The organism is Candidatus Izemoplasma sp. (assembly GCF_982632705.1).
Genome location: NZ_CEXEES010000003.1, coordinates 1 through 57,671, shown reverse-complemented (window position 1 = coordinate 57,671; position 57,671 = coordinate 1). Strand labels below are relative to the sequence as shown.

The following is a 57,671-nucleotide window of genomic DNA, read 5'->3' as shown; positions in this document are numbered from 1 at the left end:
TTCAAGAAACTGGTGAGATTACTAGTATGACTGGTGATGGTGTCAATGATGCACCTGCCTTAAAGCAAGCAAACATAGGTGTTGCGATGGGAATCACTGGTACAGATGTTTCCAAAGAAGCAGCAAACATGGTCTTAATGGATGATAACTTTACTACAATTGTTGAAGCAGTAGAAGAAGGTAGAGTTATATTTAGTAATATAAGGAAATTCGTTGGGTATTTAGTATCTTGTAATGTTGGGGAAGTATTACTTATATTTGTAGCAATGTTGTTTGGGATGGGTAGTCCACTTATTCCAATTCAAATATTATGGATAAATTTAGTAACAGATAGTTTCCCTGCATTTGCACTTGGTCTTGAACAAAAAGAAGAGGGTATCATGGATAATCCTCCGATAGATCCAAAAGCAAATATTGTTGATAAAAAGATGGGGATTGCAATTGGATTCCAATCAGTGTTCTTAGCTGGTGCAGTATTACTTTCATTCTATATTGGGAACTACATTGTAAGTCCAAATACAGTGTTTGGTACGGTAACAGATATCGGTACTACATTTGCATTTATAACTATTATTACAGGTGAACTACTTCGTACTTATAGTGCTAGATCAGAACACCTAACAATATTTAAAATGAAAATATTTGAGAACAAGTTAATTAACTATTCTACGATATTTGGATTTGCATTATTGGCAGTAGTGTTATTTGTCCCTGGAGTAAACACATTATTCCATACAAACGTTTCAATTGAACCTCTTCATTATTTACTAGCATTCGGACTTGGTTTCATACCATTATTCGGTGGTGAACTTGCAAAAATGTTTAAATAAAAAGTCATATTCTTATGACTTTTTTTATTATAATTTGCAAATGTATTGTTTGTGTACAAACTATTTGATATAATAGCATTGATTAGGAGTGATAACATGTTTTGGAACATACTAAAATGGATTAAAAAAAATCTAATAATATCTATATTGATTGCAATGTCATTAGGAGTTTTGATTGGGGCGAATATCGATCTCTCATTTCTTAGTGTAACTATCTTACCACTAACGTTTGTACTTGTTTATCCAATGATGGTTACATTGAATCTAGGGTCTATCTTTGGGAAAATGAATGTGAAGTTGCAAGTTACGACACAAATCATTAATTTCATTATATTTCCATTAATTACATTTGGATTGGGTCTGTTGTTCTTTAGAGAAGAACCTTTTCTAAGATTAGGATTATTGATTATCGGGCTATTACCAACTTCGGGTATGACAATAAGTTGGACAGTTATGGCAAAAGGAAATGTAAATGCCGCAATTAAAATGGTTGTGATTGGATTATTGATGGGTGCAGTTTTATCTCCGTTATACATTACATTATTTTTAGGTGAAGCAGTTAATGTACCTATGCTAAAAATATTTATTCAAATAATTGTAGTGATTTTGTTACCACTTATCGCAGCATATCTAACACAAATAATTTTAAAGAGAAGATATACTGAAGAGGTATTTAACACAAAGATTAAACCTAAGTTTCCACTTGTAAGTATACTTGGTGTTGTTTTGATCATATTTGTGGCTATGAGCTTGAAAGCCGATAAGTTGATTCAGAATCCAGCAATATTGATAGATATCTTAGTACCACTTATTCTGATGTATATTTCATTTGTTGTTGTGTCACTCGGAATAGCAAAATTATTTTTCAATAGAGAAGATGGTATTGCATTATCAAATGGAACGCTTGTTAGAAGTTTAAGTGTTGCACTGGCAATTGCACTTAGTGCATTTAAGTCATTCGAAATCACATTGCTTATTGCACTTGCTTATACTCTACAAGTTCAAATTGCAGCTTGGAATGTTAGATTAGCAGAGAAACTTTATAAGAAATAAATTGCTTAACATATAAAAAAAGGACTCATAAGAGTCCTTTTATTTTTTGTCTCCAAATACTTTATTCCAGTCAGACATGAATGCTTCGATCCCTTTATCAGTTAACGGATGAACCATTGCTTTCTTTAAAACTGTATAAGGCACTGTAGCGATATGAGCACCTACTAAAGCACTATCTGCTAATTGCTTAGGTGATCTAATTGATGCTGATATAATTTCTGTATCAAAATCGTAAATATCGAATATTTCTCTTATATCACTTACAACTTCAATCCCATCATGTAGGGTATCTTCTAATCTACCTACAAATGGTGATACATAAGTTGCACCTGCAGTTGCAGCTAGTAACGCTTGATTGGCACTAAATATAAGCGTTACATTCGTTTTAATTCCTAGTTTTGTTAATTCTGAAGTCGCTTTTAGTCCGGCTTGAGTTAAAGGGATTTTAACAACCATATTAGGATGTATTTTACTAATCTCAATTCCTTCTTTTATCATACCATCTGATTCTAAACTTATTACTTCACCACTAATAGGACCGTCAACAATAGAAGTTATTTCTTTGATTACTTCATTGAAATCTCTTCCTTCTTTTGCGATCAATGTTGGATTTGTAGTAACTCCTGCGATGATTCCTAATTCAGCCATTTCTTTAATATGTTCTACATTTGCTGTATCGATAAATAATTTCATAAAATCCTCCTAGATTTCTTCGATTTCTTCTTCAATTTCTGTAATGAATTCTACAGGTGTTGCTTCACCCGGTTCGTCTGCGAGTATTGTTGGAAATAGTATTCCGTTAAGATGATCAATCTCATGTTGTAGTACTATTGATACAAATCCTTTTACTTTGAATTCAATTGGTGCTAGTTCCTCAGTATCTGGATTATAAGCATGAGCTCTAATTGTTATTTTTTTATGTCTTAAAACAAGTCCTTCAACGTCTCTATCGACACTTAAACATCCTTCACCACCTGGTAAATATTGTTTTTGTACACTATGTGAAATTATTCTAGGATTCACTAGAATCATTTTATATAATTTCTCATTTTTTTCATCCATTGTCAGGATAGCAATCATTTGCTTAGAAATATTGATTTGTGGTGCAGCTAAACCAACACCTGGTCTTAATTCATATTCCTCTGATATCTCAGGGATTTGTGAATTAACTAAGAACTCCATCATTAGTTTTAATGTTTCTTTATCTTCTGCTGATAATGGTAATTCAACTTTTTTTGCTTTTAATAATAATGTCTCGTGACCTTCACGGATTATGTCTTTCATTGTAAGCATAATATCACCTCAAATACATTATATCACTAACCTAACATATATAAAAATGAAAGAAGTCAGTATTTATGTGAAAGTAAAACGTTTTCAGTGCTAGTAAATTAGTTTACTATTGCTACAAACTCACGTATAATAAATATGACATTAAAACGGAGGTATATATTTTATGAATAAAATTAGAAAAATCGGTATCATAACTGGTGGTGGGGACTGCTCGGGATTAAATGCTGTAATTAACGGTATAACAAAAGCTGCTGTTAAGAAATACGGTGTTGAAGTAGTAGGATTTACTAAGGGATATCACGGACTAATCAGTAATACACATAGACCTCTTGGTTTAAAATCTGTATCAGGGATTATGCATGAAGGTGGAACAATCTTGAAATCTTCAAATAAAGATAATCTATTTAATTACAGAAGTGTAAAACAAGACGGTACAATTGAATACAAAGACGTAAGTGACGAAGCAGTAAAAAACATGAAAAGACTAGGTGTTGACGCATTGATAGTAATTGGTGGAGACGGTACTTTAACTAGTGCTAGAGATTTCTATAGAAAAGGTGTTCCAGTTGTTGGAGTACCAAAAACTATTGATAATGACTTACCAGCTACAGATGTGACATTCGGATACAATACATCTTTAGAAACAATCACTGATGCATTAGATAAAATCCATACAACTGCATTCTCTCATGATAGAGTAATGGTTGTTGAAGTAATGGGACGTAATAGTGGTTGGTTAGCTTTAGAAGGTGGATTAGCAGGTTCTGCTGATGTTATCTTATTACCTGAGATTCCTTATGACATAAACGCTGTAGTTGAAAAAGTACGTGAGCGTGATGCATTTGGTAGAAACTTTACTATCATTGTTGTTAGTGAAGGAGCAAAAGAACAAGGTGGAGAACAAACAATTAGAGAATTAGTTGAAGACTCTGCAGATAGTGTACGTTTTGGAGGGGTTGGGCAAGTAATTACCAATCAACTTCAAAAATTAATTCCAGAACATGAAGTTCGTTATACGAATTTAGCATATATTCAACGTGGAGGAATTACTAGCCAGTTTGATAGAGCATTAGGATTATTATTCGGTGTGAACGCTGTTGATTTATTAATGAACGGTGGAGCTGGAAGAATGGTCCAATTAAAAGGACGTAAGATAACTTCAATCCCATTAGAAGAAGTAGTTGGTGGGGGAGCAGTTGGAGAAACATCAAAAGGTGGAGGAAAAACAGTAGATCCAGAAGGACAATACGTACAAGCAGCTAAAGCGATTGGTATTTCATTCGGAGAACTGTAATGTATACTTACCCAATTGATTTTGAACTATTTAACCAAGAAGAAGTAGTAATTATAATTGAATTTTTATCATTAATAGAAGACATCAACGAAAAACAGAAGATTGATAAGGGCTTGGTACTAAAAAAGTACAATGTATATCGTAAGATTGTAAACAGTGTATCTTTAGAGAAAAAAATTGACAGGGATTTTTTGAAAGTATCAGGTTACTCAATATACAACACTATTAAGAAATTGCAATAGGAAAGACCTAACAAGGTCTTTTTTATTGTGTTATACTTAAAATGAGGTGATATAATGATTACTCCATATAGTAAAACAAGTACAATAGAGTTTTGGACAGATCCATATATCAGCAAGAAGTTGCTAGAAGCTCATTTGGATCAAAATAATAATCTAGCATCAAGATTACCAAAAACAATTAAAAAAACATGTGATTTCATAGAAACTCTAGTTGGTAAGCAATCCAAAATCGCAGACTTTGGATGTGGGCCAGGATTATATACAAATATTCTTGATACTAAAGGATATGAGGTTTATGGAATAGATATATCTAAAAACTCAATTGAGTATGCGAAGAAACGAAATACAAAGATTAATTATCAAGTGTTGGATTATACCAAAGATCATTTAAAAACTAAGGTCGATTTCATTCAAATGATTTATTGTGATTTTGGTGCACTATCCCCTTATGCTCAAGTCCACACTTTAAAGAATATATCTGAGTCTCTTAAGGATAATGGATTATTCTTGTTCGATGTAATGAGTGACCACTTCTTTGAAGGTCAGTCAGAATCATATTCAAGGAGAAGTGAGGTAAACGGCTTTTTTATAGAAGGAAAAGCAGATATATTGGAACAAACAGTATTGTATGACCAATTGAGATTAGTAATGAGACACATTGTAATTGATGGAAAATCAAAAAAAGAGTTCTTTAATTACGATAAGTGTTATAATATAAAAGAAATGGATGTATTACTAAAAGATAACAACTTCGAAATCATGGAAGTATTTAGTGATACCATGGGAAATAAAGATTTTGCCGAATCGGAAACTCTTTGCTTCTTATGTAGGAGAATAAAATGAGACTAGATAGATTTTTAAGTAATTTAAAATACGGAAGCAGAAAAGATGTTTCTAAAGCAATTAAAAAGGGATACTGTATAGTAAATGAAGAAGTAAACAAAGACCCATCAATCAAAATAGATCCTATGAAGGACAAAGTTGTTTTTGATGACAATGAAGTGTATTACAATGATTCAGTATTGTTGAAACTTCATAAGCCAAAAGGATATGTTAGTGCAAATCATGATAAACTGCATAAAACCATTTTTGATTTAATTAGTGAACCATACTCTAGATTTGATCTTCATATTGCTGGAAGATTAGACATAGATACAGAAGGTTTAATACTTTTAACAAATAAGGGTTCATTACTACATAATATTATTTCACCAAACAAGAATATTTTTAAGAAGTATCTTGTTGAGGTAGAAAAGACGTTTGATATCAATAAACTATTAGAACCAATGGAATTATTGGATGGGAAAGATTTTCCATATACTCCACACCCACCAATGGTTGAGGCAATTGATGAAAAATCATTCTTCTTATCAATCAAAGAAGGAAAATTCCATCAAGTAAAAAGAATGGTTGAACATTGTGGAAGTGAAGTTACCTATCTTAAAAGAGTATCAATTGGAGATATAGAACTTGGTGATCTTGAAGTTAGAAGATATGAAGAAGTAGATGAAAATAAAAAAAGACTATTTGAATAGTCTTTTTATTTTAACTCATTTATTATTTCAATTAGCTTACCAACTGCATATTTAACTTCATCAAATGATGTTTGAATACCGATAGAGAACCTAAGGGAAGCATCAATATAATTTTTTGGAACATTTATCGCTTGAAGAACATGAGATGCTTCGATGCTTTCACTATCACAAGCACTTCCTGTAGAAACATAGATTCCATTTTTGTTAAGGTAGTATGTGATATCACTTCCATCTAAGTCTTTGAAACTCAGGTTAAGATTTCCTGGAAGTCTATCAATTCCAATTGGAGGACCATTTAGAATGTATTCAATCTTTGCGTTATCTAGTTCTTTTAAGAAATAGTTTGCGTATTTATTAAGTGATTCCTCGTACATTCCTAATTGATTTACACCAATCTCTAATGCTTTTGTAATACCTATTATATATGGTACATTTTCAGTACCAGCACGATGGTCTTGTTCTTGCTGACCACCATGTATAAGGTTTTCTATTTTTGTACCTTTTTTAATGTACAACATCCCTATACCCTTAGGTGCTTGAAACTTGTGTCCACTGAAACTGACAAGGTCTGCGTTCAACTCAGTTAGGTCTAGGTCTTTATGACATGCAACTTGAACAGCATCTACATGAAGATATGTTGAAGCTTCAGAACAAATATCAGCGATTTCTGACATATTTTGAATTGTACCAATCTCATTGTTTGCCATTAAGATAGAAACCACCAAGGTATTATCATTAACTAATTCTTTTAGTTGCTCTATGTTGATGAAACCTTCATTATCTACATCTAAATAATGGATAATGTATCCCATTTTTTCTAAGAATTCAACTGTGTGAAGTGTTGCGTGGTGTTCTACTTTTGTAGTGATTATCTCACCTTTTATATTGTTACTAAAAGCAAGACCTTTCAATGCCCAGTTTATCGATTCAGAACCACAACTTGTAAAGTGGATCTCCCTATGATTACAATGCAATAAACTCGCAATAGTTTTGCGAGATGTATTTATTACTTTTCGATTGCTTATTCCTTTGTTGTGAAGGCTTGAAGGATTACCATATTCCTTTTTGAAATAAGGTTTCATTGCTTCATAGACCTCTTTGCTAACATTAGTAGTTGATGCGTTGTCTAAATAGACCTTCATCAAAATCACCCCAATAACTCTATAGTTAAATCCTTTATATTACCTAGTTTTAAATTTGCGTATAACTTGTAATTATCGCCCATGCTTAATCTTGTAGTCTTTTCTAGAACATCCAATAATTTATCTGCGAAATCTTTTACAACGTATGATTGATGGATAATACATGGATCATCATCATCAAACAATTCTATACTTCTTTGAATTATGTATTCATGTTTTAAAGGCAGATCTTGCAGTTTACCACTGTAAACAACATCTTCACCATTTCTAATTATTACTTTTTGTTTCATACTTCATCACCTATCCGAATAATCTAAATGCGTAAAATACTGCTATCGCTAAGAATAGTAATGCATTAAATAGTTTTATAATATGTAAATGTTCTCTAATCCAATTGCTGACACCCATTATACTTTCGCTTTTTATTGCAAAAATTGCGATTACAATCATAGGTAGAACGAACATTAAGTTATATGCAAACAGGGCAATATATCCATAAAAAGATTTAAAGTATCTTACACCATCTAGGATACCCAAGTATATTTGACCGGTACATAAAAATTCAGTTAAACTCATTACCAAACCTAACACAAATGTAAGTCCAATAACTCTAAGTAAGTTTCCTTTTTCACCTTCTGTATTCATTGCTTTTGCGAAGGTTCCCATAATTCTTCTATTCATTCTTTTGATCCATTTTGGTAGTTGATTTTTCACTTTACCATACTCTTCTTTTTTACTGACAATAAAATCATACATATTGGCTATAAAGAATATACTAACGAGGATAAATATAACCCAGGATACAATCTCTGCTAGTCCAGAAGATTGAGAGAATTTCTCAAGGACACTTAATACTCCAACACCAATTAAGAAATAGGTTAAGAACATTGTAGTTATATATGTAATACTTACAGCGATTAAAACACGTTTGTTTTCTGTGAATCCAACCAATGATATAAACATTAACAACAACGCTATCGCACAAGGATTAAATCCATCTAAGAACCCTGCACCTAATACACCAAGAAATCCAAAGAATCCCTGAATATTTTGCCAGTTTTCTCCAGCTGTTACATTTACTTCTAATAAATCCATTTTTGCTTTTTCAAATAATTCGTTTGTTTCACCATCGAATGCTTCAATAATTTCGTGATCATAAAAATATTGATCACCAGCATACATTATTGGTGTAAATCTCTTTTCACTTGGAACCTCATATCTTTCATTAAACTGAAATTGTAAGTCACCGATTGTTGGTGTATCTCCGTCAAACACAACATTATCTGGAATAATATATGCTTCTCCAACTAAATCGACATTTATATAAATAATATGAATTCCTTCATCTTTGATTTTTTTAATGTAATCATCATCTTCATTATAGTCTTGATGAGTTTTATCATACTCACCATTTTCATTATCTTCTAAGTAGAAGTTCCCACCTATTAAGGATTGACATCCCAAACAACCAGGGCTATAAAAATAAACTATAGTACCATTCTCATCTGCAGCTTGTACAGTTTCTACATTCAATATAGTTATACCGATTAAAACTGTTAAGATAATCGAGAATATTGCTGTCATTTTCTTCATCTAAATCACTCGTTTCTATATAATATCAATATAATTATAAATCTAATACATTACATAGTCAATTAAAGTAGGAAATATACTTACATTATAAAATAGTAGTCACTAATTAGAATATGGTACATTAAACTAGTTTATATGATAAACTGTTCTTAAAAAGAGGTGCAATAATGGAAAATAAAGTAATTTGCGAATGCTTCAACGTATCAACAAATGACATTAAGAATGCAATCAAAAGTGGGATCAAAACATTTAAGGACTTACAAGACAAAACTAATATCGGGACTGAATGTCCTCCCTGTACTGAAAATAGTGAGAAAATATTTATTGAATTACTAAATGAGACTAGTAAATAGTCTTTTTTCTTGCTTAAAAAACACAACTTCCTTATACTGTATATAGGTGATAATATGAATCTAGAATTATTGAATAAGACATATGATTTGGTAGACGAGATAAAGAATCTACCAATATATATAAGAATGATTGAACTGAACAAGCAAATGAAAGAATCAAAAAGTATTTCTACCCTTGTAGATGTATTCAATAGAGTGAAAACTAAATACGATGAGGTTTCAAAATATGGGAAACATCATCCGGATTTAAAGAAAGTTCAAATAGAGTTAAAAGATGCAAAAGAAAACTTGTATAATAATGATATAATAAAAGAGTATAAAAACTGTGAGAGACAAATTCAAAAAGTTTTAAACAATATATCAAAAGAAATCGCAAATACAATATCGCATAAAATTAAACATCCCAATGAACTGGGATTAGTTAATAAGCATTAAGGAGAGAAACTAATGTTAAAAAGAAAAAGTGTAATAGTATACTTTAGAAACCCCAAAGCACTTAAGCATATAGAGAAGGTTGGGACTATTATGTACTTCACAAAGAAAAAGAAGTACGCTGTACTTTATATGAATGAAGATGAAATCGAAGATAAAATTAAGCAATTAAAAGAAATAAAACTAGTTAGAAAAATTGAAGAATCAATGTTAGATACAGAAGAGTATCAGCTAGAATTATAATGTACAGTAAAATTACTTGACACGACATATTAAGAGTGATATACTCAATTAGGTTAATAACTTTAGGAGGTAACAAATTATGGCAGTAAAATTAAGATTACAAAGATACGGTTCGAAAAAACGTCCTTTCTATAGATTAGTGGCAGCTGATTCAAGACAAAAAAGAGATGGTAGATACTTAGAAATTATCGGTACTTACAATCCAACTACTGAACCAGCAGAAGTCAAAATCAATGTAGAAAAAGCAAGCAAATGGTTATCAGAAGGTGCTAAACCAACTGATACAGTTAAAAACTTATTCAAAACAGCCGGAATCAACAAAAAAGAAAACTAAGTGGCAATCATGGCAGTTAATTATGAGAAACTAATTACAGATCTTGTGAAGCCATTAGTTGTAAATCCTGATGATTTATCAGTTGAAAAATTTTCAGAAGATGCAGAAATGCTTACTATCCAAATTATGGTAAACCAAGAAGATCTTGGAAGAGTAATAGGAAAGAACGGACGAATAGCTAACGCTATTAGAACAATCGCATATGCGAGCGCTTCAAGAGAAGGTAAGAAAATTACAATAAATATTGATTCATTTTAAAAAAAAGACCAATTCTGGTCTTTTTTTGTTTATCTAGATATAAGACATATATGACGTAAATCCGTATTTAATTATATTGGTATTTGTAGTATAATTTATCTAGGAGGTGGACGGATGAAAAACATTTTACCTAATGGCTTGAAAATAGAGATAAGAGAACCTATTATTAAAGATGCTTCACAACTACTCAAATACTTCGAAAAAGTGAATAAGGAATCAAAAAACTTGACTAGAGAACCACACGAGTTCACAATGACAATCGAACAAGAAGAGAACTTTATACAAAGAGTACTAAAAAGCAATGATGAATCAATGTTTTTAGTCTTTCACAATGACCTTTTAATAGCTACTGCGGGAATACATGGTAGTTCATTGAGTAGATTAAAACATAAAGTATCTTTTGGTATCTCAGTATTACAAGATTACAACAACATGGGTATAGGATCTTTCCTAATGAAAGAAATAATTATAAAAGCAAAACTATTGAAGAAACATAAAATAGAATTAGAAGTACGTGATGATAACCCAGGTGCAATACATCTATATGAGAAATATGGATTCAAAACAGAAGGCATAAGAAAAGATGGTTTCTTTGTTGATGACAAATATATAGATTTACGACAAATGGGATTACTTTTGGAGGAATAAAATGAATACATTAGAAATAAAAAATATCACTAAGACATTTAAACTAAGTAAGAAACAAAGAAAACTAGAAAAAACTGATGCAAAATCAAAGATTGCGGTAAACGATTTGTCATTTACTGCATATCCTGGTGAGATTTTCGGTTTACTTGGTCCTAATGGGGCAGGAAAAACTACATGCTTACGAATCATTTCAACACTTATTAAACCTGATGAAGGTGATGTTTTTGTTGGTGGAAGTAGTGTAGTAGATGAAAGCTTTGATGTAAGAGGTAAAATAGGGTTTCTAACAAGTGAATTGAAACTTGAAGACCACTTTACACCAAACTATTTATTCACATACTTTGGTAGATTACACGGAATTGAAGATGATGAAATAGAGAGAAGAAGACAATCATTGTTTTCTCGCTTTGGCATTGATAAATTCCAAGAAGTAAAAGTCGGAGATTTATCAACAGGTATGAAACAAAAAACTAGTATCGCTATTAGTTTAGTTCATGATCCAAAATTCGTCATATTTGATGAACCAACAAATGGTCTAGATGTGTTAACTGCACGTTCAGTAACAGACTATTTATTGAGTTTGAAAGATCAGGGGAAAACAGTTATCCTATCAACGCATATTTTAAGCGTTGTTGAAAAGTTATGTGATAGAGTTGGAATCATTATAAATGGGCAAATGAAAGTGTGCGATGAATTAAATACAGTATTATCAGAAAATAAAGAAGAGAACTTAGAAGAGTTATTCTTTAAGTTGATTCAAGATGAAGAACTTAGAGGTGAATTATAATGAAGAATATTCTAACAATATTCAAAAAAGAGTTTTATAGAGTAATGAGTGACAAAAGGTTAATCTTTACTACAATTTTACTACCTGGATTAGCTATATATTTAATGTACACAGCAATGGGTGGTGCAATCAATAATAATTCAGACGAAATGGACAGTCATAAAATGATTGTTTATACTGAAAACATGCCACAGGATTTCAGATTATATATGAATCAGGAAATACTTGCAAACCCTGAAATGCACGATATAGGAGACACAGATATTGATAGCGTGATGTCAATGCTAAAAGAAGGCGATATTGATTTGGTTATTCTTTTTGATGAAGACTTCATGACAACCTTGAATGATTATGAAAATCCAATATATACATTACCGAATTTGGATGTGTATTTTAATCCTGGAGAGCGTTATAGTGAACACTCGCTAGGACAGTTCTACGGATATTTAAATAGCTTCTTTCATGCTCAGGCAACAGACCCTGATCGTTATGGAGAGCCTTATGATATAGCGACATTTAATGCATCAAATGATGGATTACCATTTGTTGTTCAATATGAAAACAAAGGGATCGGACAAGGATTAAGTATGTTACTACCTATGCTTATTATTATGTTTTTATTTAGTGGTGCAATGAGTATTGGACCAGATAGTATAGCTGGTGAAAAAGAACGTGGTACTATCGCAACACTGTTAGTTACACCTGTTAAAAGAAGTGAAATTGCTATTGGTAAAGTAATGAGTTTAAGCGTTATATCATTGATGAGTGCCATATCAAGTTTTATTGGTATTATCTTATCGTTACCGAAACTTCTTGGAGGACAACTAGAAGGAAATACTCCTGTTTATAGTATTTATTCTATAAATGAATATTTAATGCTTCTAGGTATAATATTTGTAACAGTACTTGTCATTGTTGGATTAATAAGTGTTATAAGTGCATATGCTAAAACAATAAAAGAAGCATCTACTCTAATCTTACCGTTCTACTTTATAAGTGTGATGATCGGTATCTCTACAATGTTTAGTGGAGAAGGAAGCACGGATTTGATAACGTATTTGATTCCTGTATATAGTAGTGTTAATATGATTATTGCAATTTTATCATTTGAAGTGGTTGGAATACATTTCTTATTAACAATCATTTCTAGTTTGGTTTATGTTAGTATATTTATATACATCTTAAATCGCTTGTTCCAAAGTGAAACAATAATGTTTAGTAAATAGGTGAGAATATGGAAAAAATCAAAATTGGTGTAGTAGCAAATACACACGGACTAAAAGGTACTTTAAAGGTAAAATCATTCACAGACTTTAAAAATGAACGATATAAAAAAGGTAATACCCTTTATATCTATTTTAAGGATGAATATATTAAAGTTACCGTAAAGAATTTCAGATCAGTAAAAACAGTAGAACACATTGATTTTGAAGAATTCAATCATATAAATGAAGTTGAAAAATACAAAGGGTCAGGCTTATTCATGACCAGTGATCAAAAACACGAATTACCAGATGATGAGTTTTACTTTGATGAGTTGATTGGAATGGAAGTATATTCAGATAAACTTGAAGGTGTTGTATTTGAAGTAAGAGAATTACCTCAAGGTGAAATGCTTGTTGTTAGAAGAGAGCATAAAAAACAAGCCCTAGTTCCTTTTTTAAAACACTTCATTAAAGAAGTAGATAAAGAAAACAGAAAAATTTACATCCATGAAATGGAGGGATTGTTATGAGGATAGATGTTCTAACCTTATTTCCAAACATGTTTCATGGGTTCATAACAGAATCAATAATGGCAAGAGCTATTAAAAATGAATTGGTTGAAATCAATGTTATTGATTTCAGAGAATTCACTGATTCAAAACATAAAAAAGTAGATGATTATCCATACGGTGGTGGAGCAGGAATGGTGCTTAGTGTTCAGCCTGTTTACTCTGCTTTAACGGCAATAGATGGATATCAAGATGCTTTAAAAATAATCGTTTCTCCTCAAGGAGAAACGTTTGCACAGAAAAAAGCATATGAGTTATCTAATCAAAATCACATCATAATTCTTTGTGGACATTATGAAGGTTATGATGAAAGAATTAGAGATTATTTTGATTGGGAAGTTAGTATAGGAGATTATGTATTAACTGGTGGAGAACTTGCCGCAATGGTTTTAATAGATAGTATAACTCGTGTTATACCAGATGTTATCAGTAAAGATGAATCTCATATCAACGACTCATTTAATAATGATTTATTAGAACATCCCCATTACACAAGACCACGTGAATTTATGGGAAAAGAAGTTCCTGAAGTCTTAGTAAACGGGCATCATAAATTAATTGACGAGTGGAGATTAAACCAATCTCTTAAAAAAACCAAAGAAGTACGTCCAGACTTATATAAGAAATATAAGGAGGGGAAAAATGAATAAGTATATTAGTATTTTAAAAGAAAACTTAATTATCATTATACCCACAGTAATCGTAGTATCAACATTGATTGGATTCTTGATTTTTGGATTTTTGAAACCTTCGACTACAGCTGTCATCCAAGAAGATTACATTTTGGATATTCAAGAAGTTTTAGAAGATGAGTTTTTATTAGAGTATTCAGCAGGAATATATGATGAAGAACATCCATTCTTTGTTTTGAATCCATATCAAATATCACCTTTATCAGGATTGATTTTATTTGAAACTGATGAAGTTGAATCTTTTATAATAGTTGTGAATGGTAAGGAAATCGAAGGTAATATTGAGTTTGCGAGTATTGCGACAAGATCTCATAAGATTCCAGTCTATGGTCTATATGCAAACTATGAAAATAAAGTAGAGATTTATGAGAATATATTAGGTGAAAAAGGAATCCTTGTTTCTGAATTAATGATTCAAACATCTCCACTTAAAGAAGAATCAAATAGAAGTATAACTCTAGAAACAACAAGTGAATATTTTTCAGATGATATTATGATTCTAATGCCTGCTACACAGAGTTTACCAATTGGTATTGATTATAATGGAGATATCAGATGGACACTTACCGAAAACTTTAGCTGGGCACCAGTACTACTTGAAAACGGGCATTTGTTATTAGGTAGTGATAGATTGATGAGTGATCCATATTATGTCACAAGCCTTTATGAGATAGACTACTTAGGTAAAATATATAAAGAATACAAAATACCTGGCGGATATCACCATGATGTAGTAGAACTACCAAACAATAACTTACTTGTACTTACAAATGAATTTGAAGGTACAGTTGAAGATATGATTATAGAAATTAATCATACCACAGGCGAAATAGTAAACACCTGGGATTTAAAACATTTTTTAGATCAAACACAGGGTATGTCTCAAATGTGGACATCTTACGATTGGTTCCATAATAATTCAATTGATTATGATGAAACTACCAATTCAATTATTTTGTCAGGTAGACATCAAGATATCGTTGTAAGTATCAGTCTTACAACGAATAGGATTAACTATATAATTGGAGACCCGAATAACTGGTCTCAAGCATTAGTAGATAATTTCTTTTTAACACCAATCGGAGAAAACTTCGAATGGCAATACGCGCAACATGGAGCGATATATACAGAAGAAGGAATTTTCATTTTTGACAATGGAAATAACAAATCGAAATTCAGTGAAAACTATGTAAATGCTGAAGATTCATATAGTAGAGGAGTTATGTATGTTGTTGATGGTTTCGGAATGACAATTGAACAGACATTTCAATTTGGTAAAGAACTGGGATCAAATTTCTATTCACCATACATCTCGAATGTACAATACTTAGGACCAAACAATTATATGATTCATAGTGGAGGACATAGTGAAGTAAATAGTGAAACGTTGAACGTTCCTGCGCCATTATATAATGGTGATGGTGTAGTAAGAATGTACTCAAATACCTATGAGGTTGAATCAGGGATTGTGAAGTACCACTTAGAGATAGATGATAACTATTATCAAGCTCTACACACATCTTTGTATACAGAAGCAACAACGTATTATACAGGTACTCCTGTTTCATTTGGAGAACTTGCAGAAACACCTAAAAACTATGATGAACTAAGCTTGAATTTTAATTTCTTGGAAACTGTACCTTTAAAATTTAATATATCATTTGTTAAACAAAAAGATCGTTTAGTTGTAAATGGAACATTTGATAGAAATGATGAGATATACATCGTATTAAGAAATAATATTGATTTCCAATACCAAATACCAACTTCAAACACTGCTTATACAGCAATGTGTTTGGGTACATTTATTGGAGATAGTCGAGAACTAACTTATTATATAAATGAAACAAACTTAGAAGGAGAATATGAAATTTATCTAGTTGTGAACAATGTCGAATATAATACGTATCAGCACGTTACATTTGATTAAAATAACTATTGATTTCTATGTATTCCTATGCTATAATTACAAACGCTGTAAAGCTTAAACACACTTTGCTCCGCTTTGGAGAATCCTTATGAGCAATAGTTAATTAAAAGGAGTTGATATCATGTCTCAGCAATTACTAAGAGATCTAACTCAATCATATCAAAAACCTGATGTTCCTCAATTTAGAGCTGGAGATACTGTTAAAGTATCTGTAAAAATTAAAGAGGGTAACAGAGAAAGAATCCAGGGATTTGAAGGGTTAGTTATCAAAAGACAAGGTGGAGGAATTAGTGAAACTTTCACAGTTAGAAAAGTGTCTTACGGAATCGGAATTGAAAGAACATTCCCAATCCATTCACCATTAGTAGAAAAAGTCGATGTACTTAGAAGAGGTAAAGTTCGTAGAGCTAGATTATTCTATATCAGAGGGTTATCTGCTAAACAATCTCGTATCAAAGAGCGTAGATAATAAAAGACACCTATTAGGTGTCTTTTTTCTATACTGAAAACAATGCATAAACCAATGAAATTATTACTATTTTACTCAATATAATCATTTATAATATGCACATTGCACAAAACTATGAAAACTTTTCATTAATATGAGTTAATATATTGAAAACATTTTCATATATGTTATAATCAATATGATGAAAGAAGGTGCTTTTTTATGAGTAAAGCGACTATTTATGATGTAGCTGGGGCAGCTAGAGTTTCTTTAGCAACTGTATCAAGAGCAATTAATAATCCAGAAAAAGTAAAACCAGAAACGAGAGAAAGAGTACTAAAAGTTATAGAGGAATTAGGATACAAACCAAATGCATTTGCAAAAGGATTGGCATCTAGAAAAAGTACAACTGTTGCAGTTGTAGTTCCTGATATGACACGTGCTAGTATCGCAGAAATGATGAACGGTATCGCAGATATCGCAAGAGTATATAAGTATTCAATATTACTTTATATTTTAGAGAGTGAAGATGCTTCAGAAGAAGATATCTTAAGAGAAATCATTGCAGCGCAAGTTGATGGTATTTTATATTTGAATGATGAAATTACAGAGCCACAATATGATTTCTTAAAAACAATTAAGAATACATATCAAATTCCAGTAGTGTTAACTAATACATTCTATCCAGAAGATAACGAGATACCAAGTGTATCTATCGATTATGAGAGAGCTGGATATGAAATCACGAAGAAATTAATAGAAGAAGGTAGAAAAAATATTTATATGGTTTCTACTGTAAGAAAATATATGGTTAATGATCTAAAAGAAGCTGGATACTTAAGAGCAGTTGAAGAGGCAAAACTTCCATCTAAAATCATGAGAACTAGTGGACGTATATCGATTAACACAGAGCACTTCAACGAATACTTCAAAGATAACGAAGTTGACGGAGTAATCGCAGTTAGAGATAGTATTGCAATTTCATTTATGAATGTTGCATTTGAAAATGAAGTTAGTATTCCTAAAGATGTTGGTGTAGCAGGGTTCCAAAATACGAAGTACGCTAGATTAGCTAGACCACAATTATCTTGTGTTGATGTTCCTATCTATGATTTGGGAGCTGTTGGAATGAGATTACTAACAAAACTAATGAATAAAGAACAAGTTGATGAGAAAATTGTAAAACTTCCTCATTCGATAGTATTAAGAAAAACAACACTATAAGCGTTGATTAAGAGAGAATATAATAAAACATTGTAGAGACTTAGTGGTTGGTGAAAACTAAGATGTGGTTTATATTTATACACTTATGAGCTTCTATATGCAAAGTATGGACGGTGATTCCGTTACAATCATTAAGTGCTAGAGAAATCTAGAATTAAGGTGGTACCGCGAATGATGTTCGTCCTTTTGTTAGGACGAGCATCTTTTTTATTATAATAAGGAGTGATAAAATGAATTTATTACAAGAATTGAAGTGGAGAGACCTGTTATACGATATAACAGATCCAGAATTAGAGAACGTATTTGAAAATGAAAAACTTACATTTTATGTAGGGGCAGACCCTACCGCAGATAGTCTACATGTTGGGCACCTAATTTCATACTTGGTATCAAAGAGACTTATGGATAAAGGACATGTTCCAATACTAGTAATTGGTGGTGGAACAGGACTAATTGGAGACCCAAGTGGAAGAAGTAGTGAAAGGCAACTGTTAACTCTAGATAAATCTATGGAAAACGCTTCTGCAATTACAAAGCAAGTTAAGAACATATTACCAACAGCAACAGTTGTAAATAACTACGATTGGATAAAAGAATATGATGTAATAACATTCCTAAGAGACTTAGGGAAACATTTCAACATAAATCATATGATCCAAAAAGATAGCGTAAAGTCTAGAATGGATAACGGAATCAGCTTTACGGAGTTCAGTTATCAAATCATTCAATCATTAGATTTTATGGAACTTTATAAACGAAATAATTGTAAATTACAAATAGGTGGTCAAGACCAATGGGGTAATATCACTGCAGGGTTAGAACTGATTAGAAAAACACAAGGTGAAGGTGCAAAAGCATTTGGATTTACATGGCCTTTATTAACAAAAGCAGATGGAACTAAGTTTGGTAAATCAGCTGGTGGGGCAGTATGGTTAGATAAAAAAAGAACTTCAGTATATGAGTTCTACCAATACTGGATAAATACGCCAGACAAAGATGCTGTAAGCTTCCTTAAGAAGTTTACGTTTAAATCAGTTGAAGAAACAAAATCAATTATAGAAGAGTTTGAAGCAGCACCACATAAACGTTTAGCACAACAAAAAATCGCTGAAGAGTTAACTGTTCTTGTTCATGGACAAGAAGCGTACGATAGTGCTGTAAAGATTTCAAAGGCATTATTTAGTGGCGATATCCAAAGTTTAAATAAACAAGAAGTTGTTGATGGATTTAAAGGTGTCCCAAGTATAACTGTAACGGATGATATGTTATTGGTTGATCTTGTTATTGAGGCGAAACTTGCATCAAGTAAACGTGAGAGTCGAGAGTTTATCAAGAATAATGCAATAAGTGTTAACGGACAAAAAGTAAATGATTTTGAGTTTATGGTCAAGAAAGATAATGCATTATATAATGAGTTCACTGTATTAAGAAGAGGTAAAAAGAAATACGCAATGGTTAAACATTAGGAATAGAACTCTATTTATATAAAAAAGGATACCAATTGGTATCCTTTTTACTTACAATCATTGGCATGTTTGAATCCCATAAGGAATATTTCTTTTACATGCTCATCTTGTAGACTATAGAAAACTTGTTTACCCTGTTTTCTAGTCTTAACAACATTTAAATCTCTTAATAGTTTTAGTTGGTGTGATATTGCCGATTGGCTTGTTTCTAAAGTATCACTAATATCTTGAACACAGTACTCATCTTTTGTTAATAAATCGATGATTCTTAATCTTGTATAATCACTAAATATTTTAAACAACGATACTGTTTCTTTTATTTCTTCTTGTTTGTATTCCATACTATTTCCCCCTTGAGTAAATTAGACGTAAACTGTTTAATACTGCGATTAATGTAATTCCTACATCTGCGAAAATTGCAGTTAACATTGAACTTAATCCAAATCCTGCGAATAACAAGAATATGAATTTAACTCCTAAACTTAATATGATGTTTTCATATACAATTCGTTTAGTCTTTTTAGCTACTTGTGTTGCTTGTTCTAATAGGTTGATATCATCACCCATAATTATAACATCTGCTACATCAATTGCTACTTCACTACCATTCCCCATTGCAACACCAATATCAGCGTTTTTAAGTAATGGTGCATCATTAATCCCATCCCCTACAAATAGTTTTAATTTTTTTGTTTTTATCTCATCAAATGCTTTGATTTTCTCTTCAGGTAATAAGTTTGATCTGAAATCAATACTACCTAGTGAAGTTGCAACTTCTTTTGCCATTGCATCGTTATCACCAGTTAACATTGTTATATTGTAATTTCTTGAAAGTCTTCTAATTGTATTGATTGAAGAAGATTTCAAACTATCTTTTACGATTACATGTCCTTCATACTTACCGTTTCTTGAAACGAATACATTACTACCAGACATAACTTTTTTATCTGTAACTTTTATTTTGTGTTTGTTCATTAATTTTCTATTACCAACTAGAATTTTACCTTCATCTGTTTGTACAACAATTCCATAACCTGGAATCTCTTCAATGTTTGGATAATCGTAGTACTCACCTTTGTAGAACTCCACAATGCTTTTTGCGATTGGATGATTACTAAATCTCTCAACACTAGCACAAATTTTTAACGTCTCATCATTTGAGAATGTAGCAACTTTGAAATTACCATGTGTTAATGTACCTGTTTTATCAAGACCAATAGTATCAACATTGGTCATCATATGTAAGAATGAACTACCTTTAAATAGAATTCCTTTTTTAGCTGCTGCACCGATTCCAGCAAAATATGATAATGGAATACTAAGTACAAGTGCACAAGGGCAACTGATTACTAGGAATGTTGCTGCATCATATAGATAATCTTGATAGTTTGCCCAATCAAAGAATGATTTACTGGCAAATAACATAACAGCTGCAATCGTAACGATTGGAGTATAATATCTTGCGAACTTTGTAATAAAGTTTTCAGTTTTAGCTTTATGATTTGTTGAGTTTTCAATCAAATCAACTAATCTTGATAAAGTTGATTCATGATATTCTTTTTTTGCTCTAACTTCAATTACGTTTCCTACATTAATATTCCCACTTAGGACAAAGTCTCCAACCTTAACAGTTGATAACTTACTTTCTCCTGTAAGAGCAGAAGTATTAAGAGATGTAGTACCTTGAATGATTTCACCATCAACAGGTATTTTTTCTCCGTTTTTAACAATTAGAATATCGCCTTTTTTAATACTCATTGGATCTTGAATGACAACCTCGTTACCAACACGTACATTTGCATACTCTACTTTAAGATCGATAAGACCATTTACTTCTTGTTTAGAACGATGAACTGCTCTATGTTGTAAATACTCACCTACAGTGAAGAAGATAATTACTAATCCAGCTTCAAAATAGTTTCGTAAGAACATAGCTGCAATAGTAGCGATGAACATCAACATATTTTCGTTGAATATTTCTTTACGTCGAACACCTTTTAAGGTTTTCTTGAATATCTTAAACGATATAAATCCATATCCTACAAAGAATATAGGGGTATACCACATAATAAAATTAGCAGCAACCACACTATCATGGTCTAAATCGGTTTTCAAGAAAAAACCGATTAAATATGCAAGGCCGTATAAAACAAGTCCTATAAAGAAAGAAATATATGATTCAACACCTTTGATAGTGTCTATTAGATGACGCTTGTCATAACTAAACGTTTCTACACCATCTTCAATTGAATCTACAATTTTCTTTATTTCAGGAATTGCTTTTTCCTCATCATAATCATCAGTAGCATCTATTAACATTACCTGGTTTGGGAAATTGAAACTAGCGCTATTTACATAGTCTAACTCTTCGGCTAAAGCCTTCTCAATTTTGCCAGAACAACCAGAACAAATTAAGTTTTTCATCATTATTTTTTGTATCATAAAAGTCACCTCTTCATCAAGTCACCCCTACATAATATATGAACGAACGCTCATATGTCAAGCGTTTTATAATTTTTTTCCTTTTTGTATTCCCTAAGCAATTTGATATATATAAAAGATTATACTACAAAATAGTTAAAAATCCTAATTAGTTTTATCGTTCTAATTGGTTGAAATAAAGAATAATAAATGGTACTATATCATAGTTAGAGAGGTGATTAGATGGATTTTTATGAAATCGTCTTAGAGCACAAGGATGAAATACTGAAAAGAACCAAAGAATTACTACAAATACCAAGCGTCCTTGATGAGTATAAACCAGACACAGAAACGCCATTTGGAGTTGAAATCAACAATGCATTACACTACATGCTAGATTTAGCTCACAATGACGGATTTATTACAAAAAACATACAAAACTACGCAGCTCACATCGAGTATGGTGACGGAGAAGATATATTAGGTATATTATGTCATCTTGACGTTGTTCCAACAGGAGACGTATCAAAATGGACAAATAAGCCTTTTGATCCAACAATCCGTGATGGAAAATTATTTGCCAGAGGTGCATCTGATGATAAGGGACCAACAATGGCTGCTTATTTCGCGGTGAAATTACTAAAAGATTTAGGAATTATTCCTAATCAAAGAGTAAGAATAATACTGGGTACTGATGAAGAAACTGCATGGAGAGGTATTGAAAAATATTTTAAGACAGAAGAAATGCCTGAATTAGGTTTTGCTCCTGATGCCAGTTTTCCACTTATTTACGCAGAAAAAGGTATTTTCACATTTGATATCTTAGGAACAGTTAAAGATGATGTCTTACTTACATTTAAATCCGGAGATAGATACAACATAGTACCAGAATACGCTGAATGTACTTTAAGTATTGATTTATCGTTAGAATTTAAGAAATATATCGAATTTAATGACTTACATGGTGAAGTGAAAGATGGCGTATACAAAGTATATGGTAAATCTGCACATGCAATGCAACCAAGTTTAGGAATTAACGCAGCATTTATACTTGCTGAATTCCTGAATGAGAACATAGAAAACAACTTCGTTAAATTTATTTGTGAGTACTTAACATTCGATCATTTAGGTGAAAAACTTAATATTGATCACTTTGATAAAGAAATGAAAGATTTAACAATGAATCCTGCTGTATTCAGTTATGTCAACAATCACGCTAAAATTGGCGTTAACTGTCGTTATCCAAAAGGATGGGACAATGACTCAGCAGTCATTAATATACAAGCTGCTACAAAGAGTTTTGGATTAAAAGCTACAGTATTAGATAATATGCCAGTTCATTATGTAGAAACAACAGATCCATTGGTACAAACATTACATAATGCGTATATTAAATACACAGGAGATACAGAATCAAAATTATTAACAATTGGTGGAGGAACTTATAGTAGAGCACTTAAAAAAGCTGTTGCGTTCGGACCTCAAATGCCAGGTAGAAAAGATGTAGCTCATCAAGTAGATGAACATCTATATGTAGAAGACTTATTAAAAGCAACTGCAATCTATATGGAATCTATATACGAGTTAACAAAATAAATGAGATTAAGATATGTACAAGGAGCAAAAGAATTAATTCATTCTAATAATGATTTAATTATCGATGATATCGATCATACTCCAATTAATATAAAAGATTATTTTAGTAACAACAATGAAATACATATTGAGATTGGGATGGGTAAAGGACAATTTGTTCATACACTTGCCAAAAACAATCCTAATGTGAATTACATAGGGATTGAAAAGTTTGATAGTGTTATCGTAAGAGCACTAGAGAAGCAATTAGAAGATAAACAAGAGAACTTATTATTACTTAGATGTGATGCAATGTTCTTACCAAAACTATTTGAACAGTTGACAGTTCATAGAGTTTATCTAAATTTTAGTGATCCATGGCCAAAAGACCGTCATGCAAAAAGAAGATTGACACATAAGAATTTCTTAGACATATATAAAGAACTTCTTACAAAAGACGGTGAATTACATTTTAAAACTGATAACATTGGACTATACGAGTTTTCATTAGAAAGCTTAAAAAAATATCCAATGAACATTACTTATCATACATATGACTTGCACAAAAGTGATTTTAAAGGAAATATTATGACTGAGTTCGAAGAACGATTCAGTAAACTAGGTAATAAAATAAATAAACTAACAGCCACATTTAAGGAGTAATAAAATGGAAAAATTGTATCGTGATCTGGTAGATTTACCAGGAGCACCAAGTTTTGAAAAAGCTGTAAGAAACTACATGAGAGAAAACTTAAAACCATATGTTGAAGAAATCATTGAAGATAAACTAGGTAGTATCTTCGGTATTATCAACAAAGGGCATAAAGGACCAAAAGTTATGCTTGCTGGTCATATGGATGAAGTAGGAGCAATTGTTACTGGAATCGATAAAAACGGATTGATATCTTTAACTAATCTAGGTGGAGTTCATGGAAATGTTTTCCTATCTCAACATTTAGATATCATTACAGATGATATGGAATATATTCCAGGAGTTACTGCAAGTAAACCTCCTCATTTAACTAGAGGATCAGATGCAAAACCTAAACCATTATTATTCAAAGATTTAAAATTAGATATAGGAGCAGATAGCAAAGAACACGCTATTGAACTTGGGGTTAAAATTGGACAACAAGTTATACCTAGAAATGATTATACAGCTACAAAAGATAACAAAAAGTTCATATCAAAAGCATGGGATGATAGATTCGGTTGTGGTATGAGTTTAGAAATAGCAAGAGATATTAAAAAAGAGAATTTAGACATTGAGCTATATGTTGGAGCTACAGTACAAGAAGAAGTAGGATTACGTGGTGCAGCAACAGCAGCAGGACTTGTAAACCCAGATGTATTCATCGCGGTTGATTGTAGTCCATGCGCAGATAGTTTTGATGGAGATGAAATATCAGGGAAACTTGGTGAAGGGTTCTTATTACGTTTTTATGATCCTTCAGCAATCATGCATCAAGGGATGAAAAAATTTATTGTCGACGCAGCTGAAGAAAATGGAATTAAATTCCAATACTACAAATCAATGGGAGGTACAGATGCCGCACGTGTGCAATTAGCAAACGACGGTGTACTAGTAGCTACTATTGGAATGCCTGCTAGATATATACATTCAACAACTTCTATGATTAGTATTGACGATCATGCCGAAGTCAAAAAAATCGTGTTAACAATCTTAGAGATGTTAAACCAAGAAAGAGTTGAAGAGATTAAAAGAAACGTGTAACACCATTCAAATTATGGGACCCATAGTGGCCTAAAAAGGAGAAAGAAAATGAAATCATTTAGCACAAAAGAAATAACATTAACAGCAGTTTTAACAGCAATCGTATTAGTTATGGGATTGGTACCAGCAGTAGGGTATATTCCACTAACACCAATGGTAGGATTTACAATAATACATATTCCTGTATTAGTTGGAGCATACTTTGGAGGAAGAAAAGTCGGTGGATTCTTAGGATTAGTATTTGGTCTTACATCAATATTTGTAGCGTTTACTAGACCAAGCGGAATGCTTGATCCGATATTTACAAATCCATTAGTATCTGTATTACCTAGATTCTTATTTGGGTTCTTTGCATACGACATCTTAACATTCCTAAAAGGGAAAATTAAGCAAGGTTATGTAGCAACAGTAGCTTACTTTGGAATCATGACTTTAATTCATTCAGTACTAGTAATCACATTGCTTTATATAGCAGGTGTAAACTTCTGGTATTTTGACATTTATGGTACAAGCGAGATATTAACTAGAGAAGGTACATTAGGTGTAATGTCATTTGTATCTACATATTTTGTTGGAGGAGATTCATTCTTTGGGTTCCTGTTAACAATAGTTGTAGTTAATTCATTGCTAGAAATTGCAATCGCAATTGTTGTTGGTACACCACTAGCAACAAGATTAGAATCAGTATTGGAATTCGATAAGGAATAAGGTGACGTATATGATTATATTAGTAGATATTGGAAATAGTAATATTGTAGTAACACAATACTTAGATGGGTTCAAAGAGACTTACCGTTTTAATACGGATAAAGATAAGAGTAACGATGAGTATTATGTATTACTTCAAAATGTTATTAAAGATGCAAAGGGCATGATTGTATCAAGTGTAGTTCCAGAACTTAATATGATCTTTAAAAACTTAGCACAAAAGTATTTAAACATTGAACCAATGTTTGTAGGACCTGGAGTAAAAACAGGTGTACAAATAATGATAGATAACCCCAAAGAACTTGGGAGCGATATAGTTAGTGATGCAGTAGGAGCAATGAGCTTTCACGATACAGAAAATGCTATTATCGTTGATATGGGAACAGCAACAACTGTTTCGATATTAGAGAATAAAGTAATCAAAGGTGTAAGTATTTGTGCAGGATTAATGACACAAAGAAATGCACTTGTAGGAAACGCATCACAATTATCACAATTTGAATTTAAAGTACCAAAGAATGTAATTGGTACTAACTCAATAGATTCATTAAACTCAGGACTATTACTAGGTCATAAGTATATGATTGAAGGTCTGGTTTCTGAAATGAAAAAGAATCATAAAAAAATTCCAAAAGTAATTATCACTGGAGGAGCTTCTAAATTTATGATTGGTATATTAGACAGTAACTTTATATTTGATGAGCATTTATTAATCAAAGGTCTATATACAATATATTCAAGAAACGTATAAAAAAAACACTACTTAATTGTAGTGTTTTTTATTTAGTTTTTATGATAGGCAATTGCCTTGTTTTCAATTTCTTTCAATTCATCTTTGGTTAATATCTTTTCAGATATATAAGCCCCAATAATGAAAACTATAAGCATTGTTATATTAATAATCATTGATAGTTTCAATCCAATTGTAGTGATTTGGAAAAACACAATTGGAAGTTTTAATGAACTCCATACCATCAAGAAAAACACTACATTTGAATACTTAGCACCCTTTTTAATCATGATCATAGCTAGTGGGAAAGCAGCAATAGTTGGTCCAGCACTAAATGCCCCAAGTAAGAATGCAAGTGACATTCCTTTGATACCACTATTAGCACCCATTAATCTTATGATCGTTTCCCTAGGAACCCATACATCGAATAAACCAATAAGTAAAAATATTGGAGGAACAATCAATAACATGGCTTTTAACTGATCCCATGTATTTTCAAATGATTGATATGTTAGTTTGATATCAATAAATGATATAACGACTAAAGCGATGATTGATATAACTAAGAACTTATTCTTGTTAACAAATTTCATTAGTACATCACCATCACAATCAATATTACAACTATAGCACCGATGAAACTAACTACGTTTCTAAGTATTGCAGATTTTGTATGGAACATCTTGCTTTCAGCGGCAAAATAAACAAGTCCAACACTCATCAGAGTTACAAGTAAACCTGAAACCTGTGCAATTCCTGCTCCATTACCAAGTAGCTCAACACCAAGTGGGTATGCTACAAATGGTGGCATGAAGGTTATACTACCTACTACTAATCCTATAATGACACCTAATAAACCACTTCCAGCCCCGATTAAACTTGAGATAAATTCTGGTGTAACGACTGCGAGTAAGATTCCAATAAATAAGAATAGTGGAATTAATACAGGAAACAATTTGATAAAAGCTTTATATCCTTTTTTAATACCTTTTTTTGTTTTTTCTTTGTCTTTAATAAATGAAAGTATAGTCAGTAGACCTGCTACTCCATAAATAATGTAAGTTTCAATACCCAATTAAATCACTCCTCAATGTATTATATAGGTAAGAATAGTTTGTGTCAAAACTATTGCCAATAAAAATCAAACATATCTATGATATTCATAATATGATAGAATGATGAATGAAAGAATGGTGGTTTTATGACGTTTAGCAATAGTTCAAACAAAACATGTAATATATGTGGCACTACAACATCAGAATTAAATGATCCCCAATTAAAAGTAACTTACTCTGTCTGTACAGAGTGTGAGTTTATATATAAGGATATAGAAAATCACGTATCTTTAGAGCAAGAGCATAAGGAATATAAGAATCACAATAACTCCTTTGAATCTAAAGGATATGTCCAGATGTTCGAACGATTTATAAATGATTATATCAAACCACTACATATCAAAGGCGTTGGACTAGAGTATGGTTCTGGTCCTGGACCTGTGTTGAAAGAATTGCTTTCGAGAGAAGGATTTACAATGTATGATTTTGATCCATTCTTTAATCCTAATGAGGAATATAAAGTAAGGACTTACGACTTGATTACTTCTACAGAAGTAGTAGAACATTTTGTTGATCCAATCAAAGAATTCAAGCACTTAGCATCTTTACTAAAAGATGATGGTTATTTAGTACTAATGACAAATTTTCATTTCAATGATCATGATTTGTTCCTGAAATGGTGGTATCGTAGAGATTTCACTCACATATCATTTTACACACCAAAGACATTTTTGAGAATTGCAAAGATTTGCAAATTAGATTTTGTAGGTCACAATAGTAAGAATGTTGTTATACTCAAGAAAGCACTATAATTACAATTACAGTTAACCATTTGCTACATTAAAAAAGCAATTGCATATGCAAACAAAAAGGAGCAAAATCTGCTCCTTTTTTAGTTCCATTTTTCAGCCCATTCACCAATTGCCTTAAATGCTCCAGTCAAATCGACACCTTTTCTTGTTAAACTGTATTCTATCTTTATCGGTGTACTATTGTGTACCGTTTTTTTAACGATTCCAAGAGTTTCTAATTCTTTTAGTCTTTCTGTTAATAACCTTGCGGATAATCCTGGTATGTACCTTTCAATATCAGAGAATTTCTTTGCATCATCAAATAAACTAAACACAATTAAAGAAACCCACTTTTTACTTAACAACGTTAATGTAGATTCCATTTTTGGACATAGATTGTTTTCCATATTATCAACTCCTACTGATATATTACCACATATTTATTTAAAATAAAAGTAACTTACTTAAAATAAGTGCATTATGTTTGAATGTCTTAATCAAAGTTGATAAACTGGTTACATAAAGTAAGGAACTTATATTTAATAAGGAGGTATTCATGAAAATCGTTAAAGGATACAAAGCACCTGAATTTGATGGTAGCGTTATAAGAGTATTGGCACATGAAACAATTAAAGATATTGATCCATTTCTTATGTTAGATTACTTCGAGACAGATAAAAAAGAAATTGGTATGGGTTCTTGGCATCCCCACAGAGGTATTGAAACCTTTACATATATTGTAAGAGGAAGTATGAAGGAAAAAGACACAATTAATGGTGAGTTGGAAGTGAATGAAGGTGGTGTTCTTCATTTGAGTTCTGGGTCTGGGATGTATCATACATCAGTTCCATCATATTCAGAGGTGGGAATAGAAGGATTCCAATTATGGTTCAATATACCAATGAAAAACAAAATGGATAAACCATATTCCTCAGCATTTCAAAACAATGACTTTCCTCATGTTGTAGAACACGGAAACGATATAAAGATACTAACGGGAAAATATAAAAATAAAAATGGTCCACTTGATAAAAGTAATTTAGGATTAAATATATTTGATGTCACAGTTGAACAAGACATTGTTATTAATAGAAGTAAAGGTAAAAAAGGGTATATATATGTATTCAAAGGAAATGGATTAATAGATAACAAAAAGTTAGAAACAGGAACTGCATATATCATTGAACCAGGTGAATACGTGATTATAAATAGAAGTGATTCATTAAGATTTTTATTCTGCGAAGGAACTCCACTAAATGAACCAATCGAATGGCGAGGTCCAATAGTAATGAATACAAAACAAGAAATCAAACAAGCGTATGAAGAATTAAACAGCAATACGTTTGTAAAATAAAGGAGAATAGATTATGTTAAAAGTAGGAATAGTTTTAGGAAGTACAAGAGAAGGAAGAGCTAGTGAAGATGTAGGAAAATGGGTATTAGACAAAACAAAAACAGTAAAAGATGTAGAGTTTGAAATAGTAGATATCAAAGAATATGAGTTACCATTTTTAGGAACAACAAATGACCAAACAAGCGTTGAAAAATGGAATAAGAAACTAAGTGAACTAGATGGATTTATTTTCGTTGTTGCAGAATATAATCATTCACTTACAGGTGCGTTGAAGAACGCATTGGATTCAGCTAGAGATGCTTGGGCAAACAAATCAGCAGGTATTATCTCATACGGTTCAGCAGGTGGATCAAGAGCAGCTGAACATTTAAGAGGAATTTTATCAGAACTGCAAATTGCCAGTGTTAGAACACACATCTTACTATCTTTGTTTGATGATTTTGAAAACTATAAATTTAAACCAAGAAATATCCATGATGAAAATCTTGAAATGTTATTTTCACAAGTTAATGATTGGGGTAAAGCATTAAAAACTCTAAGAAAGTAGGCATATCATGAAACTAAAAGGATTACTTAAATTTAAAGGAAAAGAGTCTAAGGGACCAATGCATTATATTGATTACTTTGGACAAAAAGTTTCAATCACTAAAAAAGAATCAAGAAAAGTTAAGCATATTAAACAGTTTGGACACATCGAGGTTGCACCAAACTTACTATCTAGAAGTTTTAGTCAGCAACAAGTGTTTGTAAATGAAGACGTAGCATATACCAAAGATGTATTTAATTATATGAAAGAACATAAACATTCTCATTATAAGAAATGGGAAGATGATTTTGTGGTATTACAGTTTAAAAAATAGGTAGTTATTCTACCTTTTTTTTTACTAAAAAGAAGATTTAATCAAAAAACTGATATTATTGAGATGAATTTGTTAAATAAATAATGGTCTTTACCCTACTTTATTGACTTTTGTGTACATTTTGATATAATATTGTTAACAATAAGTCGAGGAGTGGAACAATGATTTTTGAAAAGGTAAAAAGCATTATTGCTGAAGAATTAGGAATTGAGATTGACGAAATTAAATTAGAGTCTAACTTAACTGATGATTTAGGGGCAGATTCATTAGACGCAATTGAGTTAATTATGGCAGTAGAAGAAGAGTTTGATGTACAAATCGATGATAACGAAGCAACTAATATTAAATTAGTATCTGATATCGTTAACCATTTAGAAAAAAAATAACACTCATATTCAGAGTGTTTTTTTTTAGCGTTTTTTAAAAGAGTATTTTTTTTAATTATGTATATAATTATGTTACAATAGATATAAGTGATTGAGGTGGATAAACATGAAGAAATTAATATTAGTAGATGGCTCAAATATTATGTTTAGAGCGTATTACGGTACTGCGTATAGTGGCAACTTAATGCAAAATAGTAAAGGACAATATACAAATGCAGTTTTTGGATTTGTAGGAATGATTAACTCTTTATTAAAAGAGGAATTCACACATATTCTAGTAGCATTTGATAAATCCGGAAAAACGTTTAGACATGAACATTTTAAAGACTATAAAGCTGGTCGTAAACCAATCCCAGAAGAATTTAGATCTCAAATAGGTCTTATCAAAAAATCTTTAGATGTATTAGGTGTAAAACAAAGAGAAATAGAACTAATTGAGGCAGATGACATTATCGGTACTTATTCTAAGTATTACTATGATCAATTTGATGAGATTGAATTAGTATCAAATGATAGGGATTTACTACAACTATTAAATGATAAAGTACATATGCGTAGTAGTAAAAAAGGAATGCAGAATTATGTTAGCTATACGCCTGAGTATCTAATGGAAGTAATGGGAGTAACACCAGAGCAAATCACTGACTTAAAAGGATTAATGGGTGACAGTTCGGATAACCTACCAGGTATTCCTGGAGTAGGTGAAAAAACGGCTGTAAAACTTTTAAACCAGTACGAAACACTAGAAGGTGTTTTAGAACATAAAGACGAAATAAAAGGAAAACTTGGTGAAAGAATTAGAGAACATTTTGAAGACGCAATTCTTTGTAAACAAATCGCTACAATAAAAACAGATGTTGAGTTCGAGTTTACTTTGGACCAAGTAGAATATAAGGGAATTAATGAAGATGAGTTATTTGAATTCTTCAAGGAATTAGAACTTCATTCATTGATTAAAAGATTCAATAGAACAAAAGAAGTAAAACCAAGACTAGAAACAAAGTTTAAGGTTCTGGATAACGTATATGATATTGACGATGTTCTAAAACCAAACAGTAATATAATTTTGGAATCTTTCGGTGAAAACTATCATTTAGCTACCCCTCTAGGGTTCGCTATTGTAAATGAACTTGGAAACTTTTATATTCCGTATGAAATGATCCATTCCAGTATCAATCTACAAATGTATCTAAGTGATGAATATGTTAAAAAGAATGTGTTTGATGTTAAGAAAATGAAAGTAATCTTAATGAACGATAATTACGACATTCAGGGAGTCGATTTTGATCTCTTGTTAGGTATGTATATTTTAAATCCAGCAAATACAAAAGAGGACTTTAGAGTAGTGGTATCTAGTTTAGATTATTCGGATGTTAACTATCTTGAAGAAGTATATCAAAAGGGTGCAAAATACAGTATCCCAGAAGCACATATATACCAGAAGTACGCAGTTGAAAAAGCAGTCGCAATAAAAGAATTAAAAACCGAATGTTTAAAGCAAATAAAAGAAAATAATCAAGGAGTATTATTAAATGATATTGAATTACCTCTGGCTTCTGTTTTAGCCGAAATGGAGTTCGAAGGGATTCATGTAAATCGCTCGAAACTACAATCTCTAAATACAGAAATCGGTGGAAAAATCCAAGAACTAACTAAAACAATTCATAACCTTGCAGGTCATGAATTCAATATCGGAAGTCCAAAACAACTTGGTGAAATACTATTTGATGAACTTGATTTACCATTTAAAAAGAAAACAAAAACAGGGTATTCAACAAACGTTGATGTATTGAATAAACTAAAATCATATCACCCGATTATTGAAAACATAATGGAATATAGAACATTAACAAAACTACATAGCACATATGTTGTTGGATTAGAAAAAGCTATTTTAAAAGATGAAAAAATTCATACTATATATCGACAAGCTTTCACATCAACAGGAAGGCTTAGTAGCATAGAACCCAATTTACAAAACATTCCTATTAGATATGAAGAAGGAAGAGAAATCAGAAAAGTATTTGTTCCGAAAGAAGGAAACAAATTACTAGCAGCAGATTACTCACAAATTGAGTTAAGAGTTCTTGCCGATATGGCTAATGAAACAGTATTAATTGATGCGTTCAATAATAACGAAGATATACATACAAAAACAGCACAACAGATTTTTGGTAAAGACGACATTACTTCATTAGAAAGAAGACAAGCAAAAGCAGTAAACTTTGGTATTATTTATGGACAAAGTGCTTGGGGTCTAAGTGAAGGTATCAACATTACTTCCAAAGATGCTGATCGATTTATTAAGAAATACTACGAAACATTCCCAGGAATCAAAGGATTCATGGATGGTGTAGTTGAACATGCACAAACTACAGGATTTGCAGAGACTCTTTATAATAGAAGAAGGTATCTTCCAGAACTAAAAAGTAGCGTGTATATGCAAAGGGAATCAGGAAAAAGAAATGCAATGAATGCTCCTATCCAAGGTAGTGCAGCTGACATCATAAAAATTGCAATGATAGACATTCAAAACGCCATAAAAAACAAAAGACTTAAAAGTAAATTACTTCTTCAAATTCACGATGAATTGGTTTTTGATGTTGATAAAGATGAAATTGAATTAATGAACAATTTAGTTAAAGAAGTAATGGAATCTTGTGTGAAACTACAAGTTCCACTAAAAGTAGATAGCAATATGGGAGTTAACCTATACGAAACAAAATAGAGGTGATTGTATGAATCTAGAAAGAGTAATGAAACGAAGTTTTATAGTTAATATCTTCCTAGTAATATTCAAAATAATCAGTGGGGTACTATTCAGTAGTATTTCATTGATAGCAGATGGGATACACAGTATTAGTGATTTATTAAGTGATGTATTTGTAATCCTCGGGATTAGACATAGTTTAAAACCAGCGGATGAAGACCATCCTTTTGGACATGGTAAATTTGAATATATTTTAAGTTTATTCCTTGGGTTATCGATTATTACAATAGCCTACAATTTAGGAAAAAACGTAATACTTAATTTTGATGCAGTTCCTCAAATACCAAAAATGATTAGTTTAGTAATAGTTGTATTTGTGGTTGTCATTAAACTATTTCTTGCAAGATTCCTAATTCAAAAAGGAAAAGAAATGGATAGTGAAATAATCTCTGCATCAGGTAAAGAATCTTTAACAGATGTGTTTAGTAGTATAGTCGTATTTGTCGGAATCTTAAGTGTTTTGATTGGTAATCACTTCGACAAGGAATTCTTATTAAAAGGGGATAAAATCGCCTCAATAATTATCGCATTATTCATTATAAAAATTGGGATTGAAATTATACTGAGTAGCATTCGTTCCCTACAAGGACATACTGTTAAAAAAGAAATTCAAGAACACTATATACACATGATAAAAGAAGTGGACGGAGTTATTGATGTTGATCATTTAGATATGATTACTTATGGTCCGTATTACCAAGCCTTAGTAGAAATTAGAGTATTAGGTTCAATCAGTGTTACTGCGGGACATGATATCGCACAAGAAGTAACTGAGATTCTGAATAACGATGAAAAAATATGTCATGTAATCGTACATGTGAATCCGGAGGAATTAGAATGAGTTTAATAATGAAAAGAAAAAGCATTAGAGAATTTACAAATACTCCAATAACAAATGAGCAAATTAAGCAACTTTTAACGTCAGCTATGCAAGCACCCAGTGCAAAGAATCAACAACCATGGGACTTTATAGTAGTTGATGATAGAACAATGTTAGATAAATTAAGCACTATGCATATAGGATCATGGCCACTAAAAACTGCACCACTGGCAATAATCCCTGTTTTGAGAGAATCAGATAAATCACCACGTATGACAGTTCAAGATGTATCAGCTTCTGTAGAAAACATATTACTAGAAGCAGTGAACTTAGAACTAGGTGCGGTATGGATCGGTGTCTATCCTCTTGAAGAAAGAATAGAGCATATCAATAACATATTCGACTTCCCACAATCGAATCAGCCATTTGCGATACTGGCAATAGGACATCCATTAAAAGATAAAGAAATCACGATTCGATATGATGAATCCAGAGTATTTAGAAACAAATGGGGTAAATAATGCCGGAACTTCCTGAAGTAGAAACAGTAAGAAACACGTTAAAGAATCTTATCTTAAACAAACAAATCAGAGATATTGATATCTTCTATGAAAAAATGATTAGAAATGTGGATGTTACTCAGTTCAAAGAACGATTGTTAGACAAATATTTAACAGATATAAGACGATATGGAAAACACCTTGTATTTCAATTCGAAGATGTATTATTGATATCTCATTTGCGAATGGAAGGAAAATATTATATCAAAGACTTAGATCAACCTAAAGAGAAACACGAACATGTTATATTCTATTTTACGGATGGGACAACACTGAGATATAACGATACTAGAAAATTTGGAACATACGATTTAACAACTGAAGAATTGTTGTTTACAGAGAGTCCAGTATCCAAATTAGGCTTTGAACCATTTGAAAAAGAACTAACAGCATCCTATTTGCAAAAAAAATTAGAGAAAAAATCAATCGCAATAAAGAGTGCATTATTAGATCAAACTATAATAACTGGTCTAGGGAATATCTACGTTGATGAAGTATTGTTCTTATCAAAAATACATCCAGAAACAGAATCAAAAACATTAACAAGAAAACAACTTAAAGATGTCATTTCAAACAGTCATTTCGTACTAGAAAAGGCTATAAAACTTGGTGGAACTACCATCAGGAGTTATACCTCTAGTTTAGGTGTAACCGGTCGTTTCCAAAACGAACTATTTGTTCACACAAAAGCTGGGGATGATTGCCAGGTATGCAAGACTGTAATAGAAAAAATAAAGGTCAATGGTAGAGGTACTTATTATTGTCCCAAATGTCAAAAGAAAAACACAAAAAAGAAGTGATTCACTTCTTTTTAGTTACTTATTTTTATGGTATAATTTGTTCCAAGTGTAAAGGAGGGAATCTAATGACTAAGATATTAGGTTTAACCGGGGGAATTGCAACAGGGAAATCTACTGTTTCAAGAATGTTTCAGGATAAGGATATTCCAGTAATAGATACCGACTCAATTGCGAAACAAGTATTGGAAAAAGGTACACAGGGATATAACGAAGTATTAGAGTATTTTGGTGAAGACATCCTACTAACTGATAAAGAAATTAATCGAAAATTGTTAGGACGTCTTATTTTTATGAATAAGACAAAAAGAGATGCGTTAAACAACATTGTTCATCCAAAAGTTTTAGAGACTTGTATGAAACAAATAGAAGAATATAAAAAGCAAAAACTACCTCTAGTAGTTCTTGACGTTCCACTACTTTATGAAACAGGAATTGATAAAAACACGGATTTTGTCTGTGTTATTTATACGACTAAGAAGAGACAACTACAAAGATTAATGGATAGAGATTTAATAGATGAAGAATATGCTTCACTAAAAATAAAATCACAAATGACAATGGAAGCAAAAATCATTCGTGCAGATTTTGTTATCAACAATAACCATTCAATCTTAGAAACAAAACATCAATTTAACGCAATGCTGAAAGAACTTGGGGTGAACTAAATGGGTTTATTAGACTTTACGAAAACATTATGTGAAACAAGAGAAGTACATTTAGATAAAGAGTTAAAAACTAGATACTATAAAACAAGCTATACCAAAGTAAAAGAACAAGTCGAGAACTTTTGTACATTAGAAGATCTTAATATAACTAATATAAATGATACACATGGTGAAATACTTATTCAAACAAATAAGTTCCATGCAATTGTATCTGTAATACAAGTTACACCTTTAGAAACAGCTTGTGATATCAAAGTTCAAGCATATGGTGTATTTGGTATGCATAGACCAAGAAAAACGATTTTAGCACTATATGAACACCTAAATAAAACATTAAAATTCAAAGGAGTAAGCTTACATCCATAAGAAAGAGTGATTATTTTGAGAACAGAGCAATTTAAACTAATAACATATCAGAATATTGACTTAGACGAGCGTAATGTTATTACGCTTCTTTACCAACCGATTATTGGATGCAAAGCATTTAGCTTATATAATACTATGTGGTCTTTGATAGACCGTTCAAGACTGAAAAGTCCAGAGTATACACATCGTAAACTATTTGATTTACTTAGTCTTACACCTGAACAATTCCTAGAAGCAAGAAAAGTATTAGAAGCAATCGGACTAATGGTTGTCTACAAAAACGAAGACTTATATCTTTATGAAATGAAAGCACCAGTTACAGCTGAAGAATTTATCAAGCATGGAAGCTTAGGTGCATATCTATTTAACAAGATTGGTAAGGCTGAATTTGATGAAATCAGTAACTTATTCAGAATTAGTGGTGTTGAAAAAAATGGGTTCAAGAACATTACAACACATTTTGATGAAGTATTCTCATCTCTTCCAGAAGGAATAGATACAAACAAAGAATACATATCAAGAAGTAAATCAAAAATAAACTTTAAACATAAGTTTGATTTTGATTTGTTTGTCGATGGACTAAGTAAGAACTACGTTGATAAAAGAAGATTAACCAAAAAAGTAAACGAGCAAATTATCCATTTATCATTCTTATATAATTTAGATGAGATTGCGATGCAAAAAGCATTTATGGATAGTGTTGATAATGATAGAAACATTCATTTTGATAAACTAGTAAAAAGATGCAAGTATTGGTCTGGAATGCTAAATCAAACAAAAAAAGCATTAGAAGAAGTGGAAACAGATGTTGATGTAAGTTATAACTGGGCAAAAGATCTTTGTACAAATCAAGAACCTATTGATGTACTGGGTATTTTCACTGGACAAAAACCATCAACAAAAGAAAAAGAAACTTTACTAAGAGCAATGACTGAATTTGACCTTCCAAAAGATGTATTAAACTATTTAATTATTTATGCATTTGGACAGGCGAATGAGAATGGTGGAAGAAAACTTTTACCTACATTTAGTTACTTAGAATCAATTTATACATCTTGGTCTCGTCAAGGAGTAAAATCAATTGACGATGCACACAATATGGCTCTTAAATATAAAGATGAATTAAAGAATACAACAAGAAAAACAAAATCTAAAAAAGAATCATTTAAGCCAGAATGGCTTGACAATGTTATGAAGGAGCTATAGTCATGGAAAAAATCAACTTCAGATATGAATCTGTAAACAAAGACAAACTAGTAGATGACTTAATGGAGTCTCCTATATTAAGAAATTTCTTCGTCGATAATGATTTAACTTCGGAATTCATTGAGAATAATTTATTGGAATTCATGAGTTACAACAAAGAAAAAAATCATTGTATTGAATGTAAAGGTTTAGATGAATGTAAACAAGACAATAGAGGATTTGAACCTGTAATTTCACTAAGAGATAATGTGATTGTTAGAAACTACAAAAAATGTAATTTCTTTATGAATTTTGTGAACCAAGCAAATGACGATACACTAATAGACGCTATGCATTTACCAAGTAGTATTTTAGAAGCAAGTTTAGAAGACTTTGATTTTAAAAGAGGGAAAAACAGAACTGAAATCCATAACAAAATAATGAACTTTGTTACCAAATATAATCGTGGAGAAAAACCGAAAGGGTTATACTTATGGGGACAAAATAATGTTGGTAAAACATACTGCATTAGTGCTTTAGCTAGAGAACTAATGAAAAACAGGATAAACGTAGTAATAGCTTATTATCCAGATTTAGTAAGAGAGTTTAAATCTAGAGTTTCAACAAATACAGTAGAGCAGTTAATATCAAAGTTAAAGCAAGTAGAAATCCTGATGCTTGACGATATTGGTGGAGAAGGCGATAGTGTTTGGGTAAGAGATGAAATCTTAGGTCCGATACTTCAATATAGACTTCTAGATAAGAAGGCAACGTTCTTTACATCAAACTATAGTAGACAACAATTAGTAGATCAACACTTTGCTAAATTTAGAGACCACGATTCTGTTAGGGCAGTAAGAATTGTGACTCGTATAAAAGAGTTAACTAAGAATAATAGTGAAGATTTTCAAATAGAAATGTAATATTATTTGACAATTCATATTATTGTTTTATAATTAACATAAATACAATGAAGAGGACAACATTAATAAACGATATTTATTAGAGAGATACTGGTGGTGTGAAGTATCATTTATCATTATTAATTACTACCTTGGAGTAGGATCTGAAAAGAATCCCGTAAACTTACGTTACAAGATTTGAGTGCTAGAGAAATCTAGAATCAAGGTGGTACCACGGATATTAATTCGCCCTTAGTTTTAAGGGCGATTTTTTTTATTTTGAGAAAGAGGTGCAATATGATTAATATCACATTCCCAGATGGAAACAAAAAAGAATTTGAAGCAGGAGTTTCAATTGAACAAATAGCTGGAAGTATTTCTTCTAGTTTAAGAAAAGTAAGTGTGGCAGGTGTTGTAAATGGTGAGACATTTGATTTAAACAGACCTATCAACGAAGATGCAGAAATAAGAATCATCACTAAAAAAGACCGAGAATCTTTTGAAGTATTAAATCATAGTGCAGCACATCTTATGGCGCAAGCTGTTAAGAGATTATTTCCTGATGCTAAATTTGGAGTAGGTCCAGCTATTAGAGAAGGATTTTATTATGATATAGATGCTGGGGTTCAATTACGTGAAGAAGACTTAATAAAAATCGAAAAGATGATGAAACGTATTTCTCAAGAGCAAGTGCAAATCACTCGTTCAGAAATGTCTCGTGAAGATGCATTAGAATTCTTCAAAGACGATAAATACAAAGTTGAGTTAATTAGTGATTTACCTGTTGGTGAAATCATAAGTTTATATACACAAGGTGAATTCACAGATTTATGCAAAGGTGGACATATTGGTTCTACTAAAAATGTTCGTTTCTTTAAATTATTGTCTTTAGCTGGTGCATACTGGCGCGGGGATTCTAAACGTGAGCAATTACAACGTATTTATGGTACTGCATGGTACTCAGAGCAAGACCTTAAAGATCACTTAGTAATCTTAGAAGAACGTAAAGAAAGAGATCATCGTAAACTAGGAAAAGAACTAAAAATATTTGAATTAAATAATGATGCTGGGCAAGGATTAGCTATGTGGTTACCTAACGGATATACTGTCCGCAAAGTATTAGAAGACTGGGTATACAAACTAGAGAGAAAAGCTGGATACCAACATGTATCTACACCTGCTCTAGGTACTAAGAAATTATACGAGATGAGTGGACACTGGGCAAATTATAGAGATAATATGTTCCCTGTTATGGAAAGAGATGGAGAAACATTTGTTCTTCGTCCAATGAGTTGTCCTCATCACATGTTAGTATATAAATCAGATTTAAGATCATATAGAGATTTACCAATAAGATATGCTGAAATAGTTACACAACATAGATACGAGGCATCTGGTTCATTAACTGGATTAGAACGTGTACGTGCCATGACATTAACTGATGCTCATCTATTTGTTAGAAAAGACCAAATCAAACAAGAAGTAAAAGACGCTTATTATTTAATCTTAGATGCGATTAAAACATTAGGATTAGAGATAGATTATATTGAGCTAGCTCTTCGTGATGATAAAAAAGGTAAATTCCATGATGATATCGATCTATGGAATGAAGCAGAAGATATGATGAGAGAAATCTTAGCTGAAGAAAATATTGAACATACAGTTATGAAAGGTGAAGCCGCATTCTACGGACCTAAAATTGATGTTCAAGTTCGTACTGCAATGGGACATGTAATCACAATGTCAACTGTACAGCTAGACTTCCTACTGCCTGACAGATTTGATTTAACATACATTGGAAATGATGGAGACAAACATCGTCCTGTAGTTATCCACAGAGGATTCATTTCTACTTGGGAACGTTTAATGAGTATCTTACTAGAACAATACAAAGGTGCATTCCCAACATGGTTGGCACCAATCCAAATAAAAGTAATCCCAGTTTCTTTAGATGTTCATGCTGATTACGCTAAAAAACTGAATAATTTATTCATAGATGAAGATTTACGTAGCGAATTAGATATGAGAGAAGAAAAACTAGGATACAAAATCAGAGATGCACAAACTTTAAAAATACCATATCAATTAGTAGTTGGAGATAATGAAGTTGACTCTAACTTAGTTACTTACAGAAAATATGGGCAAAAAGAACAAGTTACTGTATCAGTAGAAGAATTTGTTTCAATGATAAAATTAGAAATTAAGAACCAAAACAGATAAATAAAAAAGCAGATTAATCTGCTTTTTTTGTAACCTATATTCAATTCAAAGTAATAAATCAAATTCTTTGATACAATATTATAGAGGTGATAAGAATGAAAAAAATTCTAGTATTACTATTGTTATTAGTATTAACGGGTTGTGATGAAGCACAAGATAATGTTGAAGAAGATAATAAAATTGATATTTGCTTCTACAGTACAGTAAGTGGAGATTTTTGCATGGATAAAGATCTGTATGAGGATACTTTTATAGTTGCTGATATAAATAACATATATGGCAATCCACCACTATATGTAGAGCAAAGTATTGATGAGTATCTTGACAGACATAGAGGTCGTAATATTCGCCAGCTAAATGGAGTTTATTTTAAAGAAGAATCGTATATAGAACTTGATCATATAATAGCAACATTAAATACAAATCATAGATTACAAAATGGAACTGTTGAAGTTACACAGATAGATTATAGTATTAGAATAATAAAAAGAAATGGTATAAGTTACAATGATCCAAAGGAGTTCAGTGTGAAAATGGGAACGAAATATTGCACGTTAAATGATGAAATAGATAGTATGTATGGTATTATTGCTGAACCTCTTCAGGTATCTGCGAAACATGACTTTCTTAATCGATTAAGTGAAATTACTCAATATTCAGATATAACTGATTTTAGTTTCTTGGATATTGACATTGATTGCTATGAAGATACGATTATTATAGATGACATTGAGTACAAATACTCTTTTAAGGGTTCGGATTTTTCTGTTGTTCACAAGGAACAAGATGGTAATTGGAGTCTGCCAGCCTTCACATCATATAACGATGATGGAAGAAATTATTGTATGCAGTCAAGTATTACTCCTGAGACAAACTTCGTGTTGATTGAAGGTGAACTCTATGGAATACAAACAGCACTAGATAATGAGCTTATTGAAGGTCATGATTTGTGGAGATATAATATAACAAAATGTAATTGGTTTAGTAACATCGTAATCCAAATACCATATATAGAAGAACCACCATTTATAGAATATGATCCAATTTCAAGATATGTTAATGGTTATCTAGTTTATAGGAAAACTGAAATAGAAGCTGAAGGCTTTTACGAAATGAAATATGAAGATTATTACTATAGAACTACACTAGAAAACATAAGTGAATTATTCATCAAAGAAGAAGATGAGTTTATATCATTGCTTTCAGCTTTAGAAAGTGATTTAATAGACTATGAAGATATTATAGAATCAAAAGCTGTAAACTTCTTAATTTATGGTTATTATAGCGAAAAAGAGGAAGAGTGATTAATATGAGAAAGATATTAACATTATCGGTAATTATGTTGTTTTCAATTACATTAACATCCTGTAAAAAAGATGAGGCTGTTTTTATAGAGATAGATGGTGTTTCATATGCAGTTGAAGATGTAATAGATTCAGATGTTCAGTTACTACATAATGTTAGTGATGAGGATAATATTGGTGACTTTGTAATCTTCCCACTCTATGATGGATTAACTTGCTATGCAAAATCCAGTAAAGTATATAATAGTTACTATTTTTATTATAATGAAGAACTATACACTATTATAGAAGCGATAGAAGCAGAATTGATTACCTCAGATTTCTTTAGTGATTTCGAGGAATTTGACTGTGTCGCTCATGAGTATGTTATTGATGATATCATTTATGATGAAGTGTACAGTACAGAAACTGCAACATTATTAGTTGTTAGGTGTAGATCAGAAGTAGGAACAGATGACATTGTTGATATCGGAGATGTACTTAATGTTCACCTATACTTTAGTTCAGGTACACATTACTTAGAATACAAGGTTCAATATATGGATGAGCTTTACTCCGTTGAATCTGCATTGTTGTTACAGATAATTGATCTAAACGATGTACTAAACGCACAACTTCCTGATTTATACTATATTGAAATAAACTGTAACGAAGCTGAAGGCGATGAATATGAGTATCAGCCATGCAGTTCAGGAACCACGAATAATCTATTCTTAGTTCAAGATGAGAATTTATATAGAGTTACTGGTTCATTTGATGAGTATGTTGTAATGAAGAATATTAGAGAAATGGCATACACAACTGCTGATCTTAGAACGTTCATAGAAGGAGACACAGTTTGCTCAGCTGGATCGTCAAGTGAAGTTAGTCAGTATCTATTCCTCTATGAGGAAGAGTATTACGGATTTCAAAGTTTCTTAGAACTAGAAGTTGTTAGTCTCGAGACTATAATGGAGAATGGTGGATCACCATGTATGATAATTGTAAATAATCCTGATGAATAAAAAAAAGAAGTAGATTTCTACTTCTTTTTAAGTGCAATTACAAATTCTTGATCTGGATCTATGTATATTGTTTTATTATTCTTATAGGTAACAAAACTACCTATTCTACCAGGAACCTTTTTAATGTATCTAACTTCAACATAATCAACAGGAACACTACTTGATTGTCTCATTTTAGAATGATACGCAGCAAGGTGTGAAGCTGTACGAATTGTAGTTTCACTAAGTTCATCAGAACTTCTTACTACAACGTGACTACCAGAACTATCTTTTACATGAAACCATATCTCGTTATGTTTGGCAAGTTTGTGAGTAATAAACTCATTTTGAATATTGTTCTTACCCACAACTATCTCGATACCATCCTCATCTACATACGTATCAAAGTTTGGCTTCTTTTTTTTCTTTTGTTTTTTATTGGTTTGTTTCTTCTTGAGATACTTTTTATCTTCTAACTCTTCTTTAATTTCTTCTATGTCTTTTAATGTTGCATTTTCAATTTGATGAAGTAGTTCTTCAAAATATTGGATTTCTTGTTTGGCAGATTCAATTTGGGTATTTATGTGAGGTACACTTTTTCTAAGTTTTTTATACTTTTTAAAATACTTCTCCATATTCTCAATAGGGTCTTTTTTAGGATCTAAAACAATTTCTATTTCACTATTATCATAATAGTTAATTGTTTTTAGTAAAGTTTCACCCTTCTTCATGTTATACATGTTAGCTTGTATCAGTTCACCTTTGATTTTGAATATATCTCGTTTATCAGTGTTTTTTAGTTCTTTTGTTAGTTTCTCTATCTTGTGTTTTGCCTTATCAATTTGATTTCTGACAAATTTTATAATGTCTTTACTTCTTTGTCTTATAATGTCTAATGAATCTCGTTCAAAATAGTATCTATCTAGCATTTCATTAACTGTATCAAAGTATTTCTTTTGTCCATCTATATGAGTTAAATCTGTATAGTAGAAGTAATCCTTTCTAGCTGAAATAATTACTGGTTTAATTGTAGTCAATAAATCTTCGAAGATTGATTTAATATCAAGGTTTGATTCATATCTATTTAGAACTTCGTTTACAAGTAAGGGACTACACCCTTGGAAGTGATTTAACAATGATTGTCTGTTTATATTATTGGGATTGTCCAAGAAAGAATCTCGTAACTCCTTATTTAAGGGGTCAACCTTTTCATTGGGTAATACTCTATATATTGCACCAGGAAATATGGTTCTATCAGTACCGTCAAAAGGCATGTTATGCTTCATTGCTTCAAGTATCTTGAACTCACTATCTGTAACAATTATATTGGCATGTCTACCAGTTACTTCAATGACAAGTTTTTTGATTTGTAGATCACCAAGTTCATTACGTTTCTCTATATCAAATATAATTAATCGGTCATTCCCTATTTGCTCTATCTTTTGAATGATTCCACCTTCAAGATGTTTTCTAAGAAACATACAGAATGTAGGTGGAGTATTTGGTCGTTCAGTTTGTTTTGTTGTTAGATGGATTCTAGCATAGTTTGGTGATGCTGAAACCAATAGTTGTTGCTTTTGTTTTTTATGATGGATTATGAACAATAAATCGTAAGCTGAAAGCTGATAGATTTTATTAATTCTACCAGTTGTTAACGCATCTTTTAACTCATTTGTTACTACTCTTAAAATATTTCCATCAAAACTCATAATTATCACCGCTCACATTATATCATAATAACGCTTTTAATTAAAAAGTTGTTACAAATACTATCATTTTTACTATAATATGTTATTATATAAAGTAAATAATATAAGAGTATCCAAATATAAATGAGGGACTAGGTTAATGAAACTTAACGAACGTGGTTTATTAGTAGTAATTAGCGGACCTTCTGGAGTAGGAAAAGGTACCGTTAGAAAAGCGTTGTTTGAATTAGAAGGACATGACTTAGTATACTCAACTTCAATGACAACTAGAGCACCTCGAAATGGCGAGGTTGATGGTGAAGATTATTACTTTGTTTCAAGAGAAGAATTTGAGCAAAGAATAAAAGACGACAAGTTCTTAGAATACGCAGAATTTGTTGGTAATTATTATGGAACACCTAGAGACAAGGTTGATGATCAAATTGAAGCTGGTAAAGAAGTTGTTTTAGAAATCGAAGTACAAGGTGCTTTGCAAGTTAGAGAACGTGCAAAAGATGCAGTATTTGTTTTCATTGCACCACCAAACAAAGAAGCGTTATATAGAAGGCTTCTTCGTAGAGGGACAGAAGACGATAAAACAATTCAAAGAAGAATGGATAAAGCAGAAAGAGAATTTCCGCTTGCTCATAAGTATGATTATATTGTTGTTAATGACGAAGTAACAAATGCAGCGGACAGAATACTAGCTATCATCCGTGCTGAACATGCGAAAACAGAACGATCTATTTATAAATACAATGAAATGTTGGAGGTTACATAAATTTGAAAAATTCAGAAGGATTACGTTATCCATCAATCGATAACTTATTGACTAAAATTGATTCTAAGTATAAATTAGCTTATGCAAGTGCAAAAAGAGCTAAAATTATCAAAGAAGAAGAATACACGTCAATAGTGCCAAAATCAAGCAAACCAGTAGGTATTGCATTAGAAGAGATTTTGGAAGGAAAAGTAGAAATTGACTTCGAAGAAAAGTAGAATATCAATTCTACTTTTTTTTATTTTTACAGTTATTTTATAACTGTAATATGGTATAATCTTTATAGCAATTTAATTGGAGTGAGCTTACATGAAAGACAGATTTATTAGACTATTAGAAATGCTTGATTTACTAGACAAAAGACATATTTATATAGGTGAGTTAAAAGACTTTGAAGTAACCACCACATTAAACAACACCAACGATAGTTGGTTTTTTGATATTGAACTTCAAACTCCAATCGATATCGAGGATTTTAAAGTGTTTGCAGAACGCATTAAACTACTTCCAAGAAAAGTAAAAGGTGTTCAAAGTGTTGATTATAAAATCTCATACAAAGAGCAAGATTATGAACAACTAGAAGAATATTATGATTATGTAATTAGAGGTATGGCTAAAAAGAAACCAAGATTCACTGCGATTATAGATTTCGATATATCAAGAGACAAAAATAGAATTGAAGTAGTGCGTCCAAAAGACGCAACTTTTGTCACAGAATTATTATACGATTTAACAGAAGAACTACAAAGATTCGGATTTGATTGTATCCTTGCATCAAAAATATCTAAAGACTCTGAGTTGATTACAGATAGAATGGCACGACAAGACCGCATATTTATGAATGAGGTTATGCAAAATGTTGAAGCTGCTCCTGAAGAAATCAGATATTTAAGTCTGGATAATAAAATGGTACGAGGTGCTAATAATAAAATTAGTGAAGTACCTAAAACTGAAGAAGAGTTAAATGAATACAAATCAGCAAACGATAAAGCGATATTTGGCTTAGAAGGTGAAATCGTAAAAATAGAAGCAAGAAAAATCAATGAAAACACAGATCTTTACACAATGATTATCACAGATGAAGATGATAGTATTTATGTTAAGAAATGGGTTAAAGAAGCAAATGATAGAACCTTTATAAAAGGGATTAAAGCAGGGATGCACGCTAAGATTAAAGGTGTTGCTCAGTTTGATAAATTTAGTAACGAAATAACGATAGTTGCTAACGTAGTAGAATACACAAATAAACCAGTTCCAAAAGATACAAGAAGAGACTTAAATAGAGTCAAAAGAATTGAACTACATACTCATACAAAAATGTCTACACTTGATGGAATTGATAGTGTAAAAGATTATGTAAAACAAGCTAAACTTTGGGGACATAAAGCAATTGCTATTACAGATCACGGGAATGTACAAGGATTCCCTGAATTATATAAAACAACAAAAGATGAAACGATTAAACCAATATATGGTGCAGAGTTTACTTTTATCAGAGAAGAAGATTATGAGATTGTTAAAAACCCAATAGACATGCCATTTGATGATGCTATTTATACGGTTTTTGATATTGAAACAACTGGATTATCTGTTAACTTTGATAAGATTATCGAGATAGCGGCTGTTAAAATTCAAAACAACCATATTATTGATGAATATCAAACATACGTGAATCCTCAACGAGAATTAAGTATGTTAACAACTAGAATCACAAGCATTAAAAATGTCGATGTTGTTGACGCTCCATTGATTGATACAGTTATACATGAATTCCATGAATTCAGTAAAGATACTGTACTAGTTGCTCACAACGCACATTTTGATGTTGGTTTTATCGAAAGTGAATATAAGCAACACAATGTAAAACACAATAAACTATCTTATGTTGATACACTAAGTATCGCTAGGAACTGTTATAGTAAAGAATTAAAAAGGTTCAACTTAAAAGCGGTATCAAGACACTTCAATGTAGATCTTACTCAACACCATAGAGCAATCTATGATACAAGAGCAACTGCGGACATCTTTTTACATATGCTAAGAGATGCTAGAAGAGTTGGAATAACGAATGTAAAAGACTTCAATAAGTTAAGTGAAAACGGAGTTGGTTATAAACACGTTATTAGTAAACATATGAATATCTTAGTTGCGAACGAAGTTGGACTAAGAAACTTATTCAAAATTACAAGTTTAGCCAACACAGAATACTTCTATAGAGAAGCAAGATTACTTAAAAAGGTTCTTGATGAAAATAGAGAAGGATTATTGGTTGGTAGTGGTTGTATGAATAGTGCGTTTTTTGAAACCGCAATGAATAAATCATATGAACAATTAAAAGAATATGCTTCATACTTTGATTACCTAGAATTACAACCTCCAGGAGATCTAAAACATTTAGGTGAAGATAATACAGATTACAACAAAAATCTGAAGGAAATATATCAAAGAATCATTCAAATTGGAGAAGAATTGGAAATCCCTGTTGTCGCCAGTGGTGATGTTCACCACATCAGTAAATCAGATAAAAAATACAGAGATATCTATGTTCAAACTCCAGTAGTTGGTGGAGGAATCCATCCACTATCTAGATATAAAGAAATACCTTCACAATATTTTAGAACAACAAATGAAATGTTAGAAGAATTCAATTTCTTAGACGACGATAAAAAAGTTGAAATCGTAATTACAAACACACATATCATCAACGATAAGATTGATTTTGTAAAAGCATTCAACCCAGAACTATATGCACCAACCGATGATTTCCTTGCATTAGAAGGGATTCCAAGCATAGAAAACAAACTGATTAAAATGGTCTCTGACCGTAGTAAAAAACTATATGGTCAAGATATACCTAAATTAGTAAAAGATAGAATAGACAAAGAAATTAAGAGTATCACATCAAATAAATTCAGTACTGTATACTACATATCACATCTATTAGTTAAGAAATCTTTAGATGAAGGATATTTAGTAGGTAGTCGTGGATCTGTAGGTAGTAGTTTGGTTGCTACATTAATGGATATTACAGAGGTAAATCCACTACCACCACACTATGTTTGTCCTAAATGTCATTTCAGTTCATTTAAAATGACAAATGATCAAAAGGTCAAATACGGTGTTCGTGATAACGAGGAACAAGTTCAAGTTATATTAGATAAATACGAATCTGGATTTGATTTACCAAAAGAAATATGTCCTGTCTGTACGTCAGATTTAAACAAAGACGGTCATAGTATTCCCTTTGAAACATTCTTAGGATTTAAAGGAGACAAAGTACCAGATATTGATTTAAACTTTAGTGGAGATTATCAACCTATTGTTCATGAGTATATAAGAACAATATTTGGAAATGAAAGAGCGTTTAGAGCAGGTACGATTGGTACTGTTGCTGAGAAGACTGCTTTTGGATATGTCAAAGGATATTTAGAACGTAAAAACTTAACCATGAGAAAAGCAGAAATCGAACGAAGAGCTAGTAGAATAGTTGGAGTGAAACGGTCAACAGGACAACACCCAGGTGGAATCGTTGTTGTACCTAACTATAAAGAAATTATAGATGTAACACCAGTTCAGTTCCCCGCAGATGATGTAAATGCATCATGGAGAACAACACACTTCGATTACCATAGTTTTGAAGATAACTTATTTAAGTTAGATGTACTAGGACATGATGATCCAACGATGATTCGTTACCTAATGGATTATGTTCAAGAACATCCATTAGATTTTCCATTTAGCAAAGCAACAGATATTCCAATGGATGATCCGAATGTTTATAGACTACTAAATGGAACAGACGTCCTAAACTTAACTCCCGCAGATTTAAATGGTAGTGAAGTAGCTTCGTTTGGTATCCCCGAAATGGGAACAAAATTCGTTAGAGATATGTTGAGGGATTCTCGACCTAATAACTTCGCTGATGCCGTTAAAATATCTGGATTATCACACGGGACAGATGTTTGGTTAAACAATGCAAAGAGTTTAGTAATTGGACATAAAAAATATGGGAAAATCCCATTTAAAGAAGTAATTGGTTGTCGTGATGATATCATGGTCTACTTAATCTCAAAAGGGATGAAAGAAGCAACTGCATTCGAGATATCTGAGTTTATCCGTAAGGGTAAAGCAGCCGGTAATAGAACACAATGGGAAACATATAAACAAATAATGAGAAACGCAAAAATTGATGAGTGGTATATCTGGTCTTGTGGACAAATAAAATACATGTTCCCAAAAGCCCATGCCACAGCATACGTAATGATGGCAATGAGAATCGCTTGGTTCAAAGTATACAAACCAATCGTATTCTATAGCGCATACTTCAGTAAACGTGCAAGTGACTTTGATGTCTATGCAATGCAAGGTGGAGAATATGCAATCAATAAAAAAATGGAAGAAATCGCAGTAAACGGAAATAGAGCAACTGAAACAGAAAAAAGACTGTATACAGTATTAGAACTTTGTAACGAAATGATTAAAAGAGGATTCAACTTCAGACCAATCGACATAGATAAATCTGATGCCAGAAACTTCGTAATCCACGAAGATGGAAAATCATTATATTTACCGTTTATTACAGTAGATGGTCTTGGTCTTAAAGTGGCTAATACAATCGTTAAAGCAAGAGAAGAAACACCGTTTAAATCAAAAGATGATGTCACAGAACGTACCTCAGTAAGTAAGACTTTATTTACTAAGTTAGATATGTTAAATTGTTTCGATCATTTACCAGATAATAGTCAAATGAATTTATTTGATATGTAGACAAATATGTCGTTTTCATAAAAGATAAAATATTTTAAAATAAAGTTAGGAGGTTTTTACTATGGACAATGTGTATGAAGATAATGGAATGACAATTATCAAAGGATTACAATATGTATTACTAGGTGCGTTTATACCACTAGTAACAGGTATGCTTGTTATTCAACTATTAGTAGGATTAGAATTCATGATGTTCATTTTTCCTATTGGGATACCATATATGTTATTTATTGGTGTGTTATTTCTAGTTATAATGATTCTATTCTTAAAATTTGCAGTTCATGAAGTGTTCAAGTATTTGAATATTAAAGGACAAGGAAAAATGATCGCAGATATAAGTTATGTACTAATGTGTATCGCAATTATTATAATCATTGATTTCCCAATGCCTGTATGATCACTGTAACAGTAGATCGTAAATTAGGAACAAGACACCCCAAACATAAAAGTATCATTTATAAAGTGAATTACGGATATGTAAAAGGGATTATAGCACCAGACAATGAAGAACAAGATGCGTATGTACTTGGTGTTTACGAACCGATAGATTCTTTTGAAGGCGAATTAATCGCTATTATAAAAAGACATAATGATATAGAAGATAAATGGGTCGTTGCCAATAAAGATTTCACTGTAAAAGAAATTAGGGAGTTAACTCATTTTCAAGAACAGTACTTCGATATCGAAATAATAAAGGTGAATAACAAGGAGGATCAAAATGAGATTTAGAGGAGAAAATCCTGTCTATAAGAACTACGGACAATCTTATGGCTTAGAAGGATCAAATGATTATGCCGCATCGTATGGTGGTGTATTTAGAAAAACAACATTACTATTATTACTAACAGGACTTATTGCGTACTATGTAGGTACACTTAATACAATTGATTTCACAATGGGTACACTTATATTTGGGATGATTGTTTCACCAATCCTAGCTTATATAATGGTAATCCTTGCACATAGAAATGTTGCGATGAGTTTCATGTATACGATATTGTATGCAATATTTGAAGGGGTATTCTTAGGATTACTAACAATGCTAGTTGCATCCTTTACAGAAGGTCCAATTGTACTATACGCACTTGCTGGAACATTTAGCACAGTATTCGTAATGCTACTTGTTTATATGAGTGGAATTGTAAATGTAAATGAACGATTTAAAGGATTCTTAATGACTGCGTTTGGAGCAATGTTCTTACTTGTTATTGTTTACCTTATCGGATCACTAACAGGGTTATTTACTTTTGCAGGTTCATTAACGTTCTACATGACAATTATTGTATTTAGTATCTTCGTATCTACAATGTATCTATTATATGATTTTAATAGAGTTAAAGAAATGGTAGAAAGCGGGGTAGATAAACAATATGAATGGAGTTTATCACTTGGTTTAATCGTAGTAATTGTATGGCTTTATATTGATATTTTACGCCTACTTGCGATAATCATGAACAGAGACTAAGTATGGTATCATTTAAACATTAAGAGATATTAAGGCAAAATAAAAACACAACCACTTGGTTGTGTTTTTTTACTAACTACACTAAATACTTTAAATCGTTGTTTAGAATAACAGATACTAAATCAACAACATAGAAAATTGGTGAAAGAATCAAGTTAAGGATTGCTAAAACTAATTTCCCCTTTTGTAATCTAAATACAATACCTAATACTACATTTGTTATTGGAATAATAGCTAAGATTAATGAGATTAAGAATTCTTGCTTTAAATATGCTTTGTTTCTCTTTGCCATAAAAAATCCTCCTATTTGATTTGTCTAATACAATTATAACATATTGATATATTTTTTTGAATTGAAATATCATTTACAACTTTGTACTATACCCTAAATCTATAGATATGTTATAATAATTAAGAGAAAGTGGTGGTTATATGATGTTTAAATGTCCTAACTGTAACAAAAAAACGGTGTCTTTAAAAGATAAAGTTACTTCACATTTTAGATACCCCGGTGTTTGCGAAAACTGCAAAAAGGGATATGTACTTAGAGGAAGCCTCTATTTTGTTATACTTGTAATAATTTCACCGTTTCTTTTATTGATTGATTCAAACATAAAACCAATATATCTGGGTGTTTTAGTTCCTGTCATTCTATTAACGATTTTTGCAGTAAGGATTTTCTATCCGCTGAAGAAGTTTGATTTATTCGAATGATTTAGTATTAGGAGTAATACGTGTATTAGATAGAGAAACATTTTAACTATTGATTTCTATAATGGGTATGTTATAATGAGTTTAAATTGATGACGAGGACATAGTAATTAGTAATACTTTTATCAAGAGAGAAGCGAGATTTTGCTGTAATTGCTTCATAAAAGAACTAATGAATTCACCCTTAGAGATGTGCTAATCACACACGTTACTCTGCGTTAAAGAGTTGAGAGCTAGTTTAACTAGAACATAGGTGGTACCGCGGAAATTCATTCGTCCTTAATTTTTAAGGACGTTTTTTTATTATATAAAGGAGTGTTAAAATGAGTGTTAAAGACAAATTACAAGAACTGATAAGTGAAGCCAAAGAGAAAATATCTCTTGTGAAAAGCGTTCACGAATTAAACGATGTAAAAGCTAAGTATTTAGGTAAAAAAGGATCTTTTCAAGAAATTATGAAGTTGATGAAAGATTTACCTAATGAGGAAAGACCATCATTTGGTAAATTAACAAATGAGGCGAAGCAAGTAGTCACATCGTATTTAAATGAGCAAAAGCAAATTATTGATGACGCAATTGTAAATGAGCAACTTAAAAGTGAAACGATTGATGTAACATTACCAGGAAGATCATTTGAAGTTGGGAAAAGACATTTACTTACACAAATAAAAGAAGAGTTAGAAGACTTGTTTATTGGTATGGGTTACAGTGTTATGGAAGGTCCAGAGATAGAAATTGATGAATATAATTTCGAAAAACTGAATTTACCAAAAAATCATCCAGCACGTGATATGCAAGATACATTCTATATCACAGAAGAAACATTGTTAAGAACTCATACTTCACCGGTTCAAGTACGTACAATGCTTGATAACAGTGAAAAAGGACCAATAAAAATCGTTTGTCCAGGTAAAGTGTTTAGAAGAGATGATGACGATGCAACGCATAGTCATCAATTTATGCAATTTGAAGGATTGGTTGTAGATGAAAAAACATCAATGGCTGATTTAAAAGGAACTTTACTTGTAGCTGCAAGAAAACTGTTTGGAGATAAAAGAGAGATTAGATTAAGACCTTCTTATTTCCCATTCACTGAACCTTCAGTTGAAGTAGATGTTAGCTGCCATAACTGTAATGGTAAAGGGTGTAACATTTGCAAAGGTACAGGTTGGATTGAAGTTTTAGGTGCTGGAATTGTAAATAACAATGTATTAGAAGCATCAGGATATGATAGTACTAAATACCAAGGATTCGCATTTGGTATGGGAGTAGAACGTATCGCTATGTTGAAATATGGAATTAACGATATTAGAGGTTTTTACACAAATGACATCAGATTCAATAAGCAGTTTAAGTAAGCTTATTGGTAATAGGAGGATATATATATGAAAATATCATTGAACTGGCTAAAAGAGCTTGTTGATGTAAATATAACAATAGAAGAATTAAGTAATTTATTCAATCTTCACAGTGGTGAAGTTGAAGAACACTACAATCTTGTTGAAGCAACTAATTTAGTTGTCGGATATGTTGAGAGTAAAGAGAAACATCCAGATGCTGATAAGCTATCAGTATGCCAAGTTAACATCGGAAACTCAATTTCTCAGATTGTTTGTGGTGCACCAAATGTTGACAAAGGTCAATACGTTATCGTAGCACAACCCGGAACAGAACTACCAGGATCTTTCAAAATCAAAGCGTCTACAATTCGTGGAGTAGAAAGTAATGGAATGATTTGTAGTTTAGATGAACTTGGTATAGATAAAAAATACCATCAAGAAGATGGGATACATGAAATCTCAGTCGAATGTAAACCAGGAGATGATCCTATTGAAGTTTTACATCTAAATGATTCTGTTTTCGCATTAGATTTAACACCAAATAGAGCCGATTTACTAAGTGTAATGGGTGTTGCCTATGATACAGCAGCTATTCTTAAAACGAAAGTAAAAAATAAAGAGATCACTGTACCTGAAATAAATAAGATAAATCCAGTATCAATTGAAATAGATACTGACAAGTGTTCATCATATTATGCAAGAGTTATAGAAAATATTGAGATTAAAGATAGTCCAAGATGGATGCAATCAAGATTGATTGCAGCAGGAATGCGACCTATCAGCAATGTTGTTGACATTACTAATTATGTAATGCTAGAAACTGGTCAACCTCTTCACGCATTTGATTACGACTTATTACAAACTGGTAAAATTGTTGTACGTCAAGCTAAGGCAAATGAAGAAGTAGTTACACTAGATGAAAACAAAAGAAAGCTTGATCCAACTGATGTTGTAATTACAAATGGTGAAAATGTTGTAGCAATTGGTGGTGTAATGGGTGGATTGGATACTGAAATTGTTAGTTCATCAAAACGTATTTTACTTGAGAGTGCAGTATTTGATGCATACTCAATTAGAAAGACTTCTAATAGACTCGATTTAAGAAGTGAAGCTAGTACTAGATTTGAAAGAAAAGTAGATCCAAATAGAACCATATTAGCTTTAGAGATGGCTACAATGCTATTCCATAAATATGCCAATGGTGATGTATTAAAAGGGATCAACAAAGTTGAAAATGGTAATTTATCAAATAAATTGATCACTGTAACGACAGATAAGATAAACAAAGTACTAGGAACAACATATTCTGATACACTAATTACAGAGACATTAGAAAGACTTGACTTCGCACATACAATTGAAGATGGTGTTATCTCAATATCTGTACCTACAAGAAGACAGGATATTGAAACATATCAAGATATAGTTGAAGAAGTAGGAAGAATACAAGGATACGATAATTTACCTACTACTTTACCTGAAACTGTAAGTTTAGGTGCTTTATCTGAACGACAATCATTTAAAAGAACAATACATAGATTATTAACTGGACTCGGATTGAACGAAGTGGTTACATATTCGCTAACATCTAAAGACAAGGTTTTAGATTTTGTATCAAAAGACGAAAAAGGATTGATTTCAGAAGTAGTTGAACTGATGATGCCGATGAGTAAAGATAAATCGACAATGATTCTTTCTCCAATAGGTGGAATACTGGAATCTATAAAATATAATGTTGCTAGAAAGAATTCTGATATTCTATTCTACGAGCTAAGCAAAAGATATACTAAAACAACTGAAACAGAAGTTCTAGCAGGGGCAGTTACTGGTGAAATCAGTAACGTTTTATGGCAAGGTAAAAAAGAAATCGTGGATTTCTATACACTTAAGGGAATAATTTCATCAATGTTAAATGAATTAGGGTTATCACATTTATATTTAGAAACTACAGATGATTATGATAATCTACATCCAGGGCAAAGTGCTTATATAATGGATAGAAGCGGAGTGGTAGGATTCATCGGAAAACTTCATCCGAAATATGAGAAAGCAAATAACCTTAAAAATGTATATGTTTTCGAGTTGAAACTTGAATCATTACTTAAGTTAAGAAGACCTCTTAAAAAAGCCAAAGAAATTAATAAGTACCCTTCTATGTTTAGAGATTTGGCGATTGTGGTTGATAGTGAAATACAAGCACAGAAGATAAAAGATATTATTTCAAAAGCAGGTAAACGTATGTTAACAGATGTAATGATCTTTGATTTATTTGTAGGTGGAAATCTATCAGAGAATCAAAAATCTGTTGCATTGAGATTGGAATTTAATGATCCAAAAAGAACTCTTGAATCATCAGAAGTAGATGAGAGTGTGAAGGAGATACTTTCTTCTTTGGAAAAGCAAATTAAAGCAGTATTAAGATAAATAAAAAGGACTTCTAAGAAGTCCTTTTTTTATTGGAATAACGATTTAATTATTTCAGGTATTTCTGATACATTTAAACCTGAGTAAGGGAAGATGACTTTTAATGAATCTTTTATTGTTTCATATTGTAGATTTGATAGACTACAATGCTTCATAAAGGATACGAGCAACTGATGCTCTTTAAACTCAATGATTACATGTAAATTACTATCTGTTCCTGAAACTGTTATATCGTATTTTTCAAGTTCCTTTAGGATACACTCGTTTTTCTCTTTATATAGTGTATAAAGTTTTTTTGTATGTCTTTTGAATAGCCCTTCTTTCATATAGAGAGCCAAACTAAGCTGTTCTAACTTACTTACACCTTGTCCAAAACTCAAATATGATTCTTTGAATTTATTATATAGAGGTATTGGCAATATCATATAAGATAGCCTAATACTTGGTAATATAGTTTTTGAAAAAGAACCCATATATATGACATTCTCATTGTTGTCAAAACTATAAATACTTGGAATAGTGAAGCTGTTATATCTTATGAAGAAGTTGTAATCATCTTCAATTATATAAGTTTTGTTCTTTTTAGCCCACTTCAGCAACTCATATCTCTCATTTACCTTAATTACATCGCCAGTAGGGTATATATTTGATGGTGAAATATATAGAAAATCACTTTTATTGTCAATTATTGATTGAACATTTTTCGCTGGCTGGATTACGTAGTTATTCATCTT

At 31.5% G+C, this 57,671-nt stretch carries 62 protein-coding genes and 3 other annotated features (1 of these 65 running past the window's edge); of the genes, 49 read left to right on the top strand and 13 right to left on the bottom strand.

The window, feature by feature from the left end; genetic code table 11:
* On the top strand, positions 1-830 hold the end of the coding sequence (locus tag AC2LE6_RS00955; RefSeq protein ID WP_484477361.1) for a cation-translocating P-type ATPase. It extends 1,819 nt beyond the left edge of the window; the window shows 830 of its 2,649 coding nt (coding positions 1,820-2,649); its start codon lies off the left edge, out of view; the stop codon is at positions 828-830.
* Between the two features lie 96 nt (positions 831-926).
* Positions 927-1,883, top strand: coding sequence for an arsenic resistance protein (locus tag AC2LE6_RS00950; protein ID WP_484477360.1), 957 nt, complete (start codon positions 927-929; stop codon positions 1,881-1,883).
* A gap of 39 nt (positions 1,884-1,922) precedes the next feature.
* Here AC2LE6_RS00950 and fsa read toward each other — a convergent pair whose 3' ends face one another.
* Entirely contained in the window at positions 1,923-2,576 is a 654-nt protein-coding gene (gene fsa / locus AC2LE6_RS00945; protein ID WP_484477359.1) for a fructose-6-phosphate aldolase, read from the bottom strand.
* A gap of 9 nt (positions 2,577-2,585) precedes the next feature.
* On the bottom strand, positions 2,586-3,176 hold the full coding sequence (def, locus tag AC2LE6_RS00940) for a peptide deformylase (protein WP_484477358.1): 591 nt from the start codon (positions 3,174-3,176) through the stop codon (positions 2,586-2,588).
* A 163-nt stretch (positions 3,177-3,339) separates the two neighbouring features.
* Here def and AC2LE6_RS00935 point away from each other — a divergent pair, with 163 nt between their 5' ends.
* From AC2LE6_RS00935 to AC2LE6_RS00920, 4 genes are read left to right on the top strand one after another with little or no spacing between them, the layout of a single operon-like run.
* Positions 3,340-4,470, top strand: coding sequence for a 6-phosphofructokinase (locus tag AC2LE6_RS00935; protein WP_484477357.1), 1,131 nt, complete (start codon positions 3,340-3,342; stop codon positions 4,468-4,470).
* Entirely contained in the window at positions 4,470-4,712 is a 243-nt protein-coding gene (locus AC2LE6_RS00930; protein ID WP_484477356.1) for a UPF0223 family protein, read from the top strand. The genes AC2LE6_RS00935 and AC2LE6_RS00930 overlap by 1 nt, the downstream gene beginning before the upstream one ends.
* Positions 4,713-4,766: 54 nt before the next feature.
* Positions 4,767-5,555, top strand: coding sequence for a class I SAM-dependent DNA methyltransferase (locus tag AC2LE6_RS00925; RefSeq protein ID WP_484477355.1), 789 nt, complete (start codon positions 4,767-4,769; stop codon positions 5,553-5,555).
* Positions 5,552-6,247, top strand: coding sequence for a pseudouridine synthase (locus AC2LE6_RS00920; RefSeq protein ID WP_484477354.1), 696 nt, complete (start codon positions 5,552-5,554; stop codon positions 6,245-6,247). Before AC2LE6_RS00925 ends, AC2LE6_RS00920 begins: the two co-directional genes overlap by 4 nt.
* Positions 6,248-6,252: 5 nt before the next feature.
* Here AC2LE6_RS00920 and AC2LE6_RS00915 read toward each other — a convergent pair whose 3' ends face one another.
* The 3 genes from AC2LE6_RS00915 to AC2LE6_RS00905 are packed head-to-tail and all read right to left on the bottom strand — an operon-like array spanning position 6,253 to position 8,982.
* A complete protein-coding gene (locus AC2LE6_RS00915; protein ID WP_484477353.1) occupies positions 6,253-7,389 on the bottom strand; it encodes a cysteine desulfurase family protein in 1,137 nt (378 codons plus the stop codon).
* A gap of 5 nt (positions 7,390-7,394) precedes the next feature.
* Positions 7,395-7,679 (bottom strand): hypothetical protein, encoded by a 285-nt coding sequence (locus AC2LE6_RS00910; RefSeq protein WP_484477352.1) that lies wholly within the window; start codon positions 7,677-7,679, stop codon positions 7,395-7,397.
* 10 nt (positions 7,680-7,689) lie between these two features.
* Entirely contained in the window at positions 7,690-8,982 is a 1,293-nt protein-coding gene (locus AC2LE6_RS00905; protein WP_484477351.1) for a cytochrome c biogenesis CcdA family protein, read from the bottom strand.
* A gap of 167 nt (positions 8,983-9,149) precedes the next feature.
* Here AC2LE6_RS00905 and AC2LE6_RS00900 point away from each other — a divergent pair, with 167 nt between their 5' ends.
* The 14 genes from AC2LE6_RS00900 (at position 9,150) to tyrS (ending at position 19,571) form a co-directional block, all read left to right on the top strand.
* Positions 9,150-9,335 (top strand): (2Fe-2S)-binding protein, encoded by a 186-nt coding sequence (locus AC2LE6_RS00900; protein ID WP_484477350.1) that lies wholly within the window; start codon positions 9,150-9,152, stop codon positions 9,333-9,335.
* Between the two features lie 54 nt (positions 9,336-9,389).
* Positions 9,390-9,770, top strand: coding sequence for a YlbF/YmcA family competence regulator (locus tag AC2LE6_RS00895; RefSeq protein ID WP_484477349.1), 381 nt, complete (start codon positions 9,390-9,392; stop codon positions 9,768-9,770).
* A gap of 12 nt (positions 9,771-9,782) precedes the next feature.
* Entirely contained in the window at positions 9,783-10,010 is a 228-nt protein-coding gene (locus AC2LE6_RS00890; protein ID WP_484477348.1) for a DUF2129 domain-containing protein, read from the top strand.
* A 79-nt stretch (positions 10,011-10,089) separates the two neighbouring features.
* Positions 10,090-10,344, top strand: a complete 255-nt coding sequence (gene rpsP / locus AC2LE6_RS00885) for a 30S ribosomal protein S16 (protein WP_484477347.1) — start codon at positions 10,090-10,092, stop codon at positions 10,342-10,344.
* Between the two features lie 9 nt (positions 10,345-10,353).
* Positions 10,354-10,602 carry a KH domain-containing protein gene (locus AC2LE6_RS00880; protein ID WP_484477346.1) on the top strand — a complete coding sequence of 83 codons (249 nt, stop codon included), beginning with the start codon at positions 10,354-10,356 and terminating at the stop codon, positions 10,600-10,602.
* A gap of 114 nt (positions 10,603-10,716) precedes the next feature.
* Positions 10,717-11,250, top strand: coding sequence for a GNAT family N-acetyltransferase (locus AC2LE6_RS00875; protein WP_484477345.1), 534 nt, complete (start codon positions 10,717-10,719; stop codon positions 11,248-11,250).
* Position 11,251: 1 nt separating this feature from the next.
* Positions 11,252-12,037, top strand: coding sequence for an ABC transporter ATP-binding protein (locus AC2LE6_RS00870; protein ID WP_484477344.1), 786 nt, complete (start codon positions 11,252-11,254; stop codon positions 12,035-12,037).
* Positions 12,037-13,263 carry an ABC transporter permease gene (locus AC2LE6_RS00865; RefSeq protein ID WP_484477343.1) on the top strand — a complete coding sequence of 409 codons (1,227 nt, stop codon included), beginning with the start codon at positions 12,037-12,039 and terminating at the stop codon, positions 13,261-13,263. Before AC2LE6_RS00870 ends, AC2LE6_RS00865 begins: the two co-directional genes overlap by 1 nt.
* 8 nt (positions 13,264-13,271) lie before the next feature.
* Positions 13,272-13,772, top strand: a complete 501-nt coding sequence (rimM, locus tag AC2LE6_RS00860) for a ribosome maturation factor RimM (RefSeq protein ID WP_484477342.1) — start codon at positions 13,272-13,274, stop codon at positions 13,770-13,772.
* Positions 13,769-14,461, top strand: coding sequence for a tRNA (guanosine(37)-N1)-methyltransferase TrmD (gene trmD, locus AC2LE6_RS00855; protein ID WP_484477341.1), 693 nt, complete (start codon positions 13,769-13,771; stop codon positions 14,459-14,461). The genes rimM and trmD overlap by 4 nt, the downstream gene beginning before the upstream one ends.
* Positions 14,454-16,433 (top strand): aryl-sulfate sulfotransferase, encoded by a 1,980-nt coding sequence (locus AC2LE6_RS00850; protein WP_484477340.1) that lies wholly within the window; start codon positions 14,454-14,456, stop codon positions 16,431-16,433. The genes trmD and AC2LE6_RS00850 overlap by 8 nt, the downstream gene beginning before the upstream one ends.
* A gap of 121 nt (positions 16,434-16,554) precedes the next feature.
* On the top strand, positions 16,555-16,902 hold the full coding sequence (gene rplS, locus AC2LE6_RS00845; protein ID WP_484477339.1) for a 50S ribosomal protein L19: 348 nt from the start codon (positions 16,555-16,557) through the stop codon (positions 16,900-16,902).
* 201 nt (positions 16,903-17,103) lie between these two features.
* Entirely contained in the window at positions 17,104-18,105 is a 1,002-nt protein-coding gene (locus tag AC2LE6_RS00840) for a LacI family DNA-binding transcriptional regulator (protein WP_484477338.1), read from the top strand.
* Positions 18,100-18,294, top strand: a binding site (T-box leader). It overlaps the preceding gene by 6 nt.
* Positions 18,295-18,335: 41 nt before the next feature.
* Positions 18,336-19,571, top strand: coding sequence for a tyrosine--tRNA ligase (gene tyrS / locus AC2LE6_RS00835; protein WP_484477337.1), 1,236 nt, complete (start codon positions 18,336-18,338; stop codon positions 19,569-19,571).
* Between the two features lie 47 nt (positions 19,572-19,618).
* On the opposite strand, the gene AC2LE6_RS00830 is transcribed toward tyrS, so the two are convergent.
* Together AC2LE6_RS00830 and AC2LE6_RS00825 are read right to left on the bottom strand one after the other, a co-directional pair.
* Positions 19,619-19,912, bottom strand: a complete 294-nt coding sequence (locus AC2LE6_RS00830; RefSeq protein WP_484477336.1) for an ArsR/SmtB family transcription factor — start codon at positions 19,910-19,912, stop codon at positions 19,619-19,621.
* A gap of 1 nt (position 19,913) precedes the next feature.
* Entirely contained in the window at positions 19,914-22,013 is a 2,100-nt protein-coding gene (locus tag AC2LE6_RS00825; RefSeq protein ID WP_484477335.1) for a heavy metal translocating P-type ATPase, read from the bottom strand.
* Between the two features lie 222 nt (positions 22,014-22,235).
* Here AC2LE6_RS00825 and pepV point away from each other — a divergent pair, with 222 nt between their 5' ends.
* The 5 genes from pepV to AC2LE6_RS00800 are packed head-to-tail and all read left to right on the top strand — an operon-like array spanning position 22,236 to position 26,761.
* Positions 22,236-23,588: a dipeptidase PepV gene (gene pepV / locus AC2LE6_RS00820; RefSeq protein ID WP_484477334.1), complete on the top strand. Its 1,353-nt coding sequence runs from the start codon at positions 22,236-22,238 to the stop codon at positions 23,586-23,588.
* Positions 23,589-24,230, top strand: a complete 642-nt coding sequence (gene trmB, locus AC2LE6_RS00815) for a tRNA (guanosine(46)-N7)-methyltransferase TrmB (protein ID WP_484477333.1) — start codon at positions 23,589-23,591, stop codon at positions 24,228-24,230. It begins immediately after the preceding gene.
* Positions 24,231-24,234: 4 nt separating this feature from the next.
* Positions 24,235-25,302 (top strand): M42 family metallopeptidase, encoded by a 1,068-nt coding sequence (locus AC2LE6_RS00810; protein WP_484477332.1) that lies wholly within the window; start codon positions 24,235-24,237, stop codon positions 25,300-25,302.
* Positions 25,303-25,350: 48 nt separating this feature from the next.
* Positions 25,351-26,010 (top strand): ECF transporter S component, encoded by a 660-nt coding sequence (locus AC2LE6_RS00805; protein WP_484477331.1) that lies wholly within the window; start codon positions 25,351-25,353, stop codon positions 26,008-26,010.
* A gap of 10 nt (positions 26,011-26,020) precedes the next feature.
* Positions 26,021-26,761: a type III pantothenate kinase gene (locus AC2LE6_RS00800; RefSeq protein WP_484477330.1), complete on the top strand. Its 741-nt coding sequence runs from the start codon at positions 26,021-26,023 to the stop codon at positions 26,759-26,761.
* A gap of 32 nt (positions 26,762-26,793) precedes the next feature.
* Here AC2LE6_RS00800 and AC2LE6_RS00795 read toward each other — a convergent pair whose 3' ends face one another.
* Both AC2LE6_RS00795 and AC2LE6_RS00790 read right to left on the bottom strand, forming a co-directional pair.
* Positions 26,794-27,333, bottom strand: a complete 540-nt coding sequence (locus tag AC2LE6_RS00795; RefSeq protein ID WP_484477329.1) for a permease — start codon at positions 27,331-27,333, stop codon at positions 26,794-26,796.
* A complete protein-coding gene (locus AC2LE6_RS00790) occupies positions 27,333-27,815 on the bottom strand; it encodes a permease (RefSeq protein ID WP_484477328.1) in 483 nt (160 codons plus the stop codon). The genes AC2LE6_RS00795 and AC2LE6_RS00790 overlap by 1 nt, the downstream gene beginning before the upstream one ends.
* Before the next feature lie 126 nt (positions 27,816-27,941).
* Between AC2LE6_RS00790 and AC2LE6_RS00785 the strand changes: the two genes are divergently transcribed.
* The gene (locus AC2LE6_RS00785; protein ID WP_484477327.1) at positions 27,942-28,607 is read left to right on the top strand and encodes a class I SAM-dependent methyltransferase; all 666 of its coding nucleotides are present in this window, start codon (positions 27,942-27,944) and stop codon (positions 28,605-28,607) included.
* Positions 28,608-28,687: 80 nt separating this feature from the next.
* Here AC2LE6_RS00785 and AC2LE6_RS00780 read toward each other — a convergent pair whose 3' ends face one another.
* Positions 28,688-28,993: a winged helix-turn-helix transcriptional regulator gene (locus AC2LE6_RS00780; protein WP_484477326.1), complete on the bottom strand. Its 306-nt coding sequence runs from the start codon at positions 28,991-28,993 to the stop codon at positions 28,688-28,690.
* Positions 28,994-29,142: 149 nt separating this feature from the next.
* On the opposite strand from AC2LE6_RS00780, the gene AC2LE6_RS00775 reads away from it, so the two are divergent.
* From AC2LE6_RS00775 to AC2LE6_RS00705, 15 genes are all read left to right on the top strand, one after another.
* The gene (locus tag AC2LE6_RS00775; protein ID WP_484477325.1) at positions 29,143-29,940 is read left to right on the top strand and encodes a pirin family protein; all 798 of its coding nucleotides are present in this window, start codon (positions 29,143-29,145) and stop codon (positions 29,938-29,940) included.
* Between the two features lie 13 nt (positions 29,941-29,953).
* The gene (locus AC2LE6_RS00770; protein ID WP_484477324.1) at positions 29,954-30,487 is read left to right on the top strand and encodes an NADPH-dependent FMN reductase; all 534 of its coding nucleotides are present in this window, start codon (positions 29,954-29,956) and stop codon (positions 30,485-30,487) included.
* Between the two features lie 7 nt (positions 30,488-30,494).
* Entirely contained in the window at positions 30,495-30,800 is a 306-nt protein-coding gene (locus tag AC2LE6_RS00765; protein ID WP_484477323.1) for a hypothetical protein, read from the top strand.
* 161 nt (positions 30,801-30,961) lie between these two features.
* Entirely contained in the window at positions 30,962-31,186 is a 225-nt protein-coding gene (gene acpP, locus AC2LE6_RS00760) for an acyl carrier protein (RefSeq protein ID WP_484477322.1), read from the top strand.
* 106 nt (positions 31,187-31,292) lie between these two features.
* Positions 31,293-33,914, top strand: coding sequence for a DNA polymerase I (gene polA, locus AC2LE6_RS00755; RefSeq protein ID WP_484477321.1), 2,622 nt, complete (start codon positions 31,293-31,295; stop codon positions 33,912-33,914).
* A gap of 10 nt (positions 33,915-33,924) precedes the next feature.
* Entirely contained in the window at positions 33,925-34,797 is an 873-nt protein-coding gene (locus AC2LE6_RS00750; protein WP_484477320.1) for a cation diffusion facilitator family transporter, read from the top strand.
* Positions 34,794-35,297 carry a nitroreductase family protein gene (locus AC2LE6_RS00745; protein WP_484477319.1) on the top strand — a complete coding sequence of 168 codons (504 nt, stop codon included), beginning with the start codon at positions 34,794-34,796 and terminating at the stop codon, positions 35,295-35,297. The genes AC2LE6_RS00750 and AC2LE6_RS00745 overlap by 4 nt, the downstream gene beginning before the upstream one ends.
* The gene (gene mutM, locus AC2LE6_RS00740; RefSeq protein WP_484477318.1) at positions 35,297-36,136 is read left to right on the top strand and encodes a DNA-formamidopyrimidine glycosylase; all 840 of its coding nucleotides are present in this window, start codon (positions 35,297-35,299) and stop codon (positions 36,134-36,136) included. Before AC2LE6_RS00745 ends, mutM begins: the two co-directional genes overlap by 1 nt.
* A gap of 65 nt (positions 36,137-36,201) precedes the next feature.
* Positions 36,202-36,801, top strand: a complete 600-nt coding sequence (coaE, locus tag AC2LE6_RS00735) for a dephospho-CoA kinase (RefSeq protein ID WP_484477317.1) — start codon at positions 36,202-36,204, stop codon at positions 36,799-36,801.
* Complete coding sequence (locus tag AC2LE6_RS00730) at positions 36,802-37,167, top strand: hypothetical protein (RefSeq protein ID WP_484477316.1); 366 nt, start codon at positions 36,802-36,804, stop codon at positions 37,165-37,167.
* Between the two features lie 15 nt (positions 37,168-37,182).
* Positions 37,183-38,373, top strand: a complete 1,191-nt coding sequence (locus AC2LE6_RS00725; protein WP_484477315.1) for a DnaD domain protein — start codon at positions 37,183-37,185, stop codon at positions 38,371-38,373.
* A 2-nt stretch (positions 38,374-38,375) separates the two neighbouring features.
* Positions 38,376-39,275: a primosomal protein DnaI gene (gene dnaI / locus AC2LE6_RS00720; RefSeq protein WP_484477314.1), complete on the top strand. Its 900-nt coding sequence runs from the start codon at positions 38,376-38,378 to the stop codon at positions 39,273-39,275.
* Between the two features lie 38 nt (positions 39,276-39,313).
* Positions 39,314-39,511, top strand: a binding site (T-box leader).
* Positions 39,512-39,551: 40 nt separating this feature from the next.
* Positions 39,552-41,474 (top strand): threonine--tRNA ligase, encoded by a 1,923-nt coding sequence (gene thrS, locus AC2LE6_RS00715; protein WP_484477313.1) that lies wholly within the window; start codon positions 39,552-39,554, stop codon positions 41,472-41,474.
* A gap of 95 nt (positions 41,475-41,569) precedes the next feature.
* Positions 41,570-42,778, top strand: a complete 1,209-nt coding sequence (locus AC2LE6_RS00710) for a hypothetical protein (RefSeq protein WP_484477312.1) — start codon at positions 41,570-41,572, stop codon at positions 42,776-42,778.
* A gap of 5 nt (positions 42,779-42,783) precedes the next feature.
* On the top strand, positions 42,784-43,782 hold the full coding sequence (locus tag AC2LE6_RS00705; protein WP_484477311.1) for a hypothetical protein: 999 nt from the start codon (positions 42,784-42,786) through the stop codon (positions 43,780-43,782).
* A gap of 17 nt (positions 43,783-43,799) precedes the next feature.
* On the opposite strand, the gene AC2LE6_RS00700 is transcribed toward AC2LE6_RS00705, so the two are convergent.
* A complete protein-coding gene (locus AC2LE6_RS00700; RefSeq protein ID WP_484477310.1) occupies positions 43,800-45,470 on the bottom strand; it encodes an Rqc2 family fibronectin-binding protein in 1,671 nt (556 codons plus the stop codon).
* A 139-nt stretch (positions 45,471-45,609) separates the two neighbouring features.
* On the opposite strand from AC2LE6_RS00700, the gene gmk reads away from it, so the two are divergent.
* From gmk to AC2LE6_RS00670, 6 genes are all read left to right on the top strand, one after another.
* On the top strand, positions 45,610-46,230 hold the full coding sequence (gmk, locus tag AC2LE6_RS00695; protein WP_484477309.1) for a guanylate kinase: 621 nt from the start codon (positions 45,610-45,612) through the stop codon (positions 46,228-46,230).
* Positions 46,231-46,232: 2 nt separating this feature from the next.
* Positions 46,233-46,448 (top strand): DNA-directed RNA polymerase subunit omega, encoded by a 216-nt coding sequence (rpoZ, locus tag AC2LE6_RS00690; protein ID WP_484477308.1) that lies wholly within the window; start codon positions 46,233-46,235, stop codon positions 46,446-46,448.
* Positions 46,449-46,539: 91 nt separating this feature from the next.
* Positions 46,540-50,997, top strand: a complete 4,458-nt coding sequence (locus tag AC2LE6_RS00685; RefSeq protein WP_484477307.1) for a PolC-type DNA polymerase III — start codon at positions 46,540-46,542, stop codon at positions 50,995-50,997.
* A 61-nt stretch (positions 50,998-51,058) separates the two neighbouring features.
* Positions 51,059-51,394 (top strand): hypothetical protein, encoded by a 336-nt coding sequence (locus AC2LE6_RS00680; RefSeq protein WP_484477306.1) that lies wholly within the window; start codon positions 51,059-51,061, stop codon positions 51,392-51,394.
* A complete protein-coding gene (locus AC2LE6_RS00675; RefSeq protein WP_484477305.1) occupies positions 51,391-51,726 on the top strand; it encodes an inorganic pyrophosphatase in 336 nt (111 codons plus the stop codon). Before AC2LE6_RS00680 ends, AC2LE6_RS00675 begins: the two co-directional genes overlap by 4 nt.
* A complete protein-coding gene (locus AC2LE6_RS00670) occupies positions 51,716-52,462 on the top strand; it encodes a Bax inhibitor-1/YccA family membrane protein (RefSeq protein WP_484477304.1) in 747 nt (248 codons plus the stop codon). The genes AC2LE6_RS00675 and AC2LE6_RS00670 overlap by 11 nt, the downstream gene beginning before the upstream one ends.
* A gap of 76 nt (positions 52,463-52,538) precedes the next feature.
* Here the strand turns inward: AC2LE6_RS00670 and AC2LE6_RS00665 are convergent, their stop codons facing one another.
* Entirely contained in the window at positions 52,539-52,754 is a 216-nt protein-coding gene (locus AC2LE6_RS00665; protein WP_484477303.1) for a hypothetical protein, read from the bottom strand.
* Positions 52,755-53,256: 502 nt separating this feature from the next.
* Positions 53,257-53,457, top strand: a binding site (T-box leader).
* Positions 53,458-53,496: 39 nt separating this feature from the next.
* Here AC2LE6_RS00665 and pheS point away from each other — a divergent pair.
* Together pheS and pheT are read left to right on the top strand one after the other, a co-directional pair.
* Positions 53,497-54,531, top strand: a complete 1,035-nt coding sequence (pheS, locus tag AC2LE6_RS00660) for a phenylalanine--tRNA ligase subunit alpha (protein ID WP_484477302.1) — start codon at positions 53,497-53,499, stop codon at positions 54,529-54,531.
* 27 nt (positions 54,532-54,558) lie between these two features.
* Positions 54,559-56,937 carry a phenylalanine--tRNA ligase subunit beta gene (gene pheT, locus AC2LE6_RS00655; protein ID WP_484477301.1) on the top strand — a complete coding sequence of 793 codons (2,379 nt, stop codon included), beginning with the start codon at positions 54,559-54,561 and terminating at the stop codon, positions 56,935-56,937.
* A gap of 29 nt (positions 56,938-56,966) precedes the next feature.
* Here the strand turns inward: pheT and AC2LE6_RS00650 are convergent.
* A partial coding sequence (locus tag AC2LE6_RS00650; RefSeq protein ID WP_484477300.1) for an aminotransferase class I/II-fold pyridoxal phosphate-dependent enzyme occupies positions 56,967-57,671 on the bottom strand: 705 nt, incomplete at its 5' end.

What these genes read in the sequence shown, in the direction of transcription:
- AC2LE6_RS00950 (WP_484477360.1), top strand. Translation starts at nt 927, where the DNA reads ATGTTTTGGAACATACTAAAATGGATTAAAAAAAATCTAATAATATCT.
- fsa (WP_484477359.1), bottom strand. Translation starts at nt 2,576, where the DNA reads ATGAAATTATTTATCGATACAGCAAATGTAGAACATATTAAAGAAATG.
- def (WP_484477358.1), bottom strand. Translation starts at nt 3,176, where the DNA reads ATGCTTACAATGAAAGACATAATCCGTGAAGGTCACGAGACATTATTA.
- AC2LE6_RS00935 (WP_484477357.1), top strand. Translation starts at nt 3,340, where the DNA reads ATGAATAAAATTAGAAAAATCGGTATCATAACTGGTGGTGGGGACTGC.
- AC2LE6_RS00930 (WP_484477356.1), top strand. Translation starts at nt 4,470, where the DNA reads ATGTATACTTACCCAATTGATTTTGAACTATTTAACCAAGAAGAAGTA.
- AC2LE6_RS00925 (WP_484477355.1), top strand. Translation starts at nt 4,767, where the DNA reads ATGATTACTCCATATAGTAAAACAAGTACAATAGAGTTTTGGACAGAT.
- AC2LE6_RS00920 (WP_484477354.1), top strand. Translation starts at nt 5,552, where the DNA reads ATGAGACTAGATAGATTTTTAAGTAATTTAAAATACGGAAGCAGAAAA.
- AC2LE6_RS00915 (WP_484477353.1), bottom strand. Translation starts at nt 7,389, where the DNA reads ATGAAGGTCTATTTAGACAACGCATCAACTACTAATGTTAGCAAAGAG.
- AC2LE6_RS00910 (WP_484477352.1), bottom strand. Translation starts at nt 7,679, where the DNA reads ATGAAACAAAAAGTAATAATTAGAAATGGTGAAGATGTTGTTTACAGT.
- AC2LE6_RS00905 (WP_484477351.1), bottom strand. Translation starts at nt 8,982, where the DNA reads ATGAAGAAAATGACAGCAATATTCTCGATTATCTTAACAGTTTTAATC.
- AC2LE6_RS00900 (WP_484477350.1), top strand. Translation starts at nt 9,150, where the DNA reads ATGGAAAATAAAGTAATTTGCGAATGCTTCAACGTATCAACAAATGAC.
- AC2LE6_RS00895 (WP_484477349.1), top strand. Translation starts at nt 9,390, where the DNA reads ATGAATCTAGAATTATTGAATAAGACATATGATTTGGTAGACGAGATA.
- AC2LE6_RS00890 (WP_484477348.1), top strand. Translation starts at nt 9,783, where the DNA reads ATGTTAAAAAGAAAAAGTGTAATAGTATACTTTAGAAACCCCAAAGCA.
- rpsP (WP_484477347.1), top strand. Translation starts at nt 10,090, where the DNA reads ATGGCAGTAAAATTAAGATTACAAAGATACGGTTCGAAAAAACGTCCT.
- AC2LE6_RS00880 (WP_484477346.1), top strand. Translation starts at nt 10,354, where the DNA reads ATGGCAGTTAATTATGAGAAACTAATTACAGATCTTGTGAAGCCATTA.
- AC2LE6_RS00875 (WP_484477345.1), top strand. Translation starts at nt 10,717, where the DNA reads ATGAAAAACATTTTACCTAATGGCTTGAAAATAGAGATAAGAGAACCT.
- AC2LE6_RS00870 (WP_484477344.1), top strand. Translation starts at nt 11,252, where the DNA reads ATGAATACATTAGAAATAAAAAATATCACTAAGACATTTAAACTAAGT.
- AC2LE6_RS00865 (WP_484477343.1), top strand. Translation starts at nt 12,037, where the DNA reads ATGAAGAATATTCTAACAATATTCAAAAAAGAGTTTTATAGAGTAATG.
- rimM (WP_484477342.1), top strand. Translation starts at nt 13,272, where the DNA reads ATGGAAAAAATCAAAATTGGTGTAGTAGCAAATACACACGGACTAAAA.
- trmD (WP_484477341.1), top strand. Translation starts at nt 13,769, where the DNA reads ATGAGGATAGATGTTCTAACCTTATTTCCAAACATGTTTCATGGGTTC.
- AC2LE6_RS00850 (WP_484477340.1), top strand. Translation starts at nt 14,454, where the DNA reads ATGAATAAGTATATTAGTATTTTAAAAGAAAACTTAATTATCATTATA.
- rplS (WP_484477339.1), top strand. Translation starts at nt 16,555, where the DNA reads ATGTCTCAGCAATTACTAAGAGATCTAACTCAATCATATCAAAAACCT.
- AC2LE6_RS00840 (WP_484477338.1), top strand. Translation starts at nt 17,104, where the DNA reads ATGAGTAAAGCGACTATTTATGATGTAGCTGGGGCAGCTAGAGTTTCT.
- tyrS (WP_484477337.1), top strand. Translation starts at nt 18,336, where the DNA reads ATGAATTTATTACAAGAATTGAAGTGGAGAGACCTGTTATACGATATA.
- AC2LE6_RS00830 (WP_484477336.1), bottom strand. Translation starts at nt 19,912, where the DNA reads ATGGAATACAAACAAGAAGAAATAAAAGAAACAGTATCGTTGTTTAAA.
- AC2LE6_RS00825 (WP_484477335.1), bottom strand. Translation starts at nt 22,013, where the DNA reads ATGATACAAAAAATAATGATGAAAAACTTAATTTGTTCTGGTTGTTCT.
- pepV (WP_484477334.1), top strand. Translation starts at nt 22,236, where the DNA reads ATGGATTTTTATGAAATCGTCTTAGAGCACAAGGATGAAATACTGAAA.
- trmB (WP_484477333.1), top strand. Translation starts at nt 23,589, where the DNA reads ATGAGATTAAGATATGTACAAGGAGCAAAAGAATTAATTCATTCTAAT.
- AC2LE6_RS00810 (WP_484477332.1), top strand. Translation starts at nt 24,235, where the DNA reads ATGGAAAAATTGTATCGTGATCTGGTAGATTTACCAGGAGCACCAAGT.
- AC2LE6_RS00805 (WP_484477331.1), top strand. Translation starts at nt 25,351, where the DNA reads ATGAAATCATTTAGCACAAAAGAAATAACATTAACAGCAGTTTTAACA.
- AC2LE6_RS00800 (WP_484477330.1), top strand. Translation starts at nt 26,021, where the DNA reads ATGATTATATTAGTAGATATTGGAAATAGTAATATTGTAGTAACACAA.
- AC2LE6_RS00795 (WP_484477329.1), bottom strand. Translation starts at nt 27,333, where the DNA reads ATGAAATTTGTTAACAAGAATAAGTTCTTAGTTATATCAATCATCGCT.
- AC2LE6_RS00785 (WP_484477327.1), top strand. Translation starts at nt 27,942, where the DNA reads ATGACGTTTAGCAATAGTTCAAACAAAACATGTAATATATGTGGCACT.
- AC2LE6_RS00780 (WP_484477326.1), bottom strand. Translation starts at nt 28,993, where the DNA reads ATGGAAAACAATCTATGTCCAAAAATGGAATCTACATTAACGTTGTTA.
- AC2LE6_RS00775 (WP_484477325.1), top strand. Translation starts at nt 29,143, where the DNA reads ATGAAAATCGTTAAAGGATACAAAGCACCTGAATTTGATGGTAGCGTT.
- AC2LE6_RS00770 (WP_484477324.1), top strand. Translation starts at nt 29,954, where the DNA reads ATGTTAAAAGTAGGAATAGTTTTAGGAAGTACAAGAGAAGGAAGAGCT.
- AC2LE6_RS00765 (WP_484477323.1), top strand. Translation starts at nt 30,495, where the DNA reads ATGAAACTAAAAGGATTACTTAAATTTAAAGGAAAAGAGTCTAAGGGA.
- acpP (WP_484477322.1), top strand. Translation starts at nt 30,962, where the DNA reads ATGATTTTTGAAAAGGTAAAAAGCATTATTGCTGAAGAATTAGGAATT.
- polA (WP_484477321.1), top strand. Translation starts at nt 31,293, where the DNA reads ATGAAGAAATTAATATTAGTAGATGGCTCAAATATTATGTTTAGAGCG.
- AC2LE6_RS00750 (WP_484477320.1), top strand. Translation starts at nt 33,925, where the DNA reads ATGAATCTAGAAAGAGTAATGAAACGAAGTTTTATAGTTAATATCTTC.
- AC2LE6_RS00745 (WP_484477319.1), top strand. Translation starts at nt 34,794, where the DNA reads ATGAGTTTAATAATGAAAAGAAAAAGCATTAGAGAATTTACAAATACT.
- mutM (WP_484477318.1), top strand. Translation starts at nt 35,297, where the DNA reads ATGCCGGAACTTCCTGAAGTAGAAACAGTAAGAAACACGTTAAAGAAT.
- coaE (WP_484477317.1), top strand. Translation starts at nt 36,202, where the DNA reads ATGACTAAGATATTAGGTTTAACCGGGGGAATTGCAACAGGGAAATCT.
- AC2LE6_RS00730 (WP_484477316.1), top strand. Translation starts at nt 36,802, where the DNA reads ATGGGTTTATTAGACTTTACGAAAACATTATGTGAAACAAGAGAAGTA.
- dnaI (WP_484477314.1), top strand. Translation starts at nt 38,376, where the DNA reads ATGGAAAAAATCAACTTCAGATATGAATCTGTAAACAAAGACAAACTA.
- thrS (WP_484477313.1), top strand. Translation starts at nt 39,552, where the DNA reads ATGATTAATATCACATTCCCAGATGGAAACAAAAAAGAATTTGAAGCA.
- AC2LE6_RS00710 (WP_484477312.1), top strand. Translation starts at nt 41,570, where the DNA reads ATGAAAAAAATTCTAGTATTACTATTGTTATTAGTATTAACGGGTTGT.
- AC2LE6_RS00705 (WP_484477311.1), top strand. Translation starts at nt 42,784, where the DNA reads ATGAGAAAGATATTAACATTATCGGTAATTATGTTGTTTTCAATTACA.
- AC2LE6_RS00700 (WP_484477310.1), bottom strand. Translation starts at nt 45,470, where the DNA reads ATGAGTTTTGATGGAAATATTTTAAGAGTAGTAACAAATGAGTTAAAA.
- gmk (WP_484477309.1), top strand. Translation starts at nt 45,610, where the DNA reads ATGAAACTTAACGAACGTGGTTTATTAGTAGTAATTAGCGGACCTTCT.
- AC2LE6_RS00685 (WP_484477307.1), top strand. Translation starts at nt 46,540, where the DNA reads ATGAAAGACAGATTTATTAGACTATTAGAAATGCTTGATTTACTAGAC.
- AC2LE6_RS00680 (WP_484477306.1), top strand. Translation starts at nt 51,059, where the DNA reads ATGGACAATGTGTATGAAGATAATGGAATGACAATTATCAAAGGATTA.
- AC2LE6_RS00675 (WP_484477305.1), top strand. Translation starts at nt 51,391, where the DNA reads ATGATCACTGTAACAGTAGATCGTAAATTAGGAACAAGACACCCCAAA.
- AC2LE6_RS00670 (WP_484477304.1), top strand. Translation starts at nt 51,716, where the DNA reads ATGAGATTTAGAGGAGAAAATCCTGTCTATAAGAACTACGGACAATCT.
- AC2LE6_RS00665 (WP_484477303.1), bottom strand. Translation starts at nt 52,754, where the DNA reads ATGGCAAAGAGAAACAAAGCATATTTAAAGCAAGAATTCTTAATCTCA.
- pheS (WP_484477302.1), top strand. Translation starts at nt 53,497, where the DNA reads ATGAGTGTTAAAGACAAATTACAAGAACTGATAAGTGAAGCCAAAGAG.
- pheT (WP_484477301.1), top strand. Translation starts at nt 54,559, where the DNA reads ATGAAAATATCATTGAACTGGCTAAAAGAGCTTGTTGATGTAAATATA.